Source organism: Claveliimonas sp. (assembly GCF_037273965.1).
In the GTDB taxonomy this organism is placed as follows: domain Bacteria; phylum Bacillota; class Clostridia; order Lachnospirales; family Lachnospiraceae; genus Claveliimonas; species Claveliimonas bilis.
In genome coordinates, this window is sequence record NZ_JAYAZJ010000081.1 from 1 (window position 1) to 57,091 (window position 57,091).

Sequence of the window (57,091 nt, forward strand, 5' to 3'; positions counted from 1 at the left end):
CTACCAGGCCGACGAAAAGGACCCCTGGGAATACACCTGGATCGAATTTGACGGACTGAAAGCCAAAGAAATCATGGAAATGGCCGGAATATCCCAGGATTCTCCCGTCTATAAACCGAGATATAAAGATATTTCTCAGCAGATGGTAAATGAAATGCTCTATATTACCCGGCATTCCCAGGAATCCCCATTTCATCTTATCGGACATTTATTTCTGTTTCTGGATTACCTGACCCGCTCTCACGCCTCCCCGCTTGTAAAGCAGGGAAATCGAATGAGAGACTTCTATATTAAAGAGGCTTTAAGTTTTATTGGACAGAATTTCCAAAATGATATTTCTGTGGAAGACATCGCCGCATTCTGCGGGCTAAACCGCAGCTATTTCGGAAAAATCTTTCATGATACTGTCGGAAAATCTCCCCAGGAATTTTTGATCTCCTATCGCATGTCCAAGGCCGGCGAGCTTTTGAAACTCACCTCCCTGTCTATCGGAGACATCGGAAATGCCGTCGGGTACCCGAATCAGCTTCACTTCTCAAGAGCATTTAAAAATACCTATGGAGTTTCTCCAAGAGCATGGAGATATGAACAGCAGGGCGAGGAAAATTAAATTTCTCCGCCCCGTTTTTCTTTTCCTGTTTCCTTTTAATCCACCGCCTTGAGGATAAACAGACTGGAATCAAAATCATAGGTCTTGTCTTCCTCCACGGAGGTTTCTCCGGAAGCGCCGTCTGTAGTTACAAGTCCGGCATACATCAGTTCATCTCCATAATAGGTCCCCTGACACTTCTTGCGGATTCTTTGTTTTGTAACTTCATAGCCGGTTCCTTCCTCCAGCCCCTTAAGACGCAGTCTTCCAAACGGCAGATTTGCTCCGCTCAGCACACGATACCATCCCACAATTGCTTCTTTCTTATCATCGCTGACCACCATCCAGGCAGTCACATTGTGTTCAAAAGGACTGGACAAACGGTAAAATGTTCCGAACTGCAAAAGATGCCGGTACTGTTTCATAAAGGCGATCTGCTCTTTTACTTCCTCCTGCTCCTTCTCTGTCAATGTGTTTAAATCAAGTTCATATCCAAACGTGCCGAAACAGGCCACATTCGCCCTTGTATGAAGAGGAGTGTTTCTGCCCGTCTGATGGTTCGGCGCTGTCGAAACATGGCTTCCCATGCTGCTTACCGGATAGCAGTAAGAAGTTCCATACTGTATTTTCAATCGTTCCGCTGCATCCGTATCATCACTGGTCCACGCCTGGGGCGCGTAGTAAAGCATCCCCGGATCAAACCTGGCGCCGCCGCTTGCGCAGGACTCAAATAAGATGTGCGGGAATTTGGAAGTCAGCCTTTCATAGAGATCATATACTCCAAGGATATAACGGTGAAACACTTCTCCTTGTCTGTCTGGCGGAAGAGCTGATGACCAGCATTCTGTAATGCTCCGGTTCATATCCCATTTTATATAGGAAACTTTTGCACCGGACAGAATCTTATCCATCATTTCATAAATGCAGTCCACCACTTCTTTTCTGGAAAAATCCAATACATACTGGTAGCGCCCGTGGCAGGATTTCCGTCCCGGAGCCTGAAGGATCCAGTCCGGATGGGCACGGAAAAGATCCGAATCCTTATTTACCATTTCCGGTTCAAACCACAATCCGAACTTCATTCCCATGTCCTCTATTTTCTGTGCAAGCCCCCGGATCCCTTCCGGCAGCCGGTCTGTATTAGCAACCCAGTCTCCAAGCCCAGCATGTTCGCTGCACCGGCCGCCGAACCATCCGTCATCAAGGACAAAGAGTTCTACCCCGGTCTCTTTTGCCTTTGCGGCAATTTCCAGGATCCGCTCCTCGTCAAAATCAAAATATGTCGCCTCCCAGTTGTTGATCAGGATCGGTCGAACCCTGTCTCTCCAGTATCCCCTGGCCAGTCTCTTCTGATAAAGCCGGTGATAGATCTGGCTTAAGCGGTTCAGTCCCTGATCTGTATAGACCATAACCGCCTCCGGGGTTTGGAATGTCTCGCCCGGTTCCAGCTTCCAGTCAAATCCTTCCGGATGGATTCCCAGAAGAACCCTTGTAGTATCATGGGTATCCACCTCGGCCTGTGCCAGGAAATTACCGCTGTACACAAGGCTGAAACCGATTGCCTCCCCCTGAAATTCATCCGCCGACGGACGCTTCAGAATGACAAAAGGATTGTGCTCGTGAGAGGAATGTCCCCTAAGGCTCCCAACAGACTGGATCCCATATTCCAGATGTCTTGTCCGCAAATGTCTCTCTCTTGCCCACGCTCCCGAAAACTGCATCCACTCATAGTCATGATCCGGCAGATCCATACAAAGGCTCATAGCGGTTGCCAGGTGAAGAGCCTGATTTCCATTGTTGGCAAAAGAAACACTCCTTGCAATAATTCCCTCCGCCGCAAATATGGTGTACATCAGCCGTACCTTCAGCTCCGTAACTTTATCCCCAAGGCAAAGAATCAATGTTTCCGCCTCTTTTTCATTTTCCGTATAAATTGCCGGAAGCCCCGGAAGAGACGGCTTTCCTTCCTGAACCTCATAGTCTTCATAGCACAGATCCAAGATCCTGCTGCCGTTTTCCTGCAAAACGTCTACCGCAGGCATGCGGTAATCCCCGCTCCCATAGACTCCGTATTCCTGTTTCAGATGTTCCAGTGAAAAATCTTTACTCTCTTCAAAAATACAGGATGCCATCGGACGGGACATTCTCTCCAGCAAATAAGAAAAGTCCTCTCTGTGGTGGATCCTTTTCCCAAAATACAGCTGTCCTATGTGACCGTTTGGCAAGACAGACATAAGATAGCTGATCTGGTTATTATACAGGTGAAATGTTTTATTTTTTTCATTAACAATTATACTCATCTTCTTCTCCTCCAATGCTGGCGTCGGTGTACCCTTGTACACTGACGCTACTCCAATTATATATAAAACCGTAACCGGCGCCTAGGAGCATTCGTTAGAAAAACGAGTCAAAATGTTAGATCAATTTCTTCTTTCCTCTTTGTTTCCTGCCAGGCCGTATTCTCCTTCCTGTATGCAGACGGAGTGATCCCCATTTTTGCCTTGAATATCTTGGAAAATCCCAGCGCATCCTGATAGCCGCAGGACATGGCAACTGTCTCAACTGACAGATCTGTAAGCTGCAGAAGCTCTGCTGCCCGGGTAAGACGGAAATTTGTAAGATATTCTTTGGGCGATAACTGCAGATTATCCTGGAAAAGCGTGTAAAGGTAGCTTCGGTTCACCCCCACATAATCGGCAATATCTTTTACTCTGACAGGATCCGCATAATTATTCTGGATAAATTCCACCGCCTTGCGGACATAAAGGTTGCCATCCTTTTCCCCGGCATTTCCCGCGATTTCCATATTTTCTTTCAAGGTGCCAAAAAATGTATATAAAAGACCTTCCAGAAAGTACTCATTTGCGGCTGTATATTTTCTATGTTTTAACATGGAATATACAATCTGCTTTAATTCCTCCCCGCAGCCGCACTGAAAGATAAGCTGCTTTTTATTCAGTCCAAGATCTCTTAAATAATCCTCTGCCTTCTTTCCTCCAAATCCAATCCACAGATATGTCCATGGCACTTCCTCATCTGCCTGATAAAAGGTCTGTACCTCCGGTTCGATCAGAAATCCCTGGCCTTTTTGAAGATTGTACTCTTCGCCGTTTACCAGAAATTTCCCTTTCCCTTCCATAATATAATGCAGAATATAGTTGGGCCTGACTGCCGGTCCGAAGCTGTGAAGCGGACTGCATTTGGCATAGCCGCAGAAACATAAATAGAAATCGGAAAATTTGCGGTTCTTCATCTGAAGTACATAGGAATCCTCCATGATCAGCCCTCCTTGTCATTTCCTTTATCATAACACAGAGACAGGATTGCTGTAAAAGAAAGCTTTTCCTCTTGCCAATTGTCTCCAATCGCCTATAATGAAAGTATGATTACGTATCCCGATTTCGGGAAGGAGGGCAGGGAATGAGGCAGAAACGTCAACCCAATCGTTATGTGATTCTGGCGGCAGCATCCATTGTAAATTTTGTGCACGGCAATCCTTATATCTGGACTGTATTTCAGCCTTATGTACAAGAGGAATACGGTCTTTCCCTGGCGGCCTCCAGCCAGCCTTTTACCATTATCATCGGCATTTTCGCAGCCGGAAATATGCTGGGCGGCTTTCTTCAGCACAAGATCGGCGCAAGGGCAACGATCTTTTTCGGAAGCACTGTCATGTGCGGCGGTTTCTTTCTGGCAGCCATGGCTCCCCACAACATGCCCTGGCTGATCTCGCTGGGATACGGCGCCCTCGGCGGTTTCGGATCGGGATGTGCATTCAGTATGCTGACTGCCGTTCCCCAGGAATGGTTCCCCCGGCAAAGAGGCATGGTTTCCGGTATTACCATCGGTATGGTCGGAATCTCCGGTATCCTTATGAATCCGCTGTGCGACTATGTGCTGTCCCGCTGGGGTTACCGCACTGCCATGCTCATGGTGACGGCAATCTATGCCGTTTTGTGTCTGGGCGCTTTCTGGGTTCGGGAGCCCTCTGTCTCTGATCAGGCAGCACTTTCTCAAGGCTCATCTGCCCTGCAGGGAGATTCCGAATCTTCAAAGAAGCAGTTTACAGTGGGGGAAATGATGCGCACCAGATCCTATCTGATCATCAGTACGATCATGGCTCTTGCTGTTCCCGCCTATGTTCTCGTCAATCCGCTGATGAAATCTCTGGGAATGGCCCGGGGACTCACAAACAGCCAGGCTCTTGCCGGCGTGATGGCTGCATCCATCGCCAACATTGTCGGACGGTTTGCTCTGCCCTGGCTTTCCGACCTGGCAGGGAGAAAAAAGATCCTTCGCATGATCTATCTTCTCTGCACAGTCTCTGTCATCGGAGTTTCCGCTGCAGGCGGGCTGCTTTTCATTGTACTTATTTCCGCTGTCTGTCTGGTATACGGCGGGGTTGTCAGTTTATTCCCTGTGGTTGTCTCCGACCATTTCGGCACAAAATATCAGGGGATCAACTATGGTGCAGTTATGATAGGATACGGACTGATCTCTATTTTATGTCCTTATCTTCTGGATATTGCCGGAATTGAACTTTCCTTCATTCTGGCCGGGGTTGCAAGCGGAGTTGGACTTTTTCTGCTGAAATTTTTATAAGGAAGTGATAATTATGGAATATGAAGGCCAGATCTGCCGCTCACCTATGGAACGGGGCTCTTTTATGCTGCCTGTCATGGTAGGCTGCAGTTATAACAGATGTTTCTTTTGCAATTTATTCCGCCACCTGAACTATCGGGTTCTTCCTCTTGAACAGATTGAGGCGGAACTGAAGCGCGTAAAAGAAGCCGGCGGAAATCCCAGCCGGGTATTCTTAGGAGATGGAAACGCCTTCTGCCTTGACACCTCCCGCCTTCTTGAAATCCTTAACATGATACATGCCTATTTCCCTGGCTGCAGCAGCGTCAATATGGATGCCACCGTTTCTTCCATTCTCGCCAAATCCTCGGGGGAACTGAAATCTTTATGGGAACACGGCGTCAGGCATCTCTATATCGGAATTGAAACCGGGCTGAACGACGTTCTGCTTTTTATGAGAAAAGAACACAACCTGGAACAGGCCTATGCCGCCGTATATAAGCTGAAGGAAGCCGGGGTTATTTTTGACGCCCACATTATGACCGGCATCGCCGGAAAAGGCCGGGGACTGGAAAACGCCGAAGCTCTGGCGGAATTTTTTGATCGGACACAGCCGACGCATATTGTAAATTTTTCTCTGTTTCTCGACCGCACGGTTCCCCTTTGGCGGGAAATCGAGGAAGGCCGCTTTTCTCCGGCATCCGAATTGGAAAATCTGAAGGAAGAACGGCATTTTCTGAAACTCTTTCACCCATCTTCCTCCCCGGACAGCCAGAAAATTCTGTACGACGGTTTTCATGATCTTATTTCCGTTCGTATTCGGGGTTCTCTTCCCGATGACAGGGAAAAGATGCTGAAAAAGCTGTCTGATGAGATCAGCAGACAACATGAAAAACAGACAAGGAGAACGTAAAGCGATGTTCAAGAAACTGGGGAAATATAAAAGAAGAATTTTTGAGATCATTGAGGTTGGCACAAAATACGATTATGCAAGCCGGATCTATGATTTTTTCAACGCCTTCTGCATTATTGTGAATCTGGCAGTCAGCATGTTATATACCTTCGAGGAATACCGGGCACAGTACGGCGCTCTTCTTCTGACATTGGAAGAGCTTACTGTTGCTCTTTTTCTGATGGATTACATCCTCCGGATATGGACAGCAGGGTATTTGTATCCGGATCTTCCTGTATGGAGGGCGACTTTAAAGTATATGTTTTCCTTTACCGGTATTGTGGATCTTTTATCCTTCCTGCCTCAGTATCTCCCGATCTTTTTCCCTTCAGGCGCCATTGCTTTCCGCATGTTTCGGATCATCCGGATTTTTCGGCTGTTTCGGATCAACGCCTACTATGACGCCCTCAACGTCATTACAGAAGTCATTGTCGGAAAAAAACAGCAGCTTTTCTCCTCTGTCTTTATTATTCTGATGCTTATGTTTGCCTCCAGTCTCTGTATGTACAGTTTGGAGCACCAGGCGCAGCCGGATGTATTTTCCAACGCTTTTTCCGGCATCTGGTGGGCAGCTTCCACTCTGCTCACAGTAGGTTACGGTGACATTTATCCTATCACAACACTGGGAAAGATGTTCGGTATCTTCATTGCCTTCCTGGGTGTGGGGATTGTAGCTATCCCTACCGGTATTATTTCCGCCGGATTCGTCGACCAGTATTCCCGCATCAAAAGGATGGCAGAATACGGGCCACAGTCCGCCATCAATTTTATCAAAATCCATTTGACTGACCGGGATCCCTGGATCGATCACACAATCTCGCAGCTCCATCTGCCGGACAGTGTTATCGTCGCTGTAGTAAAACGGGGAGACCGCATCCTTGTTCCACGGGGAAATATGATCCTCCGATCAGATGACATCATGGTGTTGGGAGCCGAGTCCTACCAGGATGACAAAGAACACATTAAACTCAAAGAATTTCTTCTGCAGAAAAATCATCCCTGGATCGGCAAGACCATCCGAAGTCTGGAGATTTCCAGACATTCTATTATTGTTCTGATCCGAAGGAACCGGAAAGTTATGATCCCCAACGGGAATATGATCTTAAGGGAAAACGACACAGTGATCCTTTATACCCAGAGTTATCTGGGCGGAGATGGAGATATTAAAATATAGCGATATAAAGAGAACTCTCTGGAAATATCTTTCAGAGAGTTCTCTTTAGGTTTAAATCATAAAAAGCAAAAAATAAATCCACAAAGTCTGAAATAAACTTTGTGGATCTCACTTAAAAATCGGAGTGACAGGATTTGAACCTGCGACCTCTACGTCCCGAACGTAGCGCTCTACCAAGCTGAGCCACACTCCGATGATATTGACCGGAACTTCTTTTACAGAAGTTCCAGCGCCCCTGCCAAGGAACTACGGATAGAGGACTCGAACCTCTACTAACAGAGTCAGAGTCTGCTGTGCTGCCATTACACCAATCCGCACTGTCTGTTTTTCTTATCTGTTTTGTTCAGCGAACAAATATTATTATAGCAGGCTTTTCCAAAAAATCAAGTACTTTTTTTCATTTTTTTCATTTTTTGCTTTTCCACTATGTTTCAAGGCAATTGTCACGAAAAAATGTCAGTTTCACATGCAATTGCAATAATACCCGGGGCTATTGTTAATTTGGGACGTAACACTTTTAAAAAGTGTTACGTCCCAAATTTTACATTTTCTTAATCCTGTCAATTGCGGCAACTGTGTTTTCATATGAGCCAAATGCTGTCAGGCGGAAATATCCCTCTCCGCTTGGACCGAATCCGGATCCCGGTGTTCCCACAACTCCTGCGTTCTCCAGCAAATGATCAAAGAACTGCCAGGATGTCATTCCTTTCGGTGTCTCCAGCCAGATGTATGGGGCGTTCACACCGCCTGATACGTTATATCCTGCATCTTTCAATCCCTGATAGATCACTTTGGCATTGTTCATGTAATAAGCCACCTGCTCTTTCAGCTGTACTTTTCCTGCCTCAGAGTATACGGCCTCTCCTGCTTTCTGCACAATGTAGGGCGCTCCGTTATATTTTGTTCCGTGACGCCTTGCCCACAGGGAATGAAGTGTCACATCTTTTGATTTAATATCTTTTGGAATAACGGTCGCTCCCAGGCGCACTCCGGTAAATCCTGCATTCTTGGAGAAGCTTCGCAGCTCGATCGCACAGGTTCTTGCTCCTTCGCATTCATAAATAGTGTGCGGAACATTTTCTTCGGAAATATATGCCTCATATGCAGCGTCATAAATAATGACAGCACCCTCTTTATTGGCATAGTCAACCCATTTCTGCAGTTCATCTTTTGTGATAGTGGAACCTGTCGGATTATTCGGGAAGCACAGGTAAATAATATCCGGCCGTTCTTTTGGAAGTTCCGGCGCAAAATTTGTTTCCTTTGTACATGGCATATAAATGACATCGCTCCATGTTTCTGTAGCCGGATCATAAGTACCGGTCCGTCCTGCCATAACATTGGTATCTACATACACCGGATAAACGGGGTCGCATACTGCAATCTTATTATCTTTAGCAAAAATTTCCTGAATATTTCCGGAATCACATTTTGCACCGTCAGAAATGAAAATTTCGTCAGCCTGAATATCACATCCTCTTGCCTGATAATCATTTTTTGCCATAGCGCTTCTCAAAAATTCATATCCGAGATCCGGCGCATAGCCGTGAAATGTCTCTGCATGTGCCATCTCTTCTACGGCTCCGTGCAGGGCCTCTATAATGGCCGGTGCCAAAGGCTGTGTTACATCTCCGATCCCCAGGCGTATAATGGATTTATCCGGATTTGCCTCCTGATATGCTGCTACTTTTTTCCCGATCGTAGAGAAAAGATAACTTCCTGGTAATTTCAAATAATCTTCGTTTACTTTAAACATCCTAGCTGTCCTCTCCTTATCTTTTTGTTTTATAAGTGAAAAAGTAAATAACTTTATCTCTTTTTACGTTGTCCTTCTTTTTAAGAAATCATATATTCTCCGTCAAATACATGAGCCGCCGGTCCTGTCAGCAGAATTTTGTCTGTATCCTTCTGCCAGTTGACAAAAAGTTCTCCGCCGGATAATTTTACTGTCACTTCCCGTTCTGTCAAATGGTTCAGCACTCCGGCCACCACTGCTGCGCAGGCTCCTGTTCCGCAGGCAAGGGTTTCGCCGCTTCCCCGCTCCCAAACCCGCACTTTCAAAGTTGCAGGATCTATGACCTCCGCAAACTCCACATTAACTCTTCTTGGAAATCTTCCATGATACTCAAATGCCGGGCCAAGCCATTCCAGCTCCAGTCCCCTTACATGGTTTGCAAAAACTACCGCATGGGGATTTCCTATAGAAACTCCGGTCATCCTGTATTCCACACCATTCACTGTGATCGGCTCATCAATTGCCAGCGTATGCTCACATATCACCGGCACCTGATCTGCTTCCAGAACAGGACTTCCCATGTCTACCTCTACCATACTGATCCGCCCCTTTTCTTTCGGATTCGCAAAAAGGCGAAGATGGCGGATTCCTGCCTTTGTTTCAATATCCAACTCTTTTTTTGCAGTTATCCTCCGTTCATACACATACTTTCCAAGACAGCGGATACCGTTTCCGCACATCTCCCCAGGAGAACCATCTGCATTGTACATTTCCATGGCAAAATCCGCTTTCATGGAAGGACAGATCAGAATCAATCCGTCTGCTCCTACGCCGAAGTGCCGGTCACTGATTTTTTTAGCCAATCGTTCCGGTTCGTAAACCGTCTCCTCCAGACAGTTTACATAAATATAATCATTGCCAATCCCATGCATCTTTGAAAATTTCATACTTCTTCCCTTTACGGCATTTTTTTGTTCTACCAAATATTTACGATCCTGCCGTCGGTTTTAGAAGTAAAGCCTACACCTTTGCTGTCAGTGTCTTCGCCGTCACACCGGGCTGCATGCCCAGCTTCCCGGAAAGTGCGCTTGTCACCTCTCCCGGCGCGTCCATCACCACGCTGATGATCGACATCTGCCTCTGGCGGTAAGGGATCCCCATTCTGCCCACAATATACTGACGGTATTCATGAAGCAGCTTATTTACAGCCTCCGAAGCTTCTTCGTCCTTAACAATAATACTGACAACTGTCACTCTGCTCTCTTCCATTACATTGCCTCCACAATCTGAGAAACAAATGCTTCCAGCTCTTCTTCCTGCCCCTGTTTGAGAACAGATTTTAAAGAAAGCTTCTTGTCTAAAATCTGCATTTCTTTCATCTCTTCCAGCTCCTTGGTGATCAAACGTCCGGAAGCTGCCGCCCATGTGCCGTTTTCCACCAGCGCAACGGTACGCTTCTGCACTGACAGGGCCTTCATGTCCGCAAGGAGATTTTCCATCGGAGGATAGATTCCGCCATTATAGGTAGAGCATGCCAGCACAATATGACTGCAGCGGAAAATTTCAGAGATCAACTCTGATACATGCACATCCGAGACATCATACATTTTTACATCTTTTATGCCTGCTTCTGTCAGTCTGCACGCTACTGCATCGGCTGCTGCCTCTGTATTCCCGTAAATAGATCCGTAAATAATAACAACTGCTTTATCTTCCGGCTCATATCTGCTCCATTTATCATACTTGTCTACAAAGTGTTCCAGATTTTCTCTCCATACCGGTCCATGAAGCGGACAGATCACCTGAATGTCCAGAGCTGCTGCCTTTTTCAAAAGCCCCTGCACCTGCATCCCGTATTTTCCCACGATATTAGAGTAATAGCGTCTTGCGTCCGCCATCCACTCCCCGTCAAAATCCATTTCGTCGCTGAACAGCTTTCCATTCAACGCTCCGAATGTGCCGAATGCGTCTGCGGAAAACAGTACTTTGTCCTTTTCATCATAAGTAACCATGACTTCCGGCCAATGTACCATAGGCGCCATGGCAAAACGCAGGGTATGACTTCCTGTATTCAGCACATCCCCTTCTTTGACGGCCATCGTCTTCCCTTCTATATCCATATCATAAAACTGTCCGATCATCTGCAGAGCTTTTGCACTTCCCACTATCGTCAGCTTAGGATACCGATACAGCAATTCCTCAATGTTCGCACAGTGATCCGGTTCCATATGCTGTACGATCAGATAATCCAGGTTTCGTCCACCCAGCGCATACGCTATATTTTCCAAAAACTGCTGAGTTACACTCCCATCTACTGTATCCATCAGCACCGTCTTCTCATCCAGGATCAGATAAGAATTGTATGACACTCCTCGCGGTATGGGAAATAAATTTTCGAAACGGGACAGTCTTCTGTCATTGCATCCTACCCAAACGATATCATCTGTTACTTTTCTTGTAATCTGCATATCTACTTTTACCTCCTGATCATCTATGCCTATTGTCCTAATCATGAACTGTCAATTATAATCCCCGCAAAGCGGGGCAGACCGATGAAATCGGTCCGGATTGCACTTCGTGCAATCATTATACCATACTTATTTACTGTTGTATGCCGAATTTTCATGGAATTTCGCCTGCTTTCCCGGCATTTTGCCCGATTTTGGAATCGAAAAGCCTCTTATACACAAAAAGGAAGGTATGCTTTCCCATTCATATCCTTCCTCTTTGGTCTATTTTTCAAATGTCAGTTCCATTTTTGTCCCTTTATTTAATTCACTTTCCACCTGTATATGTGCATTGTGAAGCAGCGCTCCATGCTTTACGATGGAAAGTCCCAGGCCTGTCCCCCCTGTTTCCTTGGAATGGCTCTTATCTACCCGGTAGAAACGCTCAAAAATACGCTCTTTTTGATCCTCCGGAATACCGATCCCGGTATCCGTGACGATTACCTTCACTCCTTTAAGCGTGTTTCCGACCCACACATCAACCCGCCCTCCGGGACGATTATACTTGATCGCATTTTCACAGATGTTATAGATCATCTCGCTCAATACTTGCCTTATTCCCAGGATAGTTACCTGCTCTCCGCTCATTTCTACATGAACATTCCGCTTTTCCGCCTGGTGAGAAAGTCTGCTGCATATCTCTCTTGTCAGAGTGTACAGCTCCACTTCTTCTTTCTCTATGTCCACTCGTCCTTCATCCAGCTTGGAAAGGCGTATGATATCTTCTATTAATACGATCAGGCGGCTTGCCTCATTATAAATCCTCTCTGAAAATCCCTTCACATCTTCCGGTCTTACCAAGCCGTTCATCATAATTTCTGCATATCCGGAAATGGAAGTCAGCGGTGTTTTCAGCTCATGGGATACATTTGCCGAAAATTCTTTTCTCATATTAGCAATTGCTTCTTTTTCTTTGTTCTGCTTATCCATACTTTCTAACAACGGCGTCAATTCCTCATACACATCATTTTCCAGCGGGTTTTCCAGATTCAGTTTGTTGATCGGTTCAATCAGCCTTGCAACCTGCCATTTTGCCAAAAGCCAGGCAAAAATCATCATGATAATGGCAATTGCCGCCATAGCAGGCAATATAGTCAAAGCTGAATGGAACGCATTATTTATCGTTTTTGATACACGGAGCACAGTCCCATCTGAAAGCTTTTTCGCATAATAAAACATTTCGCTTCCTTTCGTATCGGACTGTCTGATATCCTGCCCTTCTCCGGTTTTGAATGCTTCCTTCACCTCCGGGCGGTCTGCATGATTCTCCAATTCCGGATCATCCTGGCCGGAATCATACAAAACCTCTCCGTTTCCGTCAATCCAGGTAACTCTTGTATTTTCCCGGACTGCATCCATCTGATCCAGATATTCATATCCGGAAATTTCGATGGCACGGATGATATAGTCTGCTTCCTGCTGTATCTCGCCTTCTACAACATCAACCGTCTGCCGATATACAAGCAAAGTCACAATCGTATAGGAGATAAGCAGTGTGGTTGTGATAACCAGCATCATACTCCTTTGTATTTTACGTCTCATAAAAACTCCTGTTCAAAACTTTTATTCACTGATGCGGTATCCGACTCCGCGCACCGTCTGGATCTGCTCTCCCGCATCTCCAAGCTTCTGACGCAGTGTACGCACATGTACGTCAACGGTACGGGTTTCACCGTCAAAATCATAGCCCCATATATCTTCCAGAAGCTGATCCCTTGTAAGTACGATATCAGGATTTTTCATCATACGTTTCAGAAGCTCAAATTCTTTTAAAGTCAGAGTAACAACCTTCCCGTCGGAAGAAACCTCGTGCTTTTTCACATCCATGATAATATGACCGAGGGCGATCTTATCCTCCGCATTTACCGCACTTTTTCTGCTGCGTCTAAGAACTGCCTTTACTCTGGATACAAGCTCCATCATACCGAAAGGTTTCGTCACATAATCATCTGCTCCCAGATCCAGTCCCTTTACTTTGTCATACTCTGTCCCTTTTGCCGTCATCATGATCACGGGGATATCCCGTGTCTTTACGGAAGCCTTCAATTGCTTCAAAAGAGAAATTCCATCCTCTCCCGGCAGCATGATATCAAGAAGAATAAGCTCTGGCGTATCCAGCGCCAGAGCCTCAAGAAATCGGCTTCCATCTTCAAAGCCGCGAGCTTTGAACCCTGTTGTCTCCAGAGTATATACTACAAGCTCACGGATATTATTGTCATCCTCTACGCAAAAAATCATCCGTTTTCTCCTCTATTTATGACTCAACAGTCTGCATTCCTTTGTGAATACCGGTAATGGAAAATTCAACCCACTCTGCAATGTTGGTCGCATGATCACCGATACGCTCCAGATATTTTGCGATCATGATCAGATCTACTCCCTGCTCTCCGCGGTTTCCTTCAGCGATCAGGTTAATGACTTTTGTGCGAATTTCATCAAACAGTGCATCAATCCTGTCATCTGCGTCCATTACCTTTCTTGCCAGCTCCAGATCACGGTCTACATATGCAGATACGCTGTCATTCACCATCTTAGCCACGCCTGCAGACATCTCCTCGATTTTCTTAACATCTCCCGCCTCGGACATTCCGGCAGAAATGATGATTTCTGCGATATCAGCTGTCTGGTCTCCAATACGTTCCATGTCTGTGATCATTTTAAGGGCTGCAGAAATCTGACGAAGATCTCTTGCCACCGGCTGCTGCTGCAGAAGAAGCTTCAGGCAGAGGCGCTCTATATCCTTTTCCATCTGATCGATGCTCTCATCGGCACTCATAATCTTTTTTGCCTGTTCTATGCTGCCTTCCACCAACGCTTTTGTTACCCTGTTGATGGCAAGCTCGCACAGCTCTCCCATGCGAGTAAGCTGTTCATTAAGAATCTCAAGCTGCATATCAAATTTATTACGCATATCCTATCCAAACCTCCCTGTGATATAGTCTTCTGTTCTCTTATCAGAAGGAATTGAGAACAATTTCTCTGTATCATTGTATTCAATGACTTCACCCAGCAGGAAGAATGCAGTATTATCCGATACACGTACTGCCTGCTGCATATTGTGAGTTACCATAACAATAGTATAATCCTTTTTCAGTTCCATCGCAAGATCTTCTATTTTAGATGTAGAAATCGGATCCAGAGCGGAAGTCGGCTCATCCATCAGAAGCACCTCCGGTTCCACTGCAAGAGCTCTTGCAATGCAAAGTCTCTGCTGCTGGCCTCCCGACATTCCCAATGCACTCTTTTTCAGTCTGTCTTTACATTCTTCCCAGATTGCGGCATTGCGCAGAGATTTTTCTACAATATCATCCAGTTTCGCCTTGGAATGTATCCCATGTGTTCTGGGGCCAAAAGCAATATTGTCATAGATGCTCATGGGGAAGGGATTCGGCTTCTGGAATACCATTCCCACACGCTTTCTCAAAAGGTTCACATCCATCCCTTTAAAAATATTCTGTCCGTCCAAAAGGATTTCTCCGTCAATACGGCATCCCTCTACCAGGTCGTTCATACGGTTGATGGATTTCAGCAACGTAGATTTACCACAGCCGGAAGGCCCGATAAATGCAGTGATCTTATTGGCTTCAATTTCCAGATTTATATTTTTGAGGGCTTTAAAATCCCCGTAATGCAGATCGACATTTTTAATACTTATCTTTCCCATTTCCATTCCCTTTCTATGCTTTTGTCAGTTTTCGCGCAATCACGCTCGATAACGCATTAATACCCACTACAAGAACCAGCAGTATAACCGCCGTAGCGTATGCCTGATCCATGTAAAGACCTTCGCTGGACAAATTATACATATGAACTGCAAGGGTACGCCCGGATCCGAACACACTGGAAGGAATCTGGGCAACGGTTCCTGCTGTATAGATCAATGCTGCTGTCTCGCCCACGATACGTCCGATTGCCAGGATAACTCCTGCCAGGATTCCGGGAATCGCTGACGGAAGCACAATACGGAAGACGGTACGCAGTTTTCCTGCCCCAAGCCCGAAGCTTCCTTCACGATAAGAGTCCGGCACCGCTTTAAGCGCTTCTTCCGTGGTACGCATGATCAGAGGAAGAATCATGATGGACAATGTAAATGCTCCTGCCAAAAGGGAAAATCCCCACCCGAGCGTATTAACAAAGAACAGCATACCGAACAGACCATATACGATAGAAGGAATACCGGAAAGTGTCTCTGTAGTAAGACGAATAATTTCTACAAATTTGTTTCCTCTTCCTGCATACTCAACAAGAAAGATTGCCGAGAAAATTCCGAAAGGAACCGCAATCAGCAGGGAGAGCAGTGTCATAATAACGGTATTGATCAAAGCCGGCACAACCGAAGCATTTTCCGATGTATAATGAAGTGAAAACAGAGACGGTGTAATGTGCGGCAGACCATTGAGCAAAATATATGCTATTAAGAAAAGTAAAACAGCAAAGGTAATGAAAGCTCCCAACAGCACCAGCAGCAACACAACAAAAGAGCCCGGATGTTTCATATATGTTTTTAATTTATCGCCTATGGTTGTCTTATTACTCATGATCGGCCCCCCTCTTCAGTAATGCAACGCTGAAGTTGATGATAAGGATAAACACAAACAGTACCACTCCTGTGGCAATTAGTGCCTCTCTGTGAAGATCTGTTGCATATCCCATCTCCAGTACGATATTTCCGGTCAGAGTACGAATACCCTGAAGGATACTTTCTGCAAATCTCGGCTGATTTCCAACAATCATAATAACCGCCATAGTCTCACCGATGGCGCGTCCGATCCCCAATACGATGCCTGCAACCACACCTGACTTTGCCGCCGGAATGATCACACGGAAGATACTTCTTTCCTTTGTTGCGCCAAGAGCAAGAGATCCTTCATAATAGTGCTCCGGCACTGCCCGCATAGCGCTTTCTGTGGTTCCGATAATCGTCGGAAGGATCATCATGCCAAGAATCAGAGATGTTGTCAGGATACTGTTTCCATCTCCCGAGCGGTCTACCAGGCCCGCTCTTTTAAGTACCTGTCCGAAGTCACGGATCAGCGGCACAACAACTACCAGGCCGAAAAAGCCATACACAACAGAAGGGATGCCTGCCAGCAGCTCTGTCGCCGCTTTAAGCGGTCTGTAAATCTGTTTCGGGCAGTACATTGCCATAAATACAGAAGTCAGAATCCCAATCGGGACACCAAAGATAATAGCTCCGGCTGTTACATAGAGACTGCCGACAATCATGGGCAGAATCCCGAACATATTATTATTGGGACGCCAGATATCGCCTGTTATAAATTTTACAAATCCTATTTCTTGAATTGCAGGGACGCCATTTGCGAACAAGAAGATACAAATGAGAGCTACCGCCAGCACCGAAGCGCAGGCGGCAACTAAGAACACTCCCTGCATGAATTTTTCAGTCCATGCTTTCGATTTCATTTTCTCTTTTTCCTCTTATCCTACTGTAAGATTATTCTGCAATTTCATCCCAGGAGTAAACTTCACCTGTGTAAATAGATTTTACCTGATCAGATGTCATATCTTCTGTAGGATTGTTGTTGTTTACGATTACAGCAATTCCGTCAGTTGCCATTACTGTAGCATCAAGCTGGGAAGCTTCATCTTCTTTCAGCTCTCTAGATGCCATACCGATGTCATAGCTTCCTTCAATTGTGTTTGTCATACCTGTTGTAGAATCAGATGTCTGAAGCTCAATATTTGCATTCGGATTTACTTCTTTGTATGCCTCGATCAGTTTTTCCATTACAGGTGATACAGAAGAAGATCCGCCTACTACTGCATCTCCGGATGGCTGTGTTCCTTCAAAAGCTGCCACATCTGCAACCGGAATATATCCTTCTTCCTCTACTACTGCCTGTCCTTCTGTGCTCATGATATAGTTCATGAAGTCAGTTGCCACTTCGTTGTTCAGATCTTTTGCTACTGCAATGTTAAATGGTCTGGATACTTTGTAGTCACCGCTTACAACATTGTCTGCTGTTGCTTCTGCTCCGTCAATCTTCAGAGCCTTTACACTGTCATCAAGAGATCCAAGAGAAATATATCCGATAGCATATTCATTCTCTGCAACAGTTGTCATCATAACAGAAGTGTTGTTTGTGATCTGTGCGTCTGCAGTTGTCATATCAACTTCTTCGCCGTCTACTTCTTCCACAATACCAAACAGTTCTGTGAAAGCTCCTCTTGTACCGGATCCGTCTTCACGGGATACGATCGTGATATCGTTTGCTGCATCCCATTCAGAAGTGCTTTCTGTGCTTCCGCTGTCAGAGCTTGTATCTTCGCTTGAATCAGAACTTCCGCATCCTGCAAGCATTCCTGTCATCATTCCTGCTACTGCTAATACTGCCATAAACTTTTTCATTTTCATAGTTTTTAATCTCCTTTTGTTTCCTGCAATATTTTGTATGTATTTCCTTGACAGTAGCTATCATATAAGACCAATGTTAAATCTGAAACCAGCCGAATGTTAAATCTACGTAAAATTATTTATCCTGTAGAAATTATACCCTCTGGTGAAAAAAATATACACTGCGGGCAATGAGTTCCGCTTTCAGAACTCTCAACTCTCATGCCGAGTGCAGCCGCTTTAGCGGCAAATTTCCTGTTAAATAAAAAAAGACCTTAGCTGCCGCTAAAGCCTTTTTTCAAAGTTTCCGTCTACTGCACATCCTTCTGTAAAGATCATAAATGCGTCCGGATCAATACTATGTACGATTCTCTTGATCTGTCCCACTTCATATTTGGATATCATTACAAATAAAATATAGGAAGTCTTATTCGTATATGCTCCCTCACCGTCCCAATTCGTCACGCCTCTCCCGAGCTGTTCCATAACTGCTTTCGAGATGCCTGTCTTTTTAGTAAAGATCATAACACTCATATTGATATTTTGAATATGAACCCTGTCAATTGCTATGGACAATATCGTTGTATAGATCAGTGAATAAATAACGATTTCAATATTAAACATAAAAAGACAGATCATATATACAAATATATTCATAAGAATATTAATACGCCCCACACTGAAGCCCGGATACTTTTTTGTACAGCAAAGTCCGATAATGTCCTGTCCTCCGCCTGAACTTCTTCCTCTAAGGACAAGTCCGGTTCCTGTTCCGGCAACGATGCCTCCAATGATACACGATGTCAGATAATCGTCAATTACCGGAGTCGCCGGAATGGGAATAATCATCAGGAAAATACTCTGAATAGCAACTGTAATAAGTGTCTTTACCGCAAACTGCCTTCCCAACACCCGGTATCCCAGATAAAACAACGGAATATTCATAATAAAGTAAATAAGACCGGAAAGATCCAAACCGCCCGGCACCGGCACATGCATCACCTGTACAACAAAAGTACGGAGCAGCTGAGCGATTCCCATGAATCCTCCATTGTACAAACCAAGGGGCGTGATCAGCACATTAACTCCCAAGGCGAATATAAAACTGCCGGCCACAGCATCTATTCCCTGCACCAGCACCTCTTTTTTCTTCTCACTTATTTCATTCAGCATTTTCCCTCTTCTCCTCTTCCTTCCTGCATCTACTCAAATAAAAGGGACCTAAGCCTACTGCCTAAGTCCCTGACTGTTCTTCCAGACAAGCCTGAATTGCTTCGTTTAACGAAAGCATCTTTTCATCCAGCGTTGACACCATCTCTGCACATTCCCTCAGATCCCGGCTGATATATTCCGGAGCATTTCCCTCAAATTTATAATATATCTTATGCTCCAGACTCGCCCAGAAATCCATAGCAATGGTACGGATCTGAATTTCCACCTTGGTATCTACCACACTGTCGGATAGAAAAATCGGAACAGATACCAGCATATGATAGCTTTTATATCCGCTCTCCTTCGGATTTTTAATGTAATCCTTAATAGAAAGGACTTTCAGATCACTTTGATTTCCTATCATTTCTGCCAGTTTATAAATATCTGATGTAAAAGAGCATATCAGACGCACGCCTGCAATGTCATTCACATACTTTACCATATTTTCAATGGAAGTCTCATGTCCGTTACGCTTTAATTTCTTTACAATGCTTTCCGGCGTTTTAATTCTTGTCTTGATATGTTCGATCGGATTATACTGATGGACATGCTGAAACTCATCATTTAAGATTTCCAGCTTTGTTCCTACCTCCTTCAAGGCAGACGTATATAAAAACATGATGGTTTTCCAGCTGTCCACATCCTCATAATACTTAAATGTTGCTCCCATGTTGTTTCCGTACTCCTTCACCCGCCATGTCAGCGCAAAATCTTTGTTTTCCTGCATGGCTCATTGCCTACCTGAATATTATATCATAATTTCAGAGCATTGTCATAGAGTTCATACTTATTTAAGAAAGAGTTCACTGCAGAAGCCACATTTCCAATATTATTAAAATTCTATTCCTTCCCTTGCCGTTCGCCCTTCATCGTATGGATGTTTGATCTTTGTCATCTCCGTTACATAATTGGCTATCTGAAGAAGCTCATCTGATACGTGATGTCCGGTCATAACTACCTCCAGGCCGCGCGGTTTATGCTGAAGGAAATGGATCAGTTTCTTTTCACTTAACAGTCCAAGATCAGCCGCGCACACTGCTTCGTCCAGTATCAAAACATCAAAATTGATACAGAATTTGGCAATCTCATCCAGCGCCTTTGTATTATAATGCCGATATTCGGCCTTTTCATTGCTGTTCATCTGATTATAAAATTTGACATGTCTTTTTCCCGGCAGGCATGTAACATTGGGAAGCTGTTCCAACACTTTTCTCTCATTAGAATTGTTGTCTTTCATAAACTGGAATACCAGAACCTTCAGACCGCTGCCCGCTGCCCGGACTGCCTGCCCCATAGCCGCGGTAGTCTTTCCTTTTCCATCTCCATAATAGATATGTATCATTCCAGTTCCTGTCATATGTATACCCCCTGACATTTTGTCATACTGTAGTTTCCGGCCACGCCGGCTCCTCTCATCTATTAACATATTGTAGGGGTTCTTATGCTAGAAGTCAAGCTGCATATCTCCGAATTTGATCCACTGCCGCCTGCGCATAAATTCTGAAATAGCCAGAGTCACCACGGCCGGAAGAAGAATCTGGATCAAAAGGATCTTGATCAGTACTATACTGGCCGGTTCTGTCTGGATCATAGTCTGCCAGGTCATGATCTGTCCTACCAGACCTGCTGTTCCCATTCCTGACCCTGTCGCATTGCTTGTCATATGGAGCACAACTGTTCCAACAGGCCCAAGGATTGCGCTGGAAAGGATTGCCGGAAGCCATATGACCGGTTTTCTTACAATATTGGGCACCTGAAGCATGGATGTGCCGATTCCCTGGGCCAAAAGTCCGCCAACTTTATTTTCTCTGTAGCTCGCCACAGCAAATCCCACCATATTGCAGCAACATCCAACCGTTGCGGCTCCGGCTGCCAGCCCGGATAAATTGAGGATAATCCCAAGGGCCGCTGAACTGATAGGGAGGGTAAGGATCATTCCCATCAGAACAGATACAATAATTCCCATTAAAAATGGCTGCTGCTCTGTTCCCCAGTTAATAATAGCGCCAAGGCCTGTCATAAACTGAGAGATCGGAGGACCGAGAAGCAGACCTACTGCTGATCCTGTTCCGATCGTCACGATAGGTGTTACCAAAATCTCTACTTTTGTCTTTCCGGATACCATATGTCCGAATACGATGCCGACATAGGCAGCAATAAAGGCTCCAAGAGGTTCCCCCGGGCCTGAATATACCATCGTTCCGTCCACAAGCACTGTCCCTGCAAGAAGATTGCTTGCAAATGCTCCTGCCATTCCTGCCACACCGGCAGATACAGTCACGAGCTGGCCTTCCTTAAATTTTGCCGCCACACCGACGCCGATCCCCGCTCCTGTCAGGGACGCTGCCACCTTTCCGATAGCAAAGATCATATCTCCCACGCTTCCGCCGATAAGAGTTCCGATCTGCTGCACGATCGTTCCTATGATAAGCGTAGCAAAAAGCCCCTGTGCCATTCCGCTTAAACCGTCAATGAAAATGCGGTCCAATACTTTTTTTAATTTTTCCATAATACCTTCTCCCTTATCCTTCTGAATACACTTATGTTTTTACATGTGTCTTGTCACTTGGAAAGTGTATCACAAGGCGAAGGGGAAGTCAACGAATTTCTATCTGACACATTTCCATAGTCTGAATAGCCGCTTCATGTGTCTTGACTGTAACCCCTGCACAGCAGTTCTTTGAAACAGCCACAGGAAGTTCCGGAGAAACTGCCTTGATAAGAAGAGCATTGGACACCACACAGATATCCGTGCAAAGCCCGATCAGCTCTGCCTCTTCATATCCGCCGGTCTTTACTGCCTCTGCCAGATCCACACTTCCAAAAGAAGGTTTCTCTGCCACATGTTCAGCATATCCCTTTAGCTCATCAATAATCTCCCATCCTTTTGTCCCGCGGATACAATGCTCTACCGGCAATTTTGCCCCTTCCTGAGTTTTAAGATAATCTTCCCCGTGAGTATCCTTTGTAAACCAAATATCCCATCCTTCCTTTTCTGCTCTTTCAATTCTTGCTTTTACATTGGGAACAATCTTTTCTGCCTCTTTCGTCCCTAACGCACCTGTCACGAAATCATTTTGCATATCTACTACGATCAGAAGTTTTTTCATAGGTATATTTCCTCCTATCTTTTCTTTTGTCAAGCGTACAACATTCCCTTAAAATTTTCAATGACCGGCATGCAATATTCCTGATTTAGACTTTCTTCAGAATGTTTAGATCTTCCTTATGATATCTTCATTTTTTCTTTAGATGAGTGTCACAGATTAGACATATTTATCTTATATACTAAAACCATCAAATAAATGAAGTTGACGGAAGTACATAGAAAAAAGTCTTGGATTTCTGCCAGCTTCGCCTAAAGACATTTAACTATTTTTAGATAGATTTACCTTTTTTCTCTTATTTCCTTTTTTCAGGAGCAGCCTAACCAAGCTGCTCCTTTTCCTGTTTACAACCTCCTGCCGCAATGCTATACTGCCAATAAAGACCAAATAACAGAAAGGATGAACGGTATGTTCCGATTGTGGGCAAAAGAATTTAAAGATAATCGAATGATCCGCGACACAGTCATATGCGAGGAAAGCATGGATACAAGAACCCACAAAATATTCCGCGCCCTCGATTCCGTCTGCTACGAATTTGATCTTAGCAAGCCAATATGGCTGGATTCTACTATTCAGGAATTTAAACGGCACAGCAAAGCGCGTTTCTATCAGGACAATTTTGTGGATTCTATTGATTTTGATTATCTGGAAATCCAGGTTATAGAAGAAGGAGACTGAATATTCAGCCTCCTTCTTTTTAGTCATTTCGTATCGCCGCCAGAGGGCTTAGCCTCATAGCTCTAAGCGCCGGAAAATAGCCGGCCGCCATTCCTACAAATACAGCAAATACAACTGCTGCCATGATAAGCCACAATGGAATATAGGAAATTTCCCCTTCTATTCCCATAGCCTTACTGGACGATACAATAACATTAATAACAGTCGAAATGATATAACTTAGAATACTCCCTATGGCTCCCCCCAGCAGCCCGATAAATGCCGCTTCCATCAAAAACATTTCTTTTATATTTCTCAGACTGCATCCCAGCACTTTAATAACTCCGATCTCCTTCGTCCTCTCATAGATAGACATCATCATAGTATTGGCAATTCCGATCGCTGCCACAAGAAGGGAAACTGCTCCGATCCCGCCAAGAACAGCCTGTATGATTTTAAGCTGCCCTTTGGCGCTTTCCAGATATTCCACATTAGTGTCTGCCTGAAATCCCATCTGCCGGATCATAGCCGCTGTCTCGTCAACCGCATGAATGTCGTCCACTTTTACCTGCGCCTGTGTATAACTGAACTCTTTATATGGCTTTCCGGATTTTGTAACCGGCTGTCCGGGAATCGCCCTGCCGGAAAATTCTTTCTTCAGCATCGGTTTTAATGTATCCAGATCACAATAAACATTATAGTAGTGACTATTATAGAAATCCACATCACCAGCCACTACTCCGCTTGCATGCACTGCATGTTTTTTAGCCGCTTTTGTCGGATTTTGCCCTGTCCCTTCTCCGTCAGTCTGATCACCTGTGCCTGCGGACATCGCTGAAGGATCCTGTCCTGCCTGATATCCTGCTTCATCCAAAACGAGGAACATAGAATCATGTGCCAGATCGATATCCGGAAGTTCTCCCGTTTCGTAATAACTATTATTACCTTTTTTATCTGCAAAAGATGTAATAATCCCATTTCCATAAAGCAGCTCCAACTGTCCTGTCCCTGTCTGCGGCAGCCTTCCTCCCGGAGCCAGGTCAATATTCTGCGATGCCAGTCCTTCCGGCGTCATTGCTATCAGCTCCGTCCAACTCTGATATCCTCCTTTCAGAAGCATAACCGACATCCTGTACACAGGCTGCGCTGACACTACATGCTCAATCTGTGAAAACTGTTCTACAACAGAATCTGTAATCCATTTTTCTTTTTCCTCTTCGCCGGCTCCACCGCTGCTGTAGGACGTCATACCGTTTCCCGTGCTTCCGCTGCTGACCGTGATCGTGTTAAGGCCTCCCGACTGCTCAATCTCCTGATAAATCATCTGCTGCATCCCAAGACCCAGAGAAATCATGACAACAATGGAGGTTGTCCCAATGATCACACCCAGGACAGTCAGAAATGTCCGAAGTTTTCTGCGCTTTAAGTTTCCACTACTCATTCTCAGAAGATCGATCCAGTTCATCCAGCAATCCCTCCTCTTCCAGAGCGTCCGTTTTCTTCTTCTTTCCCTTTCTTACAACAATGACAGCTGCCGCCGCTGCCAATATGACTGCCGCCACTGCTACAGGAATCACTGGAAATCCCTTTTCTTCCTCTGTATTGGAAAAGTCAGTCATAGCTGCGGTATCTTCCATCTCTGTGATTTCCAACTGAAAGGTTTTCTCTGCTGTAGCTACCTGTCCTGCCTCGTCTTCATAACTTAAAGTCATCTTCATGTCTTTCATGCCTGATGTAGGTTCTGTCCCCTCCAGCATTGCATCGATATCCGTACTTGCACCAGGTTCCACATTTCCTAAAAATATCTCTTCTTTTTTGATTCCTTCACCTTCAAACACTGCTTTTACATTATAAAGCTTTACTCTTCCCAGATTATAGAGACTGCTGGTAATGTTGGCTTCCTCCCCTGCCGCAATCGTAGCTGGAGTAATCTCAAAATCGCTCATTTCAAACCTTGCATCCTGTTTTACAGGAATGGACAAGCTGGAGGCAGCCTCTACCTGTGCTGCATTTCCGTCTTCATATTTCATAGACAGATTAATACTGTATGGCTTTTGTACTAAATCTGCTTTCGCATTCAGCTGAATGGAAATATCTGCTGTTCCCCCTGCTTTGATCCCATCCAGATAAATGGAGCTGGAGCCTGATGAAGGAAGAAATGCCGGTGATGTCGTCTGCTCATCGGATCCTTCTGACGGTGCCTCCAGATCAAAAAGCATATTGGAAACTCTCGTTGCCTTAGATGTGTTTTTCAAATGTATTGTAAGCGTAAAATTGCTTCCTGCTTTTACTTCAGCCGGATTTGTGTCGAATCCTGTCACGATCACTCGCGGAACAGATCCGGAAGTATTTCCTTCTCCGCCTCCTCCTGTCACAGCTCCATTGTCAAAACCTCCTGCAGCTGCCAGAAGCTGTGAACTGTTTCCATCTAAAAATCCGTCTGTACTTCCAGAGTTTCCGGCACTTCCAGAGTTTCCGGATCCTGCCCCCATCTGATCTGATCCCTGTGGGGAAGCGGGCTTTTTATCTCCTCCCGTCTGTGGTTTCTGCTGCTCTTTTGCTGCAATATTGACATAGAAGGAACTTGTATTTAACACCTCTTCTCCTTCTTCTCCAAAGGCAGATATATCGAAGCTTAAAGTGTATCGTCCCGCATCTGCGTTCTTCCTTGCTGTAAAATCAAACGACACTTCCCCGCTTTTTCCTGCCTCCAGCGTTTCTATTGTCTGACTGTAGCTTTGATATTCCGTCTGAAACGGCCACTTATCTCCACTGTTTCTAAGTTTGGGGACAACTGTGATTTTTGTCAGGTCACTTTCGCCCGTATTAGCGATACATACTTTGAACTCCTTTTTATCGCCTTGTTTGTATGTAAGAACCTTATTATCCGGAACACTGACTTCTAATTGACTGGCTGCTGCTTTAAGCGGCGTCGGACTTACCATCCCCCAGATCACCGTCATCATCAGAACCGCCGCTGCTATTTTTTTTACCTGCTTCATATTTCCCTCTCCTTTTCTCTCTGTTTTTCTTCTACTTTTACAATCTTTCCGTCTATAATATGAAAAATCCGGTCTGCATAAGACGCAAGCTGCAGATCATGAGTCACCATGACAAGTGTGCGCTTCTGCTCTCTCACAACCGTCTGCATAAGATGCATGACCTCTTTGGATGTGTGGGAATCCAGATTTCCCGTAGGCTCATCAGCAAAGATAATATCCGGTTCCATAACAAGCGCTCTTGCTACGCCTACCCTTTGCTGCTGTCCTCCCGACATCTGATTCGGAAGATGCTTCTTATGTTTTCCCAATTTGACAAGATCCAGCATCTGATCTGCCTTTTTCATTCTTACACTTCTTTTTACCCCGCGGAAACTTAAGGGAAGCGCAACATTTTCTACGGCATCCAGCGTTCCGATCAAATGAAAAGACTGAAAAATAAAGCCTACATGCTCCCTTCTGAATTTGACAAGCTGCTCCTCATTCATCTTCTCTATATGCCGTCCACTGATTACAACTTCTCCCTTTGTGGGTTTTTCCAGACCGGCCAGCATATTAAGAAGAGTAGATTTACCTGATCCGGACGTCCCTACAATTGCACAGAATTCTCCCTTATAGATCTGAAAGCTGACCCCGTTCAGAGCCCGCACCGCTTCATCACCTACACGGTACAATTTGTAGAGATCGTTCACCTCAATGACTTTTTGCATGCTCTGTATATCCTCTCTTGGCTTATTTCATACTGCCTTTTCCGTACAGGACAGTATCTCTGCATTCAGATAATCAATGTCAGAATACTGCTCCTGCATGGAAATGCATTTCTGTAACGTATGCAGGAAGAGCGTATCATACAATTCCTAATATAACCTTAGGTTTTTCTTTAATATTGTCTTAAGATTCTTTATTTTTTCATTTTCGGTTCAAAGATCAGAGAAGCAAGATATCCGAAGATCAGAGCTGATGAAATTCCGGCTGCACTCGCCTGAAATCCTCCCAGGAAAATACCGATAAATCCGTTCTCCTCAATTGCTTTTTGCACTCCGCTCCACAGAGTATTTCCAAAACCGAGCAGTGGAACGGTAGCCCCCGCCCCGGCAAATTCCACAAAGGGCGGATAAATATGAAAAAAGCCAAGCACTGCCCCGCTGCACACCAGCAGCACCATAATGCGGCCCGGCATCAGCTTTGTCCGGTCCAGCAGAATCTGGACCAGGGCGCAGATAATGCCGCCGACCCAAAACGCATTGAAATATTCCATATCACACTCACACCTCCTTACGCTGTTTCCAGCACAATCCCATGGGCGATTCCGGGTACGCTGGATCCCTCATTATAGCTTACCGTCGACATCAGTGCCCCTGTAGGGACAAAGAGCACTTTCTTCCATTCACCGCCCGCTATCTTCGGTAAAATATAAGAGGACAACGTCACTGCCGCGCACCCGCATCCGCTTCCTCCGGAATGGGTATCCTGTGTTTTCTGGTCGAAGATTGTCATTCCGCAGTCTATATGATTCTTTTCTATATCCACTCCTTTTTCCCGCATCAGATCTACTAAAATACTTTTTCCTACATACCCCAGATCCCCTGTAACAACCCGGTCATATTCCTCTATGCTTCTTCCGAAATCTTCCAGATTCTGCATAATGGTATCTGCTGCCGCCGGCGCCATACATGCACCCATATTCTGGGAATCTTTCAGTCCGTAATCTATAATTTTCCCCACGGTCACGCCGGTGATCTTTACCGGACTTTTCTTCCTCCCCACCAGGAAGGCAGCGCTTCCTGTTACAGTCCAGTGGGCCGAAAGCGGCCGTTGATTCGCGTAGCTTAAAGGGAAGCGAAATTCTTTTTCCGCAGTCCCGAAATGGCTGGATGTCACAGCCAGCATATATTCCCCGTAACCGGCCGCCACTGCCATAGAGGCAAGCGCCAACGCTTCCCCTGAAGTAGAGCATGCGCCGAACAGACCAAACATGGGAATCTGAAGCTTTTCCACGCCCATGGATGTGGCAATTCCCTGGCGCAGCAGGTCTCCTCCGTACAGATAGCGGACCTGCTCTGCTGACACATGTGCCTTTCCCAGTGTCAGGATACAGGCTTCACTTTGCATCGTACCTTCTGCCTCTTCCCACGTCTTTGCTCCAAACAGATTATCTCCTACCATGTCAAACAAATTTCCCAGCGGTCCCTCTCCCTCTTTTTTGCCTACAACAGACCCGCTGCTGATCAGATACGGTGTCTCTGTGAAAGAAAGACTCTGAGCTCCTTTTGTTTTCTGGATCATCCCAAGACACCTGCCTTTCCTGTCAGCCAGTAAATAAATCCCAGAAGCCAGCTTGTGAAGATTCCATATAAAATGACCGGCCCGGCAATGGTAAAAATCTTACAGCCGATTCCCATAACCTGTCCTTCTTTTTTATACTCAATAGCCGGTGCCGCCACAGAATTGGCAAATCCGGTGATCGGAACCAGGGCCCCGGCTCCTCCCCATTTTGCAATTTTGGGATAAAGATTCAGTCCTGTTAAAACAGCACTGATCAATACCAGAATAACCGAATTCCAGCTTCCGCTCATATTTTTATCCAATCCGCATTTTTCACAATAATTCAGTATAAATTCACCAATCATACAAATGATCCCGCCTGTAATAAATGCTTTCAGCATATTAAGCGGAAGATTATGGACCGGTGTCTTTTTCTTCACATATTCTTCATAAGCTTTCTTTTCTTTTTCTGTTAAATTGCCCACGTTTGATCCACCCTTCCTCTTTAAAATTTCATTGGCACGGCCTTTTAAAATCCTCCCCAGCGATTCCAGAAAAACAGCAGTCCTCCGACACATTTTCCCACAGCCATCCCCAAAATTGCCCACGGTATACATCTTGAAATCTTAATCCTTCTGATGAATACAGGAAATACATTCAGAACCTCTGCCAGCGCCATTGCCCAGCATCCGGCAAACATGCCTGCCAGGATCCCGAAAAGCGGCAGGATCCATGTTCCTCCCGGAATAGATATCTGAAAAACAAAAAATATATTTCCCAATATGCCTCCTAATGCAGCCGCATCCTCATAAAGCAGAATGTGCTCTCCCGTATGGGTCCTGTCGGCAAAATCTGATAAAATCCCCAGTTCGATAATAAAGGAAAACAGACCGCCTGCCACTGTGATTCCGGCGCTAAGTCCTATGAGGCCCAGAATGACCTGCTGTATGATCTGTTGTCCCCACATCAATTTCCTTCTCCTTTCTGGAATAAGCCTCAATCAGAGTACTCTGTATTTCATTTTCATAAGTTCTCATTTCCACCTCAATGGGAGTCGGATCTGCCGAAAACCGCTTTTTTCCGAAATGATTGAAGAATACAAGGATCCCCATAATCAGACCGATACAGTAAGTAAACTCCAGAACTGTAAATCCGTCGGATACTTTTCCGGTCAGAAGCGTATAAATCTGCCGAAAGAGTTTTGCTGTATCCACATCATTGTTAAAGGCCATAATAGAAAACGCCGCCCCGGCAAATGTTAAAAATACTACTCCGGCTGTCTTGGCGATGTGGACCGCTTTGCTTCCTGATCTTTTATCTGCCAGAGTAATGATGACATCCGGCTCTGCAAGATTCTGTACCTCTGCCTCCGGAAATTCTTTGTGGATCAGCTCGATCACCTTCAAAACAGAGAGAACTGTCCGGCTGACCTTTTTATCCGCAGAATGAAAACGAAAAAGCTTCAGAGTTTTTACTTTAGCAAGGATAACCGGATTGCTGCATTCTACCTGAAAAATATCCCCTAACGTCACATCCGGTTTGGTAACTTCTACATTCCTGTCTGATTTTATATAAATTGTCGCTTTCACCTGAGACACTTTCTGGCACCTCCTGTTCTATCCTCACCAGTGTACCGTCTGTAACCTGTTCGCTGCCTCTGACATCCCGAAAATAATAGATTACTCCTACAGCAACAGCTAATGTCACCACAAAGATAAGGCATACCCTTATTTTTTTCCTGGCTTTCTCCATACGTTTCTCTCCTTTTCGTATAACCTTGATGTTTAGTATGGTTTCAGCCAGTAAAAAATATACATTGGGTATGCCTTTTAAATCTTCTCTCTCATTTCTTCCAGAATCCTTTTTTCCATTCTCGATACCTGGACCTGTGATATACCGAGTATTTTTCCTACTTCTGTCTGGGTTTTATTTGCAAAATATCTCAAATAAATAAGCTGTCTTTCCTCCGGCCGGAGCTGTTCCAAAAGCTGGCTAAGCAGCATACGGTTTAAAACCGCTTCCTCTCTTTCCTCCTTTTCCTCCAGCTTATCCAAAAGCTGTATCTCGTGGCCGTCCTTCTGATAGATTGTCTTATGAAGCGACTCTATCTCTGCCCCCGCCTCAAGGGCAAGTACAAGTTCTTCTTTATCAACCTGCATCGTCTTTGCAATTTCTCCAAGGGACGGTTCATCCCCGTTTTCACCCTGCAGTTTTTCTCTGCAGCAATGGGCTTTGTAAGCCATCTCTTTGAGCGAGCGGCTTACTTTGATCATACCGTCATCCCGAAGAAATCGTTTGATTTCTCCGGAGATCATAGGAACCGCATAGGTGGAAAATTTCACATCATAGGACAGATCAAATTTGTCTATCGCTTTTAAAAGCCCGATACTTCCGATCTGAAACAGGTCTTCTGCTTCCGCCCCACGGTTATAAAATCGTTTTACCACACACCATATCAGCCCGGTGTTTTCCTCCACAATCTGTGCTTTTGCCTCTTCATCCCCTTGGTGAGATTTCTGAATCAAAGCGATTGTGTGGTCCATAATTCCCTTCCTTTGCCGATTTCCTTTTTCATTTTTACCGTTGTCCCTTTCCCGGGCGCTGATTCCACCTCCAGTTCATCCATAAAAGCCTCCATAAAAGAAAATCCCATTCCGGATCGTTCCAGATCCGGTTTTGTAGTAAACAGCGGCTCCATAGCCTTTTTCACATCAGTGATCCCCACTCCCTGATCCGAAATTTCAAGATAAATTGATTTTCCCTGTATCCACGCCTTAATATGTACTTTATTAAGCGTACTGTTATAGCCATGGATAATGGCATTTGTCACCGCTTCCGACACAGCCGTCTTGACATCAGACACCTCTTCCACTGTAGGGTTGAGCTGAGTCATAAATGCCGCCACTGTGACTCTTGCAAATGCTTCATTGGATGAATGACTGTCGAAACTCACTTCCATTTCATTGTATACTTCCCCGATATGTTCCATTTTATTTTTCCTCCTCATATAGCTGCATGATCTTCATTACTCCTGACATTGTCAGTATTTTCTTCATCCGCTCGCTGGTATGCACTGCCCATACCTCGCCACCCATCATGTATACTTTCTTATAGCGTCCCATAATTACCCCGATTCCGGAACTGTCCATAAAACTGGTGTCTGCAAAGTCAAAGATAATGTAGCGGATGTGTTCTCTGTCAATGAGATGATCCGCCTCCTTTTTAATCTCTTCTGCATTGTGATGATCCACATCGCTGGGCAGAAAAATCGTAAGACAATTTTCCTGTACCTGATACTTCATATTGTATTCCTCCTCAAAAATAGTCTATCTATGACAAAAGGATATGTAACTTTTATTACATATCCTTTTCTTTCGTATCACCACTGTTCTATTGTTCTTCCCCGGTATCTTCTGTCTGTCCCGATGTGTCAATGTCGGGGTAATTCTCTTCCACTTTCTGTTTCCAGGTATTGGCATTTTCCGTATCCCCGGAAGCTTCATAGGCCTGGGCCAGAAGCCACATTGCCTGTCCATCGTCATAGCCTTCGTTCATCTGCATGACTGTACTTAAATTTGTAATGGCATCCGCGTAATTAGCTACCTGGAAGTTTTCCTGCGCCGTACTGTACAGCACCTCACTGTAACGACTGTAAATGTCCCCTGTCATGGTATCAAACTGCTCCCGTCCCAGAGTTCCCAGAGAATCCGCATTCACTTTTAAAAGCTCTTCCACCATGGCAGAATCACTCATGTCCTGATTCAGATAATGATCGTACATACTAAGAACGATCTCATAACTGTCCAGTGTGGACTTGGCTGTCTGCTGGGCATTTTCTGTCTCCTCACTTGTAGCGCGGTAACTTTCCAGCTCTGTCTGCAGTGCGCTGATCTGCGCCTCCTGTTCTGCAATCTGATCGCTGAACTCCCGCACCTGTTTATTGGTCCTGTCTGCAGTAGAACGGTTCACTGCCGGCATGATCAAAAACCACATGACCGCAACCCCCACTACAATACCGATGATAATATTGATCACTGTCATCAGTCCGGCATTTTCTTTGACTCCGCTGGACGCCGGCTGAATGATCGTCTCATTGCCGATGTTGTATGTGACAGTCTGAGGTTTTTCTTCCTTCTTTTCTGCCTGCTTTATGGCCCTTTTACGGCGCAGCTCATTCATCTCATGCATATACCGCAGTGTGATGTCGTTTGTAGTATCCAGTTTATGTGCTGCCTTTAAAGTATGCTTTGCTTTTCCATACTGCTGTGTGTGTATATACAAAAGAGACAGCAGCTGATATGCCTTTAGAAAAGTCGGATGGGCATCCACTACTTTTTTCAGCTGGATAATTGCCAGATCTTCCCCATCCTGGTAACAGTAATCCAGACTTTGATTAAATTTTCGTATTGCCTGATTTACCTTCTCCAGCTCTGTCGGATTCTCCTGTAATTTTTTTATATAATAATTGGCAATGTTTTCATGAGACTGGAAATTTTTGCTTAAGATCCATTCCACCAGAGCTTCTCCCACTTCGCCCCGGCCATAATAAACCAGTCCCAGCAAATTTCTTGCCGCAATGTTTTCACTATTATACTGAAGGCTCTTCTTCAGAGATCCTATCGCTCCCGACATATCTCTGATACGAGCCCGTTTAAGGCCATCATTATACCAGTAATTGGACTGATATACTAATTTCTTTGTATACTCCATATGATCCCCGTATTCTTCCTATTTGTTCGTCTGTTCAATCATTTCCCGAAGAATGTCTGTCATATCAGTAAGGTCTTCCTGATATACGGCATCTTCAATATCCTCTACTTCTACACTTGGCTGAAATTTCTTCAGCTCTTCTTCATAATTCAGCATTTTCATACCTCCTTTAAGCTGGCAGGTGTCAATTCATTTCCACTTCTTTTTCTTTTATCATCCGGCGTATCTCTCCGATCAGATACAATGACCCGACACAGAACAGCTTTCCGTTTCCCTTTTTAGCGGCAGCTGTAAGAAACGCCTTCTTCACATCCGGACATATACAGACTTCCCGGCTTGTATACCGATGAAAAACTTCTGCCAATTCCCGGGCAGAAACTTTTCTTCCATCTTCTATTTCTGTGATAATATACTGTTTTGCCGGAACTTCCCGGCAAAGGATCTCGATCATTGTCCCGTATTCTTTATCTGCCACAGCAGAAAACAAAATAACTGCTTCCGTTTCCTTCAAAGCTTTCAGCGTATCTGCAAAGACACGTACTGCCCCGGGATTATGGGCTCCGTCCAGAAAAATTCCCGGAAGGATTTCTTCCATTCTCCCTTCCCATGTAACAGACGCCACCGCTTTCTGCCACATTTCGTAATCCTTTTCCTTATCATCCAGGACACATTCCATTGCCTCCAATGCAAGGGATACATTCATAGGCTGGTAAATTCCGCATCCGTTTATACTCCAAAGGACATCTTTATCATACGCACTGCTTCTTGAAAAAGCAATATGTTTCTTAGTGATTTCCCGGATTTCGTACGCATTTTTCGTAAGTTTTCTACACCTGGCATGAGCCTCAAGCGCACGCTTTATGATTACTTCTGACGCTTCCTCATCTGTGCCGTCGAAAATGATCGGAACTCCTTCTTTTATAATTCCCGCCTTCTCTTTTGCAATTTCCCTGACTGTATTTCCCAGATACTGGGTGTGATCCAGACTGATAGATGTAATGATGGTAAGAATCGGATGCTCCACTGCGTTGGTAGCATCCAGCCGTCCTCCAAGGCCGGTCTCCAGAATAATGTATTCCACATCAGCCTCTTCAAAAGCCAGCATCGCCATTCCAAAAAGAAATTCAAAATAGGAAGGATGGGCAATGCCATCTGCTGCCATCCCATCCACTGTCTTTTTCACCTTCTGAAATATCTCCAGAAATTTTTCGTTCCCTATCTGAATATTATTGACCCGGATTCTTTCATTTATCACGATCAAATGTGGAGATGTGAAAAAACCGGTCTTTTTTTTCATTGCAAGAAGAATCGCCTGCATATATGCGCATACGGACCCTTTTCCGTTTGTGCCGGCCACATGAATGATCTTACGATCTATCCCGGGATTCCCCAGCCTTCTTAAAAATTCTCTTGTATGGGCAAGCTCATGCTTTTCCGTAAATTTAGGAATTTCCGCTATATATGCAGCTGCTTCTTCATATGTCATTTTCCTGTTCCCCTTCCTCCGGTCGCTTCTATCCATGAAACGCCTTTATCTGCACTTCCGGTGCCCGGTCTTTCGATCAGTTTGCCATCCTGGTATTCATATTCACAGGATGTGCGGAAAACAGTATTGCTGGATCCCACCTGGCTGACAGTAATGATATCTCCGTTTTCCAGCGTTGTCTCTGAAAGCTCTATTCTCGTGTTATTTAAAAATTTGCTCTGCTGCCGTTCCCCATTGACATATACTCTGCTGTTCTTTGTAAAATTCTGTCCGTACAGACTGTACCCTTCATCCAGCTTCGGTACAAGATCGGTAAGTTCCACATCTTTAACGCCCATCTGCATATGTCCTTCCGTGATAGGCGGATTGCCGTTATAGACATATTGCTCTCCGTACATAATATCATACTGAAGCAGCTCCAGGTCAGCGAGGTAATTTTTTGTCTGGCGGCGTTCCTGATGATAATTAAAAACTGTTCCTGAATGGATATCCAGTCTTTCCAGAACATCCGCTACGATCTGATAGGAAGGAATATTACGGTCTTCTTTTTCCAGACCGATATTATCCCAGATCACATAATTTGTATTGTACAGGTATCGGCTCTTCAGATCCTCTGCCTCCAGCCCCATAGTCGGAAGATGGTCACCATAAAAGACAACAACTGTCGGCTCCCCTCTCTCCTCAATTTTCTGAACCAGTTTGCCGGCAAAGGCATCCATCTCATATACCTGATTTACATAGTATTCCCATTTATTTTTTGTCGCCTCATCCTCGATCCCTTCTACTTTGATCTTCGGATTTTCAATTATTTGCTCTTCCGGATAATCTCCATGGCCCTGAACACTGACACCAAAAACAAAATCCTGCTGCTCTGTCGTGTCCATTGCTTCCAGAATATGATCGATCAGCACATCGTCTTTCGCCCAGCCGTTTTCTGTTGTCTGAAGGATATTCATAAACTCCTTGCTGGTGAAGGAATCGAATCCCATCTGATTATATACCTCTGCACGGCTGTAAAAATTACCTCCGTTATTGTGAAGTGCATGTGTGCCGTAGCCAAGGGCAGAAAGGGCAGACGCCGCACTCTCTGTCGGCTGATATTTTACAATCGTCTTATAAGGATATTCTCCAGGTCCGAAATAACGCATATTCATTCCTGTCAGCACCTCAAATTCCGTGTTGGCTGTCCCTGCTCCCACGGATGGCACCTTGAAATATCCAGACGAATATTCTTTAAACATGGCGTGAAGATTCGGAGAGGCATCCTCCGATGTAGTGAAAAATTCCGCCTCATCTACATCAAAATAAGATTCCAGCTGGATAAAAATGATATTGGGAAGCTCTTCATCCGAGCGGCCTGTCTCACTTTTTGTAAGTTCTCCGTTATTGCTGATTTCCGCAATTGTCTCTTCACTGTATCCGTTAGGTTCGTCAATTCCGGTATTAAACAGACTCGCCATAAAACAGTAGGGAAGACCATAATCTTCATAGGCAAAAGCAATATTTCCAAAATAGTTGGATACAACCCGTTTATCAAGCGCCGCCTGCGAAACAAAAGTATAAAGTCCGAAACAAGCTGCAATACCTATAAGAGCTGCAATACGATGCATTTTGCCTTCATATTGTCCGCCCCGGCGCCACATGGAAACAACCCAGAGAACGACCGCCACAATACCTATGACAAGCACGATCAGCTCGATGGGGTCAAAATAATTATTGATAAGAGACACTGCATCTCCTGCTACTTTCAGGTCCTGGGCGTTAAAGGGCGTTACCCTCTTGATCAGCATATAGCCGTTGGCGACTCCCAGCACAAGCCAGAGTACGCTGATGATGATTCTGGCAAAGACCCTTCTTCGCACCAGATAGACCACAGTGAAGGTCATAAAGATCATAAAGGCATTGTAAAGAAATACCAGCGGCGATCCCACCATATAATCCCAGGCCTCAAAGGCAGAATGCCTTGAAATGGCCTCTATGATGAAATTGATCACACACGCCCAAAAGGCATGAAGCAACAATGAAATTCTGTTCATAAAAGCATAGATTGGCTGCATCTTCCGGGCAAAAGGGCCGTTCCGCCGCTCTTCCAGTATCCGCTCCCGGCGCTCTTTCTTCTTCCGGTGCCATTCCTTTATATCTTCCTTTTTTAAATGTCTCAATTTCGAAAAAGTGCCTTTGATATCCGGCTTTTTCAAATGAATTTTTTTCATTGTCATCCCTTGCCTTTTTTATAATATATCTGGTCCTTTTGTAAAACTGTTAGGACATTTTAGCCTTTAAACCTGTAAGTCTTTCCTGCACCTGCGCCATCATCTGCTCATATTTCTCCAGTTTGTCCCGCTCTTCCTGCACCTTTGCCTCCGGCGCTTTGCTGACAAATTTTTCATTATTCAGCATACCGTTGGAACGGGCAATCTCCTTTTTAAGGCGCTCTTCTTCTTTTGTAAGACGCTCCAGCTCCTGTTCAAAATCAATCATATCTTCAAGAGGAAGGTATGCTGTTGCATCCGGAATCACTACAGACATAGCGTCCTCTGCAATTCCGTCTTTGTCCTTCTGTACAATAAATTCACTTACATTTGCCAGACGAAGCACTGCATCTTTTAAAAGTTCAAAGCCTTCCCGCAGCTTCTGATCTTCACTGACAACATAGATCTTGATCTTCCTTCCGGCCGGCACATTCATTTCCGCACGAACGTTACGCACACCGGTTGCCAGTCTCTTGAGATGTTCCACAATATTTTCTGCCTGCGGGAAATCCCAGTCTTCTCTGTATTCCGGCCATTTGGACATCATAAGAGATTCTTCTTCCGGAATCAGTTTGCTGTAAATTTCTTCTGTCACAAAAGGCATGAACGGATGCAGAAGCTTCAACGCATTTTTCAGCACCTCGCGAAGCACCCAGAGAGCAGCCCCTGCAGACTTCGGATTCTCCTTGGCATCGTACATTCTCTGTTTTACAAATTCAATGTACCAGTCACAAAATTCATCCCAGATAAAATCATAGACTTTCTGAAGTGCGATCCCAAGCTCGAATTTGTTCATATTCTCTGTCACGTCATGGATCAGCTTGTTGCATTTTGACATGATCCAGCAATCGGCCGGCATCAGACTTTCCTGATCTGGCTTTTGAATCTCTTTCCCTTCCATATTCATAAGAATGAATCTGGATGCATTCCATACTTTATTGGCAAAATTACGGCTTGCCTCTACTCTCTCATTGTAAAAACGCATGTCGTTTCCAGGCGCGTTTCCTGTTACCAGAGTCATACGGAGAGCATCAGCTCCATACTGATCGATAATTTCCAGCGGATCAATACCGTTTCCTAAAGATTTACTCATCTTACGTCCCTGGGAATCCCGTACCAAGCCATGAATAAATACAGTATGGAACGGAGATTTTCCGGTATGGGCATATCCGGAAAATACCATGCGGATCACCCAGAAGAAAATGATATCATATCCGGTTACCAGCACATCTGTAGGATAGAAATAATCAAGATCCTCGTTCTTTTCGGGCCACCCCAGTGTAGAGAAGGGCCACAGCGCAGAGCTGAACCAGGTATCCAGTGTATCCTCATCCTGAGTAAAGTGAGTGCATCCGCACTTCGGACATTTGTCCGGCATTCCTCTTGATACGACTACTTCGCCGCACTCGTCGCAGTAGTATGCCGGAATCCTGTGTCCCCACCAGATCTGCCGGGAAATACACCAGTCGCGGATATTCTCCAGCCAGTGAAGATAAATCTTGTCAAACCGCTCCGGCACAAATTTCAGATCTCCGTTTTTTACTGCCTCGATGGCCGGTTTTGCAAGTTCATCCATCTTAACAAACCACTGCTGCTTGATAAGCGGCTCTACCGTTGTATGACAGCGGTCATGAGTTCCGACATTGTGAGAATGAGGCTCTACTTTTACAAGATATCCCTGCTCCTCCAGGTCTTTCACCATAGCCTTTCTTGCTTCATACCGATCCATTCCGGCATATTTTCCGCCGTACTGCTCATTGATGGTGGCGTCATCATTCATAATGTTGATCTCCGGCAGATTATGGCGCTTTCCAACTTCAAAGTCGTTAGGGTCATGGGCCGGCGTGATCTTCACTGCACCTGTACCGAACTCCCGGTCTACATAGGAATCCGCAACAATCGGGATTTCCCGGTCTGTCAGCGGCAGGAGACATTTCTTTCCTACAATATCTTTGTAACGGTCGTCATCCGGATGTACAGCGATAGCAGTATCTCCCAGCATTGTCTCCGGACGTGTGGTTGCAATTTCCAGATAATCATCTGTGCCGATGATCGGATATTTGATATGCCAGAAATGTCCGTCCTGTTCCTCATGCTCTACTTCCGCATCAGAAAGAGAAGTTTTACATACCGGACACCAGTTAATGATCCTGGATCCTTTATAGATATAGCCTTTCTCATACAGGCTGATAAATACTTCCTCTACTGCTTTGGAACATCCTTCATCCATGGTAAAACGCTCTCTGTCCCAGTCGCAGGATACGCCCAGTTTCTTCAACTGCCCTTCGATCGTTCCTGCATATTCTTCTTTCCACTGCCAGGTTCTCTCCAGGAATTTTTCTCTTCCCAGCTCTTTTTTGTCAATTCCCTCTTCCTTCAGCTGATTCGTAACCTTCACCTCGGTAGAAATTGCTGCATGGTCCGTTCCCGGGATCCAGAGGGTATTATATCCCTGCATTCTCTTATAGCGGATCAGGATATCCTGCAGTGTATTGTCCAGCGCGTGCCCCATATGAAGCTTTCCGGTTATATTCGGAGGGGGCATTACGGTTGTAAACGGTTTTCTGCTTCTGTCTACTTCTGCATGAAAATATTTGTTCTCACACCATTTGTCATAAAGTTTTGGTTCAATCTCTTTTGGATTGTAGGTTTTTTCCAGATTCTGGCTCATGTGTTTCCTCCTCATAATGTGGTCTGTGCAAATTTCAGATACTACAGACTGTCTGTTTCAGTTCCATGAGAGGCCGGCTTACTTAGCCTGTGTCTTACAATCAGAGTTTCCTATTGAATAAAAAATCACCCCTCACTTACAGCAAAGGGCGAATCATTCTCCGCGGTACCACCTTCATTTATTATACAGAAAACTTTATGCTTCTGCATTTCTCATCATGTTCTTTAACGGGAACGACTTCGTGACAGCTTACTTCTCTCATATAATCTGATCTCCTATCGGTTCAGCTGTCCGGCTCCAAAGCTACCTTCCACAGTTCCTCTTCCAAACTGTCTTTCAGCCTGAGGACAGTTCTCTCTTTTCGGACGGCTTCTCCTGTGTACTCCTCTTCTTCACAGCCTTTCTCTTCATAAGCTATTGATAATCATAGCCAGCCAGGCCTTTTTTGTCAAGATATTCACCGAATTTTCACAAACTCTTAAGAACTTCAGAAAGAAGCAGTTCTCTTTATCTGTTTTTATCGAAATAATTTCTGATAAATATGCAAATCCTCATCTTTAAACACGTTAAATATTACTCTTTTCATACCAGAGCCGGATAAATATTTATCAACTGTCTCTACTGCGATCTGCGCCGCCAATTTATTTGGAAAATGGAACTCTCCGGTAGAAATACAGCAAAACGCGATCGAATCAAGATGATTTTTTTCGGCAGTCCGAAGGCAGCTAAGATAGCAGGATTTCAGCTCTTCTTCCTGCTGTTTTGTCACTTTCACCCCAATGATCGGTCCTACCGTATGGATCACATGCTTTGCCGGAAGATTGTATCCCAAAGTGATCTTCGCTTTTCCGGTGGGCTCATCGTGTCCCTGCTCTTCCATCAGCCTGGCGCATTCATTTCTAAGCTGAATACCTGCTGCCGAGTGAATAGCATTGTCAATACAGCCATGGCAGGGCACAAAACATCCCAGCAGCTGTGAGTTTGCCGCATTGACTATGGCGTCCGCCGCAAGCCTTGTAATATCTCCCTGCCAAAGGGAAATACGGTCCCCGTTTTTTACGCTGCTGCAGGGGTATAGCTTTGCAATAACAGGAATCTCTTCTATATAAATAATCCCCTTTTCCTGAAGCTCCTCCCGAAGCAGTTCATCCTGGATCTTCAGAACTTCTTCATCCGCTTCCTTCGGCCACCGGACATTCATCAGACTTCTTAGCAGCCTTCGTTTTCCCCTCTCATCTACGGGTTCACCGACTGCATGATATCCTGGATTTTCTTTGATGAGCTGTTGGATGAGCCATGATACTTTTTCTGAATGTGTCATTCTTCTTCCTGTCCTTTCTTTTCCTACTACATAAAATCAAACAATGACAGCTGATTGTCGCGGCTGGATCTTATTTCCCGGTCCGTGATCGTTTCATCTCCCCGGAGATTCCCTATTAAAATGGGAGATTCCGGATCATGTTCCTTCTTTTTATTTTTCGCACTGAAAAGACTGGCCGTCGCATAACAGTATCTGCATCCATGGACGCAGGTATCATACATGCCTATATCAATACTTTCACAACATCCGCACTCCGGCCGCTGACCCTTGTCCTTCTTTAAGTCCAGCTTATATCCTGCAACTTCCTCCGCTTTCTTCCGGTCAATGCAGGCGGCATGCCTGATTCCTAGTGATTCCAGATTCATCTTTTCAGCACAGGTATATAATGGCAGATTGTATTTCGCCGCTATTTTTGCAAGTCCCTGCGCCACTTCTATTTTCTCTTCCTCCTCCATTTCCTGAAAAGGACATCCCTTATATGAATCCACAAAACTGAAAATACAGCGCGTAGTATATTTGTGAAGCCATTCACAGAGCATATCAAACTTTTCAATATGATAGGATAGCGAATATTTCTCTGTCAGGAGAATAGGATCAAAGCGGAAATCCACGCGCTTTTTCCCCAGCCTTTCACTTAACAGAATAAAGGTGGCAATGGAGTCCTCTGTCGTCGGCAGTCCCGGTTCAATCTCTTTTTCATAATCCGTCACTGTCATTTCAAAGTAATAGGAATATCCCAGCTGATCGATCATCCGCAGATACGGCAGCATAGGTTCCGGATTTTTGGTCCAGAACACAAAGCAGTCCACTGTCTGCGGAGACAGACGGATACGGCTTACTTTCTTTCTGTTATAAGGACTTGGCACCAGAATTTCTTCCGCCAGCAAACGGTTCATAAACCACTGCGGATACAGCGCCGGAATATCTGTCCTTCTGCTTGCACTGATAATCATATGTCCTCTCACTTTCTGCCGATAAAAGTAAACAAACCACTAAAAAGTACATAATTTATATAAATTATATCACATCCCTTTTCCCCCGACCAACAAAAGTTTGCATATCCTTTTTTCCTGCGCTATGATAGGTTTAGTAAAGAAAGAGAGGAGACTGTATGAAAAAATTACTTCTTGTATCCCTGTTTCAAAACGTCACTCATATTCTAAAAAAGGCAGAGCCAAAGCTAAAGGGAAAGACCATTGCCTATATCCCCACCGCCGCTCTTGTCGAAAACAGCGGCGATATGATCCAGGCTGAAATGCTTACTTTGTCCAATATGGGGCTGATCCCTGTCAAGCTGGAAATTTCTTCTGCTCCCTATGAAGTGATCGACCGCACTCTGTCTGAAAGTGACTTTCTGTTTGTCTCCGGCGGAAATACCTTCTTCCTTTTGCAGGAAATGAAAAGGACCGGAACAGACAAACTCCTGATCCGTGAAGTGGAAAAGGGAAAGCTGTATATCGGAGAGTCCGCCGGCGCTATTATCACCTCGCCGGATATCGGCTATTCCGCCGCCATGGATGCACCTGAAGCAGCTCCCCGGTTAACGGATCATTCCGGCCTTGACCTTGTTCCTTTCTATGTGGTTCCCCACTACAAAGGTTCCTTTCTTGGAAAGGAAGCACAGAACATCGAAGAAGAGTTCTCTCACTCTTTAAACTTAAAACTTCTCACTGACCATCAGGCTTTGCTGATAGAAGGTGAGCGTGAAACACTCTTCTGATTTCTGCCTGGTATTCTTAATGAACTTAACTGATCTGCTGCGGAAGCTTTGCCTGCATTTCTTCTCCCGGGCGAAGCTCTCCGCCTTTTATCACTTCTGCAAACACTCCCTGGGTAGGCATGATACATTCACCCATTCTCTGATAAATAGCGCAATGGGAATGGCATTCCTTTCCAATCTGAGTGATCTTCAATTCCACCGGGCCACAGTAGAGCATAGTTCCTACCGGAAGCGCCGCAAAATCCAGCCCTTCTACTACAAGATTTTCTCCAAAAGCTCCGTCCTCTACTCCCGCTCCTCTTTGATTAAACTCTTTTACCCGGTCATAGGACAAAAGGCTCACCTGGCGGTGCCACTTTCCTGCATGGGCATCCCCTTCTATTCCAAAATCTTTTATAAAGCGGGCAGATGAGACTGCCTTTTTTTCCACGCCGCGTACCGTACTGATACAGATTGCCTTTACTGTTCCCTTCAATTGTTCCATTGTCTGTTATCCTCCTATTGATGACATGGGATTTTCTTCTGTCATATCTGACGGTTTCTCAAAGCAATGAGCACACGCCTTTTCCCACACCGCATTTCTGATTGCTTCTTCTATGTTTTCTTCCCTGCACGCCGCCTCATCCAAAGAGCGCAGAATATGTTTCAGATCTATTCCGTCTTCATAGCAAAGACAGGTTTTCAAATATCCCTGTGCCGTCAGCCTCACCCTGTTGCAATCCTGGCAAAACTTCCCGTGAATGGCACTGATAAATCCGATATCTCCAAGAAATCCGGGAATATGATAATATCTGGCCGGGCCGCATCCGTGAACCCCGGGGCTTTCCTCCATATCGGGATACCGTTTCTTCATCTGCTCCAGCAGCTCCTTATGACTCATGGACTGGATACTCTTTCCAAGGCCGATGGGCATCATTTCTATGAAACGTACATCCACCGGCATCTCTTTTGCAAGCTTTGTCATCCCGATCCATCCGGCGCTCTGATCCGGTTTTGGAAATCCGCCTTCTTCCGCCATTTTCTCCCAATCCAAAGAAACTGCATTTATCTTAACTTTCACCCCGATATGCAGCGCTTTCTCCACCGCCTGAAGCACCGTTTTTATCTCTCCGCCGCCGGTGATCATGCGAAAAAGCTCTCTGTCCCTTGTGTCCATGCTGATATTGATTCCGTCCACTCCGGCTTCTTTCAAAGCCTCCAGATGTTCGGCAAGAAGGATCCCGTTTGTTGTCAGCGTCACAGTCTCAATACCGGGAACTTCCTTAAGACGTCTGATAAGTCCGGCACAGCCTTTTCTTACGAGGGGTTCGCCGCCTGTCACTTTAATGTGCCGGATTCCCAGCCTGGCCGCACACTGAACAACCATTATAATTTCTTCATAAGTGAGGATTTCAGCCATGGAAACCGTCTTAATTCCTTCCGGCATACAGTACCGGCAGCGCAGATTGCATCTGTCCGTAATAGATATCCTCAAATAATTGATCTCTCTGCCATATTGATCCTGCATATTTCATCCTCCCTTCCTCTGAAAATTTGCTATCCTGCCTAACGACATTCTATCACATAATTTTCATTTTTCCAGAATCCCGGCACATTTTTCTTTCCTCCCTTGCAGAAAGAAAACAAAGCCTATATAATAGCAGCGTCAGTGTACACCGGTACCGTTTTTATTGATAAGGAGATTTGATCCATGATTTTAAGAGAATATCAGCCTTCTGATTTAAAAGAAATTTTAGAATTGTTTTATCATACCGTTCACTCTGTAAATGCCAAAGACTATACTCCGCAGCAGCTGGATGCCTGGACAGGCGGCACTGCTTCTTTCGAAGCCTGGAATACTTCTCTTTTGGAGCATAAAACATTTGTGGCTGCTGAAGGCGGTATCATTATCGGATTCGGAGACATAGATAAAAAGGGGTACCTGGACAGACTGTATATCCACAAAGATTTCCAGCGCCGTGGCATTGCCTCCACTATCTGTGATGCTCTGGAATCTGCCGTCCAGGTACCCCTTATTACGACCCACGCTTCCATCACCGCCCGTCCTTTTTTTGAAAAACGTGGTTACCGCGTGGTAAAGGAGCAGACAGTGATGCGCATGGGCGTTTCACTTACAAATTATCTTATGGAGAAAGACTTCGGCGATTGATCCGGTAAACAGCAAGTCCCAGAGGTACCGTCAGAGCAAGCACCGGATAAAACATCTGAATGCTCACATTTCCATACAGGACTCCTCCAAGCATAGGTCCAAGAGACATTCCCAGATCCAGTCCAATATAATACGTACTGTTTGCCAGCCCTCTTTTTCCTTCTCCGGCAAGAAGAATGGCCTTTGACTGACAGGCTGAACACATCATCCCATAACCGCCCGCCATAAAAGCCGCTGCCAGGAGCATCGTGATATTGCGGTTCATCACGCCCAGCAGGATAATCCCTATCAGGGCGCTGCATGAACTTAAAATCATAAAAAAGGAAAACGGACGGCTGTCAAAAAGACTGGGTTGCACAGTACGGTATCGCAAACAGCATAATAATAAATGCAATAGGGAGCACCTTCTTTTCCACAACCTGTACTCTTCTTTTTTCCTGATTTTCTCTTTCTTCTTTCGATAGCGTCGGTTCCCCTTTGTTCTGAACAAACTGTATAACAACAACAATCAATATACTGAATGCGGCTGCTACCAGAAACGCCGGCCTGTAGCCGATCCTTTCATACAGACTGACACCCACAGCCGGAGCCGCCGCCATCGCCAGTGCGTTCATAGCGCCGTAAATTCCCATTCCGGAACCAATCTTTTCTTTCGGGAGCAGCGTGGACATCCAGGTGGAAATACAGACAGAGCAAAGGGAAAAACCTATTCCATTTACAATTCTGGCTGCCACAATAAAAAGAGGCGACTGTGCGGCTGCGTATCCCACACTGGCCGCTGCCATTAATACTGCACCAATAAAAGACAGCTTATATTTACTGATTTTATCAGTAAGATTTCCAACAAAAGGGCGGCAAAAAAGGGAACAAATATTCATGAGTCCTCCGATCACTCCCATCAAAGCCGCACTTGCGCCCAAATTTTCCGAAAATCCTGTAATAAGAGGCGTCACAAGCATAGGACTTGCAAAATAAAAAAATCCCGAAATCAAAATCAGGATCCTGTCTCTCGTAACTATGTTCTGTTTCAAAAAAATACTCTCCCTTCCCGGCATATCTTGCCTTTCACATCAATGTGCAAAGAAAGACGCAGCCTAAACCGCATCTCTTCTTTGCACACTGCCATGTTCCCTTAAAATCATTCAAAATTCTTTTCAATCAACGCACAGTATTCCTGAAATGCAGCTTCCTCCGCAAACACAGACTGGAGCGCATCTCTTATTCCTTTGTAATACCAGCCGATCATCTTTTTATCTTTCATGCGAAAACGGTTCCAAAGGTCTTCCCCGACTTTAGGGTAATCCCTGTCTATGTCTCTCATATTTGACAGTTTATCTGCCAGAGCGATCATCTGCACCTCTCTTGGGGCCTGTCCGATTGAATGGATGGTTGCGCTTTTCCTTTCCATCCATGTCTTTGATTTATCTTCGCTCTCCCCCAGCACCATACCGGCTACTCTGGGGGAAAATTCCAGCGCCAGGACATCTGCCGTGACTCCCTCACAATCCTCTATGGTATCATGCAACACTGCAGCGCTGATAATTTCTTCATCCTTCGTCATTCCTGCCACGATTTCTCCCACTTCAATCGGATGGACGATATAAGGACGCCTTGTGCCTTTCCTTAGCTGTCCCTCATGCGCCTTTGTCGCAAATTGAATTGCCCGCTCTATCATATTCATACCTCTTTTTCATCCTCTGAATCCACTTTACATGCCTACATCATAGCACCTGTACTGATAAATAGCAACGCATAAATGACCTGCAATCAGATGAATTTCCCGTCAAAATGTGTTACTATGTTATATATTGGACAGCAGATCCTTCTGCTGCCCTTCTGATCTTTTCAAAAAGGAGCTGTCATATGAAAACATACACTTCTTCTGCCGAACATTTTGTGTTGATTACCGGGGCTTCCCGCGGCATCGGAAGAGCATGCGCCCTTCTTTTTGCCCGTATGGGATGGCATATTTTTCTCAACTGCCGCCGCTCTTTCCTGGAGCTTCAGGAAGTAGAAAAGAAGATCCAAAGCGAAACTCCCGGAAGCTGCACGATTCTCCCCGGTGATGTGGGGAACCCCGAAGATGTGCGGCAGATCTTTGATGCAATTTATCAGATATGTCCCTGCCTGGATGTTCTCATCAACAACGCCGGCATCGCCCACATCGGGCTTCTCACGGATATGACTGATCAGCAGTGGCAGGATATTATCAACACAAATCTTTCTTCTGTATTTTATTGCTGCCGCAGTGCCGTTCCCCCTATGATAACAAGAAAACAGGGTCGGATCATCAATATTTCTTCCATGTGGGGAACCAGCGGCGCTTCCTGCGAAGCTGCCTATTCCGCTTCCAAATCAGGAGTGCACGGTCTGACACGGGCGCTGGCAAAAGAGCTGGCCCCCAGCAACATTCAGGTAAACGCTGTCGCATGCGGCGTCATTGATACTGCCATGAACAGCCAGTTGGACGCCAGGGAACGGCAGACTCTGGAAGAAGATATCCCTTCCGGCAGATTCGGCCGCCCTGAAGAAGTCGCCCGGCTTGTCTGGGATCTTTCCCAAGCTCCCGATTATCTCACCGGACAGATCATAGGAATAGACGGAGGGTATATCTGATGATATACCCTCCATTTTTTCTTCTTTTTTATTTTACCAGCCTCTGGATTTTTTTACTCTCCTCTGTACCCGCTGCGCCGAGAAGCTCAAAAAGCAGGGCTTCATATGTTGTCAGCACAGCCCCTTCCTCCTGTGCGCGCAGAATCGCCATCTCTTTGTCCGTATCTTTTCTGCTGGAAATGCAGTCTGTCACAAGAACCGGAATATATCCGTGCGCGCGCAGATCGATCAAAGTCTGGAGCACACAGATATGGGCCTCGATTCCGCACAGGATAATATATTTCTTCTCCTGTATGGACGGACATTCTTTTAGAACATCTTCATAAGCGCTGAAGCGGATCTTCTCCACAAATTCCTCTGTACGGGCAGCCTCCCTGATCTCCTTTACAGTGGCCCCCAGCCCCCTGGTATACTGCTGGGTCAGAAATACAGGCACATCCAAAGTGCAAAGTCCTGCAAGAAGGATCGATGAATTTTCGATGAGACCTTCTTTTCCCGACATTGCCGGAACCAGTTTTTCCTGGTAATCAATTACAATTGCTGCTGTATGTTCGCGTTCTATTTTCATATCTACTCCATCTCCAATACAACCGGGCAGTGATCCGAGCCCATGATATCTGTCAATATTTCTGCATTTTTCAAGCGGTTTTCCAGACAAGCAGACACACAGAAATAATCAATGCGCCACCCTGCATTCTTCTCTCTTGCTTTAAACCGGTAGGACCACCAGGAATAAATACCCTCCTGATCCGGATAAAAATAGCGGAAGGTATCAATGAATCCTGCATCCAGAAGGGCGGTAAATTTCTCCCTCTCCTCGTCAGTAAAACCTGCATTCTTTCGGTTTGTCTTAGGATTTTTCAGATCGATCTCCTTATGAGCCACATTCAGATCTCCACAGAAAACAACCGGCTTTTTCTCTTCCAGCTTCTTCAGATAAGCCAGGAAATCTTCTTCCCAATGCATCCGATACGGCAGCCTGGCCAGCTCATTCTGTGAATTGGGAGTATATACCGTAATAAAATAGTAGTCAGGAAACTCCAGAGTGATTACCCGGCCTTCCTGATCGTGCTCTTCTATTCCGATTCCATAGGATACAGAAATGGGTTCCTCCCTGGTAAATACCGCTGTGCCGGAATACCCCTTCTTCACCGCATAGTTCCAATACTGGTGATATCCCGGTGTTTCAAGGACAAGCTGTCCCTCCTGCATTTTTGTCTCCTGTATACAGAAAATATCTGCGTCCGCTTCTTTAAAAAAATCCATGAAGCCTTTCTGCACACACGCGCGGATCCCATTTACATTCCATGAAACAAATTTCATCTTTTGTTCTCCCTTCTGTCGTATCTGCCTGTGGCAGGCGGCAGTTAATAATATACTTTTCTTAAAAACAATCCCCTGGCCGGAGCAAGGAATCCGGCAAGACTTCTGTCCTCCGCTGCGATCACTACCGGAAGCTTGGATGCATCTCTCCTGCCTGTCCCCACTTCCAGCAGCGTTCCTGTCAGGATCCGCACCATATGATACAAAAATCCCGAACCATAGTAGGTAATCCGCACCTTTTCTCCGGAACGTACGATCTTGATATTATAAATTTTACGTACGGTATCATTTGTATCTTTATTATCTGTAAAACTGACAAAATTCTTGACGCCGATCAGATATTTTGTCGCATCTCTCATTGCCTCTATATCCAGTTTTTCGGGATAATGATAACAATATCTGCGGGAAAATACATCCGGCTTCTCCCTGCAGTCAATATAGTATTCATACTTTTTTCCCTTTGCGCTTTTTCGGGCATGGAAATTGTTTTTCACCAGCTCTACTTTCAAGATACGGATATCTTCCGGCAGATAGCGATTCAGAGATTCCTTCAATTCTTCCGGATCGTAGAGTCCTGACAACTTTACACTGGCCACCTGTCCTCTGGCGTGTACGCCGCTATCTGTCCTCCCGGATCCGTCCACCTGAACCCGGTATCCCACAATTTTTCCAAGGCTCCACTCTATGATATACTGGATCGTATTGTCTGTGGTCGCCTGCCGCTGCCATCCCTGGTAACGGCTGCCGTCATAGGCAATCGTCAGCTTATAGTTTCTCATATCACTCACCCAATCTATCTGAATTTCCATTGAAATTTTTATAACAAAAGAAGAAGCCATTTCATGCTTCTTCTTTTATCTTATCACTTTCCCCGGGGATACGCAATTCATTTCTTAAGCATTTCCCCGATCCAGAATTTTCTTTATTTCATCCATGAATGTGTTGACATCTTTAAATTCACGATATACGGAAGCGAATCTGACATAGGCCACTTCATCCAGTTTTTTCAGCTCATCCATTACGATCTCTCCAATCGTGCTGCTGGGAATTTCTTTTTCCTCAAGGCTGAAAATTTCTGTTTCAATGTGATCGATACATTTCTGTATCTCTTCTGCTGAAACCGGCCGTTTATAGCAGGCACGAAGTACTCCCGATTCTATTTTCCCGCGGTTATACTGCTCTCTGTTATTATCCTTCTTAATGATGATCAGAGGGATCGTTTCGACTTTTTCATATGTAGTGAACCGTTTTCCGCAGACGTCGCAGGAACGTCTTCTGCGAATGGAATTTCCGTCCTCCGCCGGTCTGGAATCGATCACTCTGGTATCCGGATGGCTGCAATATGGGCATTTCATCTTGGCTTACGTCCTTTCTTCTGATTATATCTCCAGTATATAACCCCCGAATAGAAATTGTCAATTTTTTTACTTTTGTCTGTGGTGTTTTTCTTCATGTACTTCTACCAGAATAATATCCGGACCGATTTTCTGGATGCAGCAAAACGGAATTACATATTCCCCGCCGTCTCCAAACCATCCGCACAATTTCCCCCCTTTGGGGACAATAATGGATTCTATACATCCGCTGCATTCATCAAAGACAAGATCCGCCACATACCCTAACTTTCTGCAGTCGCATGCATTGATCACTTCTTTTTGCTGAAAGTCGCAAAGCCGCATTTTATCACCTCTTCTGCTATTTTATGCAAAAAAGGCAAATAGGTGTTAAGGCGCCATCACTTTTTCACTTTTAAAGGCACGGGCAATACAAGCTGTAAGTACTCCTCCTACAACCAGTGTTTCCGCCAGCGTTACTATATACTGCATCACCGTAATGTCTTTTGCCAGGATTCCCTGCAGCGCCAGTGCACTGTTGTAGATCGGAATGTAATACCTGGAAGGATCCGGCGTTCCGGTCTGGAACATAGTGAGAAGTCCGATTACAAGGACAAGCATATAAACCGGCGTAATATAGCTGGTTGCCTCTTTTGTTGTCTTCGCAAATACGGAAATAAGCGCTACAATAGCTGCATATAAAAATGCGATTGCAACAAGGAGAAGAGCCAGCATAACCGTCTGTTCCACATCCATCTGCAGATTCAGGCTTCCGCCGCTTGTTCCTGTCATGGATCTCATCATCAGCGGCATGCAGATAACCATTACTGCTACATAGATCAGGGAAGAAATCCCCGATATTACCATAAGGGCAAATACTTTTCCAAGTACAATAGAAGTCCGCTTGATAGGAGCGACCAAAAGGCTCGCCATAGTTCCCCGCTCTTTTTCACCGGCAATCATATCTGCACCGATTCCCATAGCTCCTGCAAACAGCAGTATTGTAATAAAGTAAGGAAGCATCAGCCCAAGGGCTTTTCCGCTTGCTTTATCCTCATCCTGTATTTCCATCCTGTCATTGTCTGAATTTACGGTGAATACTATAGTTGCCTCCGCATTTCCCATTCTTCCTGCCAGAAGCACCTGACGGTAAGCTTCCAGAGTTCCTCCTGAAATCTCCTGGTAAGCCTGTGCAGAATAATCTTCTGATGGATTATAGTAAGTCTTGATCTGTGGAATCTCATCTCCCGACTCGTACTGACTGATCGCAGAATCAAAATTTTCCGGAAATTCAATAATTAGATCGGCCGTTCCCTGCAGGATTTCATCTTCTGCCTGCTTTCTTTGTCCGTCATTTTTCACCTCTTTCAGATCGTAATCATACTCGCCTGACTCTAAAAACGCCTGAAAAGTTTCCGGCTGATTCTGAATATAGACAATTTCCTGATGTTCTTCCAGATCCTCTTCCATATTCTCTGCAAGATTACTGATGATCGTAAGAATCACTACCATGATAAGAACCGGCAGCAGAAAGACAGAAAATACCATTTTCCGGTCTTTAAAAATTCTCGCCATCTCTTTTCCGAAAATCTGTTTTATGCCGTTCATCTACATCTCCCCCTTCCCTGCTGCTGTATACAATTGAAAGAACGCGTCTTCAAGATCATGGGCTCCCGTGCAGGAAAGGAGTTCATGAAGCGTCCCCTCCGCTTCTTTCTTTCCATCAATGATCATGCCGATGCGGTCACAAAGCTTTTCTGCTTCTGACATAATATGCGTAGAAATGATCACTAATTTTCCTTCTTCCTTCAATTTCTTCAGATAATCTGTCACGCCTCTGGCAGTCACAATATCAAGACCGTTTGTAGGCTCGTCAAAAATAACGATATCCGGATCATGTACCAGACTTACTGCAATGGCAGCTTTCTGTTTCATACCGGTGGACAGCTCTTTGATCCTCTTATGAGCAAACTCTTCAATTCCAAAATAAGAGAAAAGTTCCTGTCTTCTCTTTTCCAGCATGTCTTCCGGCACCTTATGGAGTCTTCCGAAAAACCGGAACATATAATCCGGGTCAAACTGCTCGTCCAGTTTAATATCACTTGTCAGGAAACCGATACGCCTCTGTACCTCCTCCGGCTCCTCCTGAACCTCATGCCCATCTACATAAATCTGCCCCTCTGTGGGTTTAATGATCGTTGAAATACAACGCAGGGTTGTCGTTTTCCCTGCCCCATTCGGACCCAGGAGACCATATATTTCTCCCGGCTTTGCAGTGAGACTTAAACCGTCCACCGCTCTTTTATACGGATCTTTTGTATGAGATTCCGCCATCTGTTTCTTGTTCAGCTTATAAATTTTTGTCAGATTCTTAATCTCAACCATGTCTGCTCTCCTCCCTCTATTGTGCCACTGACTTAATACAAGTATATACCCTCCCCCGAGAAATTTGTCAATAGAAAAATGTATTCTGTTAAAAAAAACACTCTGCCATCTGCAATTTCCGCATTCTGACAGAGTGTTTTCTTTTGTTTTTTATTTTCTCAAACCAGGTACTCTTATTTTATGATCGTTCCTGTTCTTCCCCGCAGTCCGTCTTTCAGTTTTTCCAGAGAAGTAATCAGGGCGATCCTTCCTTCCCGCTTTTCAATAAATTCCACAGAAGCCCGGAATTTCGGCAGCATATTATGTTTGCCAAAATGCCCTTCTGCCATATATTGTTTTGCTTCTGCCACGGAAATGCATCCGATCTCCGACTCATTTGGCGTATCAAGATTAATTCTTACTTTCTCTACACTTGTGAGAATGATCAGCTCATCCGCGTCAATCTCTTCTGCCAACTTGCCTGCTGCCAGGTCTTTTTCAATGACGGCACTTGCTCCTTTCAGACGATGATCCAGCTGCATTACAGGGATTCCGCCTCCGCCGCATGCAATAACCAACTGTCCGGCATCAATTAATGTTTTTATTGCATCAATCTCTACGATCTTTACCGGGTTGGGTGCTGAAACGACCCGGCGGAAACCTTTGCCCGGCTCTTCCACCACATAGTTTCCTTTCTTTTTCTCCTCTTCCGCTTCTTCTTTCGTCATATAACGCCCCAGTACTTTTGTAGGAGTATAGAACGCTTCATCATAGGGATCAACAATCACCTGTGTAAGGATTGTGCTGACTGTGCGATAAATCCCCCGGTTCAACAACTCTTCCCGGATGGCATTTTGTAAGTCGTACCCAATATACCCCTGGCTCATGGCTGAGCAGACAGACATTGGAGCCGGAGTATAATCCTGATGCACCTTTCCAAATTCGTTCATTGCAGTATGGATCATCCCCACCTGCGGGGCATTGCTGTGCGTGATCGCAACCTGATATCCTTCCTCCACCAATCCGGCAATTGCTTTGGCAGTATGCTTTACCGCCTCTTTTTGTTCTGGCAATGTGGTTCCCAGCGCCCGATGTCCCAGGGCAACTACAACTCGTTTCTTCATATATGTGTCTCCTTTGAATTTCCACGTATTTTTCACTGTTGGAATAACTGTTGAAATATAAGAGAATTATATTATTTTTCATGTAAAATTGCAACTTCTATTCCTTTTTCCCATAAGATTTTCATAATCATTCAGCCTTGATTTTTCTCACAGTCATGCTATACTTTTCTTATGGGGTATTAGCGCAGTTGGGAGCGCGTCACACTGGCAGTGTGAAGGTCACGGGTTCAAGTCCCGTATACTCCATTTTTTGATGCCTTTTATTATTTGCTGATATTCCACATACCGCAACTCTCACAGTTTCTTCTTTTTTCTTAGCAAATGTCTTACTCCGATTCCAATACCTGCCGCTGCCGGCAGCGCAAGGAAAAAAGTCACCGGATCTGCTGCATTGCTGCTGTCTTTTTCTTTCTTTTGTTCATCCTTTTCAAATACTTCCCTCTCCAGTCCGAGTGCCTTTTGAACCGGTCCTAAAAGTTTTTGAACCGCCGTCTCTTCCGGCACAATTTCGATCATCACTGTCTCCACTGCCTGATTCTTCGCTTCATCTTCCGCCTGGACTTCGATCTCGTAAATACCGGCACCTCTCACATTCACAGAATGGCTCCGGCTCTTTTCCGCCAGCACTTCTCTCTTTCCATTTACCTTAACTGCCGTAAGCCAGTCTTTCTCTCCTCGGATACGAATATCGGCATTGGCTTCTGTCTCATACGATTTCCCGTCTGTGATTCCCCGGATCAAAATATCCGGAGCTGTGTGATCGATGGTAAAATCAGCCCTCGCTTCCGACCGGTTACCTGCCTGATCTACGGCTTCTACCTTCATCTGATGCCTGCCTTCTTTTGTCAGAGACTGTCCCGGAAAATAAAATCTGCCATCTACCGTCATAGTGCAGGAGCAACTGGTAAAGTCCTGTATATATTCTGTCTCTGGATAATTCCAACAAAATTCTTTAAGATACCTTCCATCCATTTCACTGACTTTTGAGATTACAGGTGCCTTTTTGTCAATGACAATCTGTGCCTTTGCCCCGGCTGCAAATCCCGCCATATCCTCTGCCTGAAGTTCCAGCTGATATTTTCCTTCCTCTGTCAGCTTCTGACGATAAACCTTCTTTCCTTTCTCTTCAGACCAGCCTTTGTTTTTGCTTAATGTTTCTTTTCCTTCCGGATCGCTTCTCACAATACGCACATCTGCTGTCTTTAACAGATTATCATCGGAAACCGTAAAAACAACTTCTGTATCCTTCCCCGTAACCGTATAATCTGCCACACCCTTTATTTCAGCAATAGGGAAAGCACGGTCAATAAAGACCCTGCCCTCCCAGCTTGCGGCATTTCCGGCATAATCCCAGGCCACTATGCGGATAGCAACTGCCTTGCCGCCGCTGGAATGCTCTCGGATCCGAAATTCCGCCTTCTCTTCTGCCGCATTTACTCCATCAATATTTTCTGTTTTCTGTCCATTTACATAGCACACAATGTTTTTTACCCCACTTCCCAAGGCTCCGTCTTCTGCTGTCACCTTCGCACAGGCTTCGTACTGATGCCAGGCTGTATCCGGAAGCTGCACCGCCATTATTGGTGCTGTTGTATCAACTTTAAATTCAATTTGCTGATGCCGGATCTTTTTCCCTTCATCTTCCATCCATATTTCCAGAATACTGGTCCCTTCCTGAAATTCCTCCGGAGAGATCACCGCAACGCTTCCCCCTTCCTTCAGACGTCCTTCCTTTTTTCTGTCTCCGGACTGGAGAGAAAATACTGTCTCCCCTCTTTTCCCCGGATGTGTGATCTTTACAGTTGGAGGCGCCGTATAATACAAAGTCTCTCCTTCCGGCTTCTCATACTCTACCCGGTAGAGGACAAGGGGATCCGGCTCGGCTTCCTCCCCTTCTTCCTCTTCCCCATTCTCCTGCTCCTCCCCAATCTCCCGGACATCCCGGCTGTCCGGATCCTGGGCAAAAATGTCCTGCTGCCGGTACAAAACCGCCAAAAGCAGAATAAGTACCAGAAGCTGCCCTGCTATCTTCCTACCCATACATTCTCTCCTTCCACTTTTATATCATAGATTGCCTTCAGCTTCTTAAATTCTTCGTCTGAAGCAATTCCGGGAACCTCCTTCAGATATTTCTGTATGGTCTGCGCACATATCTGCCGATCCGTGCCGCTGTTCTGACACTGCATACGGATAAACTGTATCCGAAGCGTCCCGGAATCCTTTAACTCTTCTATGCCCTGACTGCAGACCTCCCACGCTTTTTCCTGATCGTTGTTCTTTTCATATAGAAGCACCAGCTTTTCATAGATCTGTTCCCTTTGCTCTGAACTTTCCTCCATATCCAGAAGCTCTTCATATACTCCGGCAGCCTTCCCGGCTTCCTGCAGCTGTTCATATGCCGCTGCCAGCTCTCTTAAAATCTCCTTCTGTTTTCGGCCTTCCTCGTCTTTCTCCTTCCATTCTTCCAGTTCCAGACAATGTGTGCTGATCTCTATGATCTGTCTTTTGGCGCTTTCTGTTGTCAGATGCCTGTATCCCCTAAGCAGACTGTAATAATAACGAAAGTCTTCCCTGTCCGGTATCTGCTCTTCTATCTGCCCCAGGAGATCTGCCAGCTCTTTTTCTTCCATTTCCTCCCCGGAAGCCAGATAGGCGGAAAGTTTTTCATAGCATGCGCCGAGAGGTTCCGTCTTTGCTGCCCCGGCAAAAATTTCTCTGCTTTTTTCATAGTCTTCCAGATCGAGAAAATACAGAAATCCCAGGTCAAATCTAAGTTTTGTCTCCTCCTGTCTGTCTAAAGTATCTTCTGCCTGCCTCGGTTTCTCACTTTCCCGATTCTCTGTCTGATTTTGCGCTTCTCTTTCCAGCTGTTTTTTCATTCTGCCTTTGCCGTCCAATACACTTCTCCCCGCGCCGAAAAAAAGGATCAGCAACACTGCTGCCAATATTGGAAAGAGCAGCTTTTTCTTTGATATTCTTTTATTCTCACTTTGTATTTTGGAAAATTGATCTGATATTTCTTGAAAATTATGATACTGTTTTTTGAATTTTCTTTCAGTCTCCCGACCGGGATCCTGACTTAAACATACGGCAATGATCCTTTGAAGTCTCCGCCTGTCCCTCCTGCGTATGGGAGGCGCGGTATCTGCTGCCGCAAAAACATACTGATAAGTTCTTCCCAGACTATAAATATCGTCTGACATACTGATTCTTTGGTAATGCTTGTTATCTTCTCTCTGGAAACTTTCCCGCACTTCCCGCCTTCTCATCTTTTTCAAAAGCTCTTTTTGCTTTCCGCTTTCCAGATTAAGAAGATGTACCGTTCCTTCAGGACCGATAATAATGCTGAAAGGGTTCACATACTGAAAACAGGGATTCCCCCGGCATCGATGGAATTTCTCCAATTCTCTCGGAATCTCTTTCATCCAGCGAAGAAGAAGCTCCTGTGGCACAACAGGGTGGTGTTTCAAATACGCTGCAAGGGTCACTCCCCCAACGCAGTCCGTACTGGCGTAGCACCGCCCCTGATTTTCCACAAGCTTCCACACTTCATATTCTGTCTGTTCCTGCATCCGTTCACCTCCTATTTACATAATTTTTATTATATGTTAACTTATTTGTTGTTCGGATGCAAGCATTTTTTTCATTTTTCTAATGATCCGTTTCAAGATTCTGCTGCTGAAGTTTTTTCATCTGTTGCATTTCCCGCCGGATCAGTATAACAGTTGTAATAAAAGCAATGGTATCTGCTGCCGGTCCGGCATACAGGATTCCGTCAAGCCCCATAAACAGCGGAAGGATCAGAATGAAAGGAATCAGAAAAATGACCTGCCTTGTCATAGACAGTACAAGACCTTTTACCGGTTTCCCAATGGCTGAAAAGAAATT

Annotated in this window: 60 protein-coding genes, 3 tRNA genes and 1 other annotated feature (1 of these 64 cut by a window edge); of the genes, 9 read left to right on the top strand and 54 right to left on the bottom strand. The window is 45.1% G+C overall.

Going from position 1 to position 57,091, the window contains the following annotated elements:
• Window positions 1-610, top strand: a 610-nt coding sequence (locus tag WJ238_RS07145) for an AraC family transcriptional regulator (protein ID WP_337606545.1), incomplete at its 5' end; no start/stop codon positions are given.
• A gap of 35 nt (window positions 611-645) precedes the next feature.
• On the opposite strand, the gene WJ238_RS07150 is transcribed toward WJ238_RS07145, so the two are convergent.
• Both WJ238_RS07150 and WJ238_RS07155 read right to left on the bottom strand, forming a co-directional pair.
• The gene (locus WJ238_RS07150; protein WP_337606546.1) at window positions 646-2,889 is read right to left on the bottom strand and encodes an alpha-galactosidase; all 2,244 of its coding nucleotides are present in this window, start codon (window positions 2,887-2,889) and stop codon (window positions 646-648) included.
• Between the two features lie 107 nt (window positions 2,890-2,996).
• Window positions 2,997-3,866 carry an AraC family transcriptional regulator gene (locus tag WJ238_RS07155; protein ID WP_337606547.1) on the bottom strand — a complete coding sequence of 290 codons (870 nt, stop codon included), beginning with the start codon at window positions 3,864-3,866 and terminating at the stop codon, window positions 2,997-2,999.
• A gap of 143 nt (window positions 3,867-4,009) precedes the next feature.
• Here WJ238_RS07155 and WJ238_RS07160 point away from each other — a divergent pair, with 143 nt between their 5' ends.
• From WJ238_RS07160 to WJ238_RS07170, 3 genes are read left to right on the top strand one after another with little or no spacing between them, the layout of a single operon-like run.
• Window positions 4,010-5,191, top strand: a complete 1,182-nt coding sequence (locus WJ238_RS07160; RefSeq protein ID WP_337606548.1) for an MFS transporter — start codon at window positions 4,010-4,012, stop codon at window positions 5,189-5,191.
• Window positions 5,192-5,204: 13 nt separating this feature from the next.
• On the top strand, window positions 5,205-6,083 hold the full coding sequence (locus tag WJ238_RS07165; RefSeq protein WP_337606549.1) for a radical SAM protein: 879 nt from the start codon (window positions 5,205-5,207) through the stop codon (window positions 6,081-6,083).
• The gene (locus tag WJ238_RS07170; RefSeq protein ID WP_337606551.1) at window positions 6,058-7,296 is read left to right on the top strand and encodes an ion transporter; all 1,239 of its coding nucleotides are present in this window, start codon (window positions 6,058-6,060) and stop codon (window positions 7,294-7,296) included. Before WJ238_RS07165 ends, WJ238_RS07170 begins: the two co-directional genes overlap by 26 nt.
• A gap of 119 nt (window positions 7,297-7,415) precedes the next feature.
• Here the strand turns inward: WJ238_RS07170 and WJ238_RS07175 are convergent.
• The 18 genes from WJ238_RS07175 to WJ238_RS07260 all read right to left on the bottom strand — a co-directional run bounded on the left by WJ238_RS07175 (window position 7,416) and on the right by WJ238_RS07260 (window position 22,215).
• Window positions 7,416-7,489, bottom strand: a tRNA-Pro gene (locus tag WJ238_RS07175).
• Window positions 7,490-7,542: 53 nt separating this feature from the next.
• Window positions 7,543-7,613 (bottom strand) — tRNA-Gln (locus WJ238_RS07180).
• Between the two features lie 224 nt (window positions 7,614-7,837).
• Window positions 7,838-9,052 (bottom strand): LL-diaminopimelate aminotransferase, encoded by a 1,215-nt coding sequence (locus WJ238_RS07185; RefSeq protein WP_337606553.1) that lies wholly within the window; start codon window positions 9,050-9,052, stop codon window positions 7,838-7,840.
• 80 nt (window positions 9,053-9,132) lie between these two features.
• Entirely contained in the window at window positions 9,133-9,978 is an 846-nt protein-coding gene (gene dapF / locus WJ238_RS07190; RefSeq protein ID WP_337606555.1) for a diaminopimelate epimerase, read from the bottom strand.
• Window positions 9,979-10,051: 73 nt separating this feature from the next.
• On the bottom strand, window positions 10,052-10,300 hold the full coding sequence (locus WJ238_RS07195) for a TM1266 family iron-only hydrogenase system putative regulator (protein ID WP_230106849.1): 249 nt from the start codon (window positions 10,298-10,300) through the stop codon (window positions 10,052-10,054).
• Window positions 10,300-11,499 carry an FprA family A-type flavoprotein gene (locus WJ238_RS07200; RefSeq protein ID WP_337606557.1) on the bottom strand — a complete coding sequence of 400 codons (1,200 nt, stop codon included), beginning with the start codon at window positions 11,497-11,499 and terminating at the stop codon, window positions 10,300-10,302. The genes WJ238_RS07195 and WJ238_RS07200 overlap by 1 nt, the downstream gene beginning before the upstream one ends.
• A 264-nt stretch (window positions 11,500-11,763) precedes the next feature.
• The gene (locus WJ238_RS07205) at window positions 11,764-13,080 is read right to left on the bottom strand and encodes a sensor histidine kinase (RefSeq protein WP_230106851.1); all 1,317 of its coding nucleotides are present in this window, start codon (window positions 13,078-13,080) and stop codon (window positions 11,764-11,766) included.
• A 21-nt stretch (window positions 13,081-13,101) separates the two neighbouring features.
• Complete coding sequence (locus WJ238_RS07210; RefSeq protein ID WP_230106852.1) at window positions 13,102-13,776, bottom strand: winged helix-turn-helix domain-containing protein; 675 nt, start codon at window positions 13,774-13,776, stop codon at window positions 13,102-13,104.
• Window positions 13,777-13,792: 16 nt separating this feature from the next.
• A complete protein-coding gene (gene phoU / locus WJ238_RS07215; protein ID WP_230106853.1) occupies window positions 13,793-14,449 on the bottom strand; it encodes a phosphate signaling complex protein PhoU in 657 nt (218 codons plus the stop codon).
• A 3-nt stretch (window positions 14,450-14,452) separates the two neighbouring features.
• Window positions 14,453-15,202, bottom strand: a complete 750-nt coding sequence (gene pstB / locus WJ238_RS07220; protein ID WP_230106854.1) for a phosphate ABC transporter ATP-binding protein PstB — start codon at window positions 15,200-15,202, stop codon at window positions 14,453-14,455.
• Between the two features lie 13 nt (window positions 15,203-15,215).
• Window positions 15,216-16,076, bottom strand: coding sequence for a phosphate ABC transporter permease PstA (gene pstA, locus WJ238_RS07225; protein WP_230106855.1), 861 nt, complete (start codon window positions 16,074-16,076; stop codon window positions 15,216-15,218).
• Complete coding sequence (pstC, locus tag WJ238_RS07230) at window positions 16,069-16,962, bottom strand: phosphate ABC transporter permease subunit PstC (RefSeq protein ID WP_337606558.1); 894 nt, start codon at window positions 16,960-16,962, stop codon at window positions 16,069-16,071. Before pstC ends, pstA begins: the two co-directional genes overlap by 8 nt.
• Window positions 16,963-16,993: 31 nt before the next feature.
• Window positions 16,994-17,914 carry a substrate-binding domain-containing protein gene (locus WJ238_RS07235; RefSeq protein ID WP_230106857.1) on the bottom strand — a complete coding sequence of 307 codons (921 nt, stop codon included), beginning with the start codon at window positions 17,912-17,914 and terminating at the stop codon, window positions 16,994-16,996.
• A 264-nt stretch (window positions 17,915-18,178) separates the two neighbouring features.
• Window positions 18,179-19,066: a YitT family protein gene (locus tag WJ238_RS07240; protein ID WP_316266318.1), complete on the bottom strand. Its 888-nt coding sequence runs from the start codon at window positions 19,064-19,066 to the stop codon at window positions 18,179-18,181.
• Between the two features lie 61 nt (window positions 19,067-19,127).
• Window positions 19,128-19,775: a GTP pyrophosphokinase gene (locus tag WJ238_RS07245; RefSeq protein WP_230107541.1), complete on the bottom strand. Its 648-nt coding sequence runs from the start codon at window positions 19,773-19,775 to the stop codon at window positions 19,128-19,130.
• Window positions 19,776-19,937: 162 nt separating this feature from the next.
• On the bottom strand, window positions 19,938-20,462 hold the full coding sequence (locus tag WJ238_RS07250) for a cob(I)yrinic acid a,c-diamide adenosyltransferase (RefSeq protein ID WP_230106859.1): 525 nt from the start codon (window positions 20,460-20,462) through the stop codon (window positions 19,938-19,940).
• 87 nt (window positions 20,463-20,549) lie between these two features.
• Window positions 20,550-21,614: a PTS sugar transporter subunit IIC gene (locus WJ238_RS07255; protein ID WP_316266317.1), complete on the bottom strand. Its 1,065-nt coding sequence runs from the start codon at window positions 21,612-21,614 to the stop codon at window positions 20,550-20,552.
• A gap of 88 nt (window positions 21,615-21,702) precedes the next feature.
• Window positions 21,703-22,215, bottom strand: coding sequence for a cysteine hydrolase family protein (locus WJ238_RS07260; RefSeq protein ID WP_230106861.1), 513 nt, complete (start codon window positions 22,213-22,215; stop codon window positions 21,703-21,705).
• A 405-nt stretch (window positions 22,216-22,620) separates the two neighbouring features.
• Between WJ238_RS07260 and WJ238_RS07265 the strand changes: the two genes are divergently transcribed.
• The gene (locus WJ238_RS07265) at window positions 22,621-22,890 is read left to right on the top strand and encodes a hypothetical protein (protein ID WP_230106862.1); all 270 of its coding nucleotides are present in this window, start codon (window positions 22,621-22,623) and stop codon (window positions 22,888-22,890) included.
• Window positions 22,891-22,909: 19 nt separating this feature from the next.
• Here the strand turns inward: WJ238_RS07265 and WJ238_RS07270 are convergent, their stop codons facing one another.
• From WJ238_RS07270 to WJ238_RS07355, 18 genes are all read right to left on the bottom strand, one after another.
• Window positions 22,910-24,334, bottom strand: coding sequence for an ABC transporter permease (locus WJ238_RS07270; protein WP_230106863.1), 1,425 nt, complete (start codon window positions 24,332-24,334; stop codon window positions 22,910-22,912).
• The gene (locus tag WJ238_RS07275) at window positions 24,303-25,871 is read right to left on the bottom strand and encodes a COG1361 S-layer family protein (RefSeq protein WP_337606559.1); all 1,569 of its coding nucleotides are present in this window, start codon (window positions 25,869-25,871) and stop codon (window positions 24,303-24,305) included. The genes WJ238_RS07270 and WJ238_RS07275 overlap by 32 nt, the downstream gene beginning before the upstream one ends.
• Window positions 25,868-26,578, bottom strand: a complete 711-nt coding sequence (locus tag WJ238_RS07280; protein WP_230106865.1) for an ABC transporter ATP-binding protein — start codon at window positions 26,576-26,578, stop codon at window positions 25,868-25,870. The genes WJ238_RS07275 and WJ238_RS07280 overlap by 4 nt, the downstream gene beginning before the upstream one ends.
• 191 nt (window positions 26,579-26,769) lie before the next feature.
• Window positions 26,770-27,126, bottom strand: coding sequence for a stage V sporulation protein AE (gene spoVAE, locus WJ238_RS07285; RefSeq protein WP_230106866.1), 357 nt, complete (start codon window positions 27,124-27,126; stop codon window positions 26,770-26,772).
• A gap of 17 nt (window positions 27,127-27,143) precedes the next feature.
• A complete protein-coding gene (locus WJ238_RS07290) occupies window positions 27,144-28,154 on the bottom strand; it encodes a stage V sporulation protein AD (protein WP_331471513.1) in 1,011 nt (336 codons plus the stop codon).
• Complete coding sequence (locus WJ238_RS07295; RefSeq protein WP_337606560.1) at window positions 28,151-28,618, bottom strand: SpoVA/SpoVAEb family sporulation membrane protein; 468 nt, start codon at window positions 28,616-28,618, stop codon at window positions 28,151-28,153. Before WJ238_RS07295 ends, WJ238_RS07290 begins: the two co-directional genes overlap by 4 nt.
• 44 nt (window positions 28,619-28,662) lie before the next feature.
• Window positions 28,663-29,100 carry a stage V sporulation protein AB gene (locus tag WJ238_RS07300; RefSeq protein ID WP_230106868.1) on the bottom strand — a complete coding sequence of 146 codons (438 nt, stop codon included), beginning with the start codon at window positions 29,098-29,100 and terminating at the stop codon, window positions 28,663-28,665.
• On the bottom strand, window positions 29,048-29,731 hold the full coding sequence (locus WJ238_RS07305; protein WP_230106869.1) for a stage V sporulation protein AA: 684 nt from the start codon (window positions 29,729-29,731) through the stop codon (window positions 29,048-29,050). The genes WJ238_RS07300 and WJ238_RS07305 overlap by 53 nt, the downstream gene beginning before the upstream one ends.
• Before the next feature lie 231 nt (window positions 29,732-29,962).
• Entirely contained in the window at window positions 29,963-30,676 is a 714-nt protein-coding gene (sigF, locus tag WJ238_RS07310) for an RNA polymerase sporulation sigma factor SigF (RefSeq protein WP_230106870.1), read from the bottom strand.
• On the bottom strand, window positions 30,655-31,122 hold the full coding sequence (gene spoIIAB / locus WJ238_RS07315) for an anti-sigma F factor (protein ID WP_230106871.1): 468 nt from the start codon (window positions 31,120-31,122) through the stop codon (window positions 30,655-30,657). Before spoIIAB ends, sigF begins: the two co-directional genes overlap by 22 nt.
• A 1-nt stretch (window position 31,123) precedes the next feature.
• Entirely contained in the window at window positions 31,124-31,435 is a 312-nt protein-coding gene (locus tag WJ238_RS07320; protein ID WP_230106872.1) for an STAS domain-containing protein, read from the bottom strand.
• 88 nt (window positions 31,436-31,523) lie between these two features.
• Entirely contained in the window at window positions 31,524-32,843 is a 1,320-nt protein-coding gene (locus WJ238_RS07325) for a tetratricopeptide repeat protein (protein ID WP_230106873.1), read from the bottom strand.
• Window positions 32,844-32,861: 18 nt separating this feature from the next.
• Entirely contained in the window at window positions 32,862-32,999 is a 138-nt protein-coding gene (locus tag WJ238_RS07330; protein WP_230106874.1) for a hypothetical protein, read from the bottom strand.
• A gap of 28 nt (window positions 33,000-33,027) precedes the next feature.
• On the bottom strand, window positions 33,028-34,329 hold the full coding sequence (locus WJ238_RS07335) for a bifunctional folylpolyglutamate synthase/dihydrofolate synthase (protein ID WP_337606561.1): 1,302 nt from the start codon (window positions 34,327-34,329) through the stop codon (window positions 33,028-33,030).
• Window positions 34,326-36,542 (bottom strand): LTA synthase family protein, encoded by a 2,217-nt coding sequence (locus tag WJ238_RS07340; RefSeq protein ID WP_337606563.1) that lies wholly within the window; start codon window positions 36,540-36,542, stop codon window positions 34,326-34,328. Before WJ238_RS07340 ends, WJ238_RS07335 begins: the two co-directional genes overlap by 4 nt.
• 49 nt (window positions 36,543-36,591) lie before the next feature.
• Entirely contained in the window at window positions 36,592-39,252 is a 2,661-nt protein-coding gene (locus tag WJ238_RS07345; protein ID WP_337606565.1) for a valine--tRNA ligase, read from the bottom strand.
• Window positions 39,253-39,393: 141 nt separating this feature from the next.
• Window positions 39,394-39,657, bottom strand: a binding site (T-box leader).
• Between the two features lie 112 nt (window positions 39,658-39,769).
• Entirely contained in the window at window positions 39,770-40,573 is an 804-nt protein-coding gene (locus WJ238_RS07350; protein WP_337606566.1) for a protein-ADP-ribose hydrolase, read from the bottom strand.
• 26 nt (window positions 40,574-40,599) lie between these two features.
• A complete protein-coding gene (locus tag WJ238_RS07355) occupies window positions 40,600-41,526 on the bottom strand; it encodes a DUF1848 domain-containing protein (RefSeq protein ID WP_230106878.1) in 927 nt (308 codons plus the stop codon).
• Window positions 41,527-41,684: 158 nt separating this feature from the next.
• Here WJ238_RS07355 and WJ238_RS07360 point away from each other — a divergent pair, with 158 nt between their 5' ends.
• Window positions 41,685-42,293, top strand: a complete 609-nt coding sequence (locus WJ238_RS07360; protein ID WP_337606567.1) for a Type 1 glutamine amidotransferase-like domain-containing protein — start codon at window positions 41,685-41,687, stop codon at window positions 42,291-42,293.
• A gap of 25 nt (window positions 42,294-42,318) precedes the next feature.
• Here WJ238_RS07360 and WJ238_RS07365 read toward each other — a convergent pair whose 3' ends face one another.
• Together WJ238_RS07365 and moaA are read right to left on the bottom strand one after the other, a co-directional pair.
• Window positions 42,319-42,777 carry an MOSC domain-containing protein gene (locus WJ238_RS07365; RefSeq protein WP_230106880.1) on the bottom strand — a complete coding sequence of 153 codons (459 nt, stop codon included), beginning with the start codon at window positions 42,775-42,777 and terminating at the stop codon, window positions 42,319-42,321.
• Window positions 42,778-42,783: 6 nt separating this feature from the next.
• Window positions 42,784-43,800: a GTP 3',8-cyclase MoaA gene (moaA, locus tag WJ238_RS07370; protein WP_316266312.1), complete on the bottom strand. Its 1,017-nt coding sequence runs from the start codon at window positions 43,798-43,800 to the stop codon at window positions 42,784-42,786.
• Window positions 43,801-43,983: 183 nt separating this feature from the next.
• On the opposite strand from moaA, the gene WJ238_RS07375 reads away from it, so the two are divergent.
• Window positions 43,984-44,442: a GNAT family N-acetyltransferase gene (locus tag WJ238_RS07375; protein WP_337606568.1), complete on the top strand. Its 459-nt coding sequence runs from the start codon at window positions 43,984-43,986 to the stop codon at window positions 44,440-44,442.
• Here WJ238_RS07375 and WJ238_RS07380 read toward each other — a convergent pair.
• From WJ238_RS07380 to WJ238_RS07390, 3 genes are all read right to left on the bottom strand, one after another.
• A complete protein-coding gene (locus tag WJ238_RS07380; RefSeq protein ID WP_337606569.1) occupies window positions 44,417-44,758 on the bottom strand; it encodes an MFS transporter in 342 nt (113 codons plus the stop codon). The two genes, WJ238_RS07375 and WJ238_RS07380, sit on opposite strands and share 26 nt — an antisense overlap.
• 22 nt (window positions 44,759-44,780) lie before the next feature.
• Entirely contained in the window at window positions 44,781-45,473 is a 693-nt protein-coding gene (locus WJ238_RS07385; protein ID WP_337606570.1) for an MFS transporter, read from the bottom strand.
• 107 nt (window positions 45,474-45,580) lie between these two features.
• Window positions 45,581-46,117, bottom strand: coding sequence for an HD domain-containing protein (locus WJ238_RS07390; RefSeq protein ID WP_230107544.1), 537 nt, complete (start codon window positions 46,115-46,117; stop codon window positions 45,581-45,583).
• A gap of 188 nt (window positions 46,118-46,305) precedes the next feature.
• Here WJ238_RS07390 and ymfI point away from each other — a divergent pair, with 188 nt between their 5' ends.
• Window positions 46,306-47,058 (top strand): elongation factor P 5-aminopentanone reductase, encoded by a 753-nt coding sequence (gene ymfI, locus WJ238_RS07395; RefSeq protein WP_337606571.1) that lies wholly within the window; start codon window positions 46,306-46,308, stop codon window positions 47,056-47,058.
• 28 nt (window positions 47,059-47,086) lie between these two features.
• Here the strand turns inward: ymfI and WJ238_RS07400 are convergent, their stop codons facing one another.
• The 8 genes from WJ238_RS07400 to WJ238_RS07435 form a co-directional block, all read right to left on the bottom strand.
• On the bottom strand, window positions 47,087-47,626 hold the full coding sequence (locus tag WJ238_RS07400; RefSeq protein ID WP_337606572.1) for an isochorismatase family protein: 540 nt from the start codon (window positions 47,624-47,626) through the stop codon (window positions 47,087-47,089).
• Window positions 47,627-47,628: 2 nt separating this feature from the next.
• Window positions 47,629-48,381 carry an exodeoxyribonuclease III gene (xth, locus tag WJ238_RS07405; RefSeq protein WP_337606573.1) on the bottom strand — a complete coding sequence of 251 codons (753 nt, stop codon included), beginning with the start codon at window positions 48,379-48,381 and terminating at the stop codon, window positions 47,629-47,631.
• A 44-nt stretch (window positions 48,382-48,425) separates the two neighbouring features.
• Window positions 48,426-49,160, bottom strand: a complete 735-nt coding sequence (gene truA / locus WJ238_RS07410; protein ID WP_230106896.1) for a tRNA pseudouridine(38-40) synthase TruA — start codon at window positions 49,158-49,160, stop codon at window positions 48,426-48,428.
• A 114-nt stretch (window positions 49,161-49,274) separates the two neighbouring features.
• Window positions 49,275-49,736 carry a transcriptional regulator NrdR gene (nrdR, locus tag WJ238_RS07415; RefSeq protein WP_230106897.1) on the bottom strand — a complete coding sequence of 154 codons (462 nt, stop codon included), beginning with the start codon at window positions 49,734-49,736 and terminating at the stop codon, window positions 49,275-49,277.
• A 69-nt stretch (window positions 49,737-49,805) separates the two neighbouring features.
• Entirely contained in the window at window positions 49,806-50,060 is a 255-nt protein-coding gene (locus WJ238_RS07420) for a PRC-barrel domain-containing protein (protein WP_230106898.1), read from the bottom strand.
• 45 nt (window positions 50,061-50,105) lie between these two features.
• Window positions 50,106-51,323 carry an ABC transporter permease gene (locus WJ238_RS07425; RefSeq protein ID WP_230106899.1) on the bottom strand — a complete coding sequence of 406 codons (1,218 nt, stop codon included), beginning with the start codon at window positions 51,321-51,323 and terminating at the stop codon, window positions 50,106-50,108.
• Window positions 51,324-52,100, bottom strand: coding sequence for an ABC transporter ATP-binding protein (locus WJ238_RS07430; protein WP_230106900.1), 777 nt, complete (start codon window positions 52,098-52,100; stop codon window positions 51,324-51,326). It lies immediately after the preceding gene.
• Between the two features lie 173 nt (window positions 52,101-52,273).
• The gene (locus WJ238_RS07435; protein WP_230106901.1) at window positions 52,274-53,203 is read right to left on the bottom strand and encodes a carbamate kinase; all 930 of its coding nucleotides are present in this window, start codon (window positions 53,201-53,203) and stop codon (window positions 52,274-52,276) included.
• A gap of 173 nt (window positions 53,204-53,376) precedes the next feature.
• Between WJ238_RS07435 and WJ238_RS07440 the strand changes: the two genes are divergently transcribed.
• Window positions 53,377-53,449 (top strand) — tRNA-Ala (locus WJ238_RS07440).
• A 48-nt stretch (window positions 53,450-53,497) separates the two neighbouring features.
• Here the strand turns inward: WJ238_RS07440 and WJ238_RS07445 are convergent.
• From WJ238_RS07445 to WJ238_RS07455, 3 genes are all read right to left on the bottom strand, one after another.
• Window positions 53,498-55,243, bottom strand: coding sequence for a hypothetical protein (locus tag WJ238_RS07445; protein WP_337606575.1), 1,746 nt, complete (start codon window positions 55,241-55,243; stop codon window positions 53,498-53,500).
• Complete coding sequence (locus WJ238_RS07450; RefSeq protein WP_337606576.1) at window positions 55,228-56,775, bottom strand: tetratricopeptide repeat protein; 1,548 nt, start codon at window positions 56,773-56,775, stop codon at window positions 55,228-55,230. The genes WJ238_RS07445 and WJ238_RS07450 overlap by 16 nt, the downstream gene beginning before the upstream one ends.
• Window positions 56,776-56,854: 79 nt before the next feature.
• Window positions 56,855-57,091 carry the final stretch of an MATE family efflux transporter gene (locus tag WJ238_RS07455; RefSeq protein ID WP_316266303.1) on the bottom strand. 1,149 nt of this gene lie beyond the right edge of the window, so only the last 237 of its 1,386 coding nucleotides appear in the window; its start codon lies beyond the right edge, outside the window; the stop codon is at window positions 56,855-56,857.

Bases quoted from the DNA above. Each gene is read 5' to 3' on its own strand.
- WJ238_RS07155 (WP_337606547.1), bottom strand. From the start codon at position 3,866: ATGGAGGATTCCTATGTACTTCAGATGAAGAACCGCAAATTTTCCGAT.
- truA (WP_230106896.1), bottom strand. From the start codon at position 49,160: ATGAGAAACTATAAGCTGACGATTGCCTATGACGGCAGCCGTTACCAG.
- moaA (WP_316266312.1), bottom strand. From the start codon at position 43,800: ATGCAGGATCAATATGGCAGAGAGATCAATTATTTGAGGATATCTATT.
- pstB (WP_230106854.1), bottom strand. From the start codon at position 15,202: ATGGGAAAGATAAGTATTAAAAATGTCGATCTGCATTACGGGGATTTT.
- WJ238_RS07200 (WP_337606557.1), bottom strand. From the start codon at position 11,499: ATGCAGATTACAAGAAAAGTAACAGATGATATCGTTTGGGTAGGATGC.
- WJ238_RS07345 (WP_337606565.1), bottom strand. From the start codon at position 39,252: ATGAGCCAGAATCTGGAAAAAACCTACAATCCAAAAGAGATTGAACCA.
- WJ238_RS07335 (WP_337606561.1), bottom strand. From the start codon at position 34,329: ATGACATATGAAGAAGCAGCTGCATATATAGCGGAAATTCCTAAATTT.
- WJ238_RS07375 (WP_337606568.1), top strand. From the start codon at position 43,984: ATGATTTTAAGAGAATATCAGCCTTCTGATTTAAAAGAAATTTTAGAA.
- WJ238_RS07445 (WP_337606575.1), bottom strand. From the start codon at position 55,243: ATGGGTAGGAAGATAGCAGGGCAGCTTCTGGTACTTATTCTGCTTTTG.
- WJ238_RS07420 (WP_230106898.1), bottom strand. From the start codon at position 50,060: ATGCGGCTTTGCGACTTTCAGCAAAAAGAAGTGATCAATGCATGCGAC.
- WJ238_RS07365 (WP_230106880.1), bottom strand. From the start codon at position 42,777: ATGGAACAATTGAAGGGAACAGTAAAGGCAATCTGTATCAGTACGGTA.
- xth (WP_337606573.1), bottom strand. From the start codon at position 48,381: ATGAAATTTGTTTCATGGAATGTAAATGGGATCCGCGCGTGTGTGCAG.
- dapF (WP_337606555.1), bottom strand. From the start codon at position 9,978: ATGAAATTTTCAAAGATGCATGGGATTGGCAATGATTATATTTATGTA.
- WJ238_RS07255 (WP_316266317.1), bottom strand. From the start codon at position 21,614: ATGGAAAAATTAAAAAAAGTATTGGACCGCATTTTCATTGACGGTTTA.
- WJ238_RS07245 (WP_230107541.1), bottom strand. From the start codon at position 19,775: ATGGGAGCAACATTTAAGTATTATGAGGATGTGGACAGCTGGAAAACC.
- spoVAE (WP_230106866.1), bottom strand. From the start codon at position 27,126: ATGGAATATTTCAATGCGTTTTGGGTCGGCGGCATTATCTGCGCCCTG.
- pstC (WP_337606558.1), bottom strand. From the start codon at position 16,962: ATGAAATCGAAAGCATGGACTGAAAAATTCATGCAGGGAGTGTTCTTA.
- WJ238_RS07290 (WP_331471513.1), bottom strand. From the start codon at position 28,154: ATGATCCAGAAAACAAAAGGAGCTCAGAGTCTTTCTTTCACAGAGACA.
- phoU (WP_230106853.1), bottom strand. From the start codon at position 14,449: ATGCGTAATAAATTTGATATGCAGCTTGAGATTCTTAATGAACAGCTT.
- WJ238_RS07265 (WP_230106862.1), top strand. From the start codon at position 22,621: ATGTTCCGATTGTGGGCAAAAGAATTTAAAGATAATCGAATGATCCGC.
- WJ238_RS07280 (WP_230106865.1), bottom strand. From the start codon at position 26,578: ATGCAAAAAGTCATTGAGGTGAACGATCTCTACAAATTGTACCGTGTA.
- WJ238_RS07160 (WP_337606548.1), top strand. From the start codon at position 4,010: ATGAGGCAGAAACGTCAACCCAATCGTTATGTGATTCTGGCGGCAGCA.
- WJ238_RS07240 (WP_316266318.1), bottom strand. From the start codon at position 19,066: ATGCTGAATGAAATAAGTGAGAAGAAAAAAGAGGTGCTGGTGCAGGGA.
- WJ238_RS07435 (WP_230106901.1), bottom strand. From the start codon at position 53,203: ATGAAGAAACGAGTTGTAGTTGCCCTGGGACATCGGGCGCTGGGAACC.
- WJ238_RS07250 (WP_230106859.1), bottom strand. From the start codon at position 20,462: ATGACAGGAACTGGAATGATACATATCTATTATGGAGATGGAAAAGGA.
- sigF (WP_230106870.1), bottom strand. From the start codon at position 30,676: ATGGACCACACAATCGCTTTGATTCAGAAATCTCACCAAGGGGATGAA.
- WJ238_RS07300 (WP_230106868.1), bottom strand. From the start codon at position 29,100: ATGTGGGGACAACAGATCATACAGCAGGTCATTCTGGGCCTCATAGGA.
- WJ238_RS07185 (WP_337606553.1), bottom strand. From the start codon at position 9,052: ATGTTTAAAGTAAACGAAGATTATTTGAAATTACCAGGAAGTTATCTT.
- WJ238_RS07390 (WP_230107544.1), bottom strand. From the start codon at position 46,117: ATGATAGAGCGGGCAATTCAATTTGCGACAAAGGCGCATGAGGGACAG.
- WJ238_RS07325 (WP_230106873.1), bottom strand. From the start codon at position 32,843: ATGGAGTATACAAAGAAATTAGTATATCAGTCCAATTACTGGTATAAT.
- nrdR (WP_230106897.1), bottom strand. From the start codon at position 49,736: ATGAAATGCCCATATTGCAGCCATCCGGATACCAGAGTGATCGATTCC.
- WJ238_RS07450 (WP_337606576.1), bottom strand. From the start codon at position 56,775: ATGCAGGAACAGACAGAATATGAAGTGTGGAAGCTTGTGGAAAATCAG.
- WJ238_RS07350 (WP_337606566.1), bottom strand. From the start codon at position 40,573: ATGACACATTCAGAAAAAGTATCATGGCTCATCCAACAGCTCATCAAA.
- WJ238_RS07165 (WP_337606549.1), top strand. From the start codon at position 5,205: ATGGAATATGAAGGCCAGATCTGCCGCTCACCTATGGAACGGGGCTCT.
- ymfI (WP_337606571.1), top strand. From the start codon at position 46,306: ATGAAAACATACACTTCTTCTGCCGAACATTTTGTGTTGATTACCGGG.
- pstA (WP_230106855.1), bottom strand. From the start codon at position 16,076: ATGAGTAATAAGACAACCATAGGCGATAAATTAAAAACATATATGAAA.
- spoIIAB (WP_230106871.1), bottom strand. From the start codon at position 31,122: ATGGAACATATCGGGGAAGTATACAATGAAATGGAAGTGAGTTTCGAC.
- WJ238_RS07320 (WP_230106872.1), bottom strand. From the start codon at position 31,435: ATGAAGTATCAGGTACAGGAAAATTGTCTTACGATTTTTCTGCCCAGC.
- WJ238_RS07330 (WP_230106874.1), bottom strand. From the start codon at position 32,999: ATGCTGAATTATGAAGAAGAGCTGAAGAAATTTCAGCCAAGTGTAGAA.
- WJ238_RS07425 (WP_230106899.1), bottom strand. From the start codon at position 51,323: ATGAACGGCATAAAACAGATTTTCGGAAAAGAGATGGCGAGAATTTTT.
- WJ238_RS07260 (WP_230106861.1), bottom strand. From the start codon at position 22,215: ATGAAAAAACTTCTGATCGTAGTAGATATGCAAAATGATTTCGTGACA.
- WJ238_RS07340 (WP_337606563.1), bottom strand. From the start codon at position 36,542: ATGAAAAAAATTCATTTGAAAAAGCCGGATATCAAAGGCACTTTTTCG.
- WJ238_RS07400 (WP_337606572.1), bottom strand. From the start codon at position 47,626: ATGAAAATAGAACGCGAACATACAGCAGCAATTGTAATTGATTACCAG.
- WJ238_RS07210 (WP_230106852.1), bottom strand. From the start codon at position 13,776: ATGATTTTTTGCGTAGAGGATGACAATAATATCCGTGAGCTTGTAGTA.
- WJ238_RS07150 (WP_337606546.1), bottom strand. From the start codon at position 2,889: ATGAGTATAATTGTTAATGAAAAAAATAAAACATTTCACCTGTATAAT.
- WJ238_RS07170 (WP_337606551.1), top strand. From the start codon at position 6,058: ATGAAAAACAGACAAGGAGAACGTAAAGCGATGTTCAAGAAACTGGGG.
- WJ238_RS07360 (WP_337606567.1), top strand. From the start codon at position 41,685: ATGAAAAAATTACTTCTTGTATCCCTGTTTCAAAACGTCACTCATATT.
- WJ238_RS07235 (WP_230106857.1), bottom strand. From the start codon at position 17,914: ATGAAAATGAAAAAGTTTATGGCAGTATTAGCAGTAGCAGGAATGATG.
- WJ238_RS07275 (WP_337606559.1), bottom strand. From the start codon at position 25,871: ATGAAGCAGGTAAAAAAAATAGCAGCGGCGGTTCTGATGATGACGGTG.
- WJ238_RS07380 (WP_337606569.1), bottom strand. From the start codon at position 44,758: ATGATTTTAAGTTCATGCAGCGCCCTGATAGGGATTATCCTGCTGGGC.
- WJ238_RS07270 (WP_230106863.1), bottom strand. From the start codon at position 24,334: ATGAACTGGATCGATCTTCTGAGAATGAGTAGTGGAAACTTAAAGCGC.
- WJ238_RS07195 (WP_230106849.1), bottom strand. From the start codon at position 10,300: ATGGAAGAGAGCAGAGTGACAGTTGTCAGTATTATTGTTAAGGACGAA.
- WJ238_RS07205 (WP_230106851.1), bottom strand. From the start codon at position 13,080: ATGAGACGTAAAATACAAAGGAGTATGATGCTGGTTATCACAACCACA.
- WJ238_RS07430 (WP_230106900.1), bottom strand. From the start codon at position 52,100: ATGGTTGAGATTAAGAATCTGACAAAAATTTATAAGCTGAACAAGAAA.
- WJ238_RS07355 (WP_230106878.1), bottom strand. From the start codon at position 41,526: ATGATTATCAGTGCAAGCAGAAGGACAGATATTCCGGCGCTGTATCCG.